General features: G+C 49.0%; 58 protein-coding genes, 1 tRNA gene and 1 pseudogene (1 of these 60 running past the window's edge). 41 read left to right on the top strand and 19 right to left on the bottom strand.

All coding sequences use genetic code 11. From position 1 onward, the window contains the following. Positions 1–345, top strand: partial view of a hypothetical protein gene (locus FGB90_RS05450; RefSeq protein WP_138809521.1) — the end only. The gene continues 462 nt to the left of window position 1, outside the view; the window shows 345 of its 807 coding nt (coding positions 463–807); the start codon falls outside the window, past its left edge; its stop codon occupies positions 343–345. Between the two features lie 52 nt (positions 346–397). On the opposite strand, the gene FGB90_RS05445 is transcribed toward FGB90_RS05450, so the two are convergent. Continuing rightward, positions 398–649 carry a DUF2627 domain-containing protein gene (locus FGB90_RS05445; protein ID WP_138810036.1) on the bottom strand — a complete coding sequence of 84 codons (252 nt, stop codon included), beginning with the start codon at positions 647–649 and terminating at the stop codon, positions 398–400. Between the two features lie 189 nt (positions 650–838). Here FGB90_RS05445 and FGB90_RS05440 point away from each other — a divergent pair, with 189 nt between their 5' ends. From FGB90_RS05440 to FGB90_RS05365, 16 genes are all read left to right on the top strand, one after another. Beyond that, positions 839–2,902: a sigma-54 interaction domain-containing protein gene (locus tag FGB90_RS05440; RefSeq protein ID WP_138809520.1), complete on the top strand. Its 2,064-nt coding sequence runs from the start codon at positions 839–841 to the stop codon at positions 2,900–2,902. Positions 2,903–3,077: 175 nt separating this feature from the next. Then, entirely contained in the window at positions 3,078–3,983 is a 906-nt protein-coding gene (locus FGB90_RS05435; RefSeq protein ID WP_438502674.1) for a bifunctional enoyl-CoA hydratase/phosphate acetyltransferase, read from the top strand. Between the two features lie 53 nt (positions 3,984–4,036). Next, positions 4,037–5,137, top strand: coding sequence for a branched-chain amino acid dehydrogenase (bcd, locus tag FGB90_RS05430; protein ID WP_138809518.1), 1,101 nt, complete (start codon positions 4,037–4,039; stop codon positions 5,135–5,137). Between the two features lie 68 nt (positions 5,138–5,205). Next, positions 5,206–6,333, top strand: a complete 1,128-nt coding sequence (gene buk, locus FGB90_RS05425; RefSeq protein WP_438502684.1) for a butyrate kinase — start codon at positions 5,206–5,208, stop codon at positions 6,331–6,333. A gap of 66 nt (positions 6,334–6,399) precedes the next feature. Further along, positions 6,400–7,824 carry a dihydrolipoyl dehydrogenase gene (gene lpdA, locus FGB90_RS05420; protein WP_138809516.1) on the top strand — a complete coding sequence of 475 codons (1,425 nt, stop codon included), beginning with the start codon at positions 6,400–6,402 and terminating at the stop codon, positions 7,822–7,824. 204 nt (positions 7,825–8,028) lie between these two features. After that, positions 8,029–9,024, top strand: a complete 996-nt coding sequence (locus FGB90_RS05415; RefSeq protein WP_138809515.1) for a thiamine pyrophosphate-dependent dehydrogenase E1 component subunit alpha — start codon at positions 8,029–8,031, stop codon at positions 9,022–9,024. 4 nt (positions 9,025–9,028) lie between these two features. Continuing rightward, entirely contained in the window at positions 9,029–10,012 is a 984-nt protein-coding gene (locus FGB90_RS05410) for an alpha-ketoacid dehydrogenase subunit beta (protein ID WP_138809514.1), read from the top strand. Between the two features lie 39 nt (positions 10,013–10,051). Further along, positions 10,052–11,344, top strand: a complete 1,293-nt coding sequence (locus FGB90_RS05405) for a dihydrolipoamide acetyltransferase family protein (RefSeq protein ID WP_138810034.1) — start codon at positions 10,052–10,054, stop codon at positions 11,342–11,344. A gap of 169 nt (positions 11,345–11,513) precedes the next feature. Beyond that, positions 11,514–11,984, top strand: a complete 471-nt coding sequence (locus FGB90_RS05400) for a hypothetical protein (protein WP_138809513.1) — start codon at positions 11,514–11,516, stop codon at positions 11,982–11,984. A gap of 238 nt (positions 11,985–12,222) precedes the next feature. Next, positions 12,223–13,512 carry a metal ABC transporter solute-binding protein, Zn/Mn family gene (locus FGB90_RS05395; RefSeq protein ID WP_246056057.1) on the top strand — a complete coding sequence of 430 codons (1,290 nt, stop codon included), beginning with the start codon at positions 12,223–12,225 and terminating at the stop codon, positions 13,510–13,512. Between the two features lie 194 nt (positions 13,513–13,706). After that, entirely contained in the window at positions 13,707–14,132 is a 426-nt protein-coding gene (locus tag FGB90_RS05390; RefSeq protein WP_138809512.1) for a BrxA/BrxB family bacilliredoxin, read from the top strand. A gap of 115 nt (positions 14,133–14,247) precedes the next feature. Then, complete coding sequence (locus tag FGB90_RS05385; protein ID WP_138809511.1) at positions 14,248–14,601, top strand: hypothetical protein; 354 nt, start codon at positions 14,248–14,250, stop codon at positions 14,599–14,601. Between the two features lie 84 nt (positions 14,602–14,685). Continuing rightward, a tRNA-Arg gene (locus FGB90_RS05380) sits at positions 14,686–14,760 on the top strand. Between the two features lie 163 nt (positions 14,761–14,923). Continuing rightward, positions 14,924–15,892, top strand: coding sequence for an aromatic acid exporter family protein (locus FGB90_RS05375; RefSeq protein ID WP_138809510.1), 969 nt, complete (start codon positions 14,924–14,926; stop codon positions 15,890–15,892). A gap of 50 nt (positions 15,893–15,942) precedes the next feature. Further along, positions 15,943–16,452, top strand: a complete 510-nt coding sequence (locus tag FGB90_RS05370) for a L,D-transpeptidase (RefSeq protein WP_171051709.1) — start codon at positions 15,943–15,945, stop codon at positions 16,450–16,452. 83 nt (positions 16,453–16,535) lie between these two features. Beyond that, positions 16,536–16,733 (top strand): DUF4017 family protein, encoded by a 198-nt coding sequence (locus tag FGB90_RS05365; RefSeq protein WP_138809509.1) that lies wholly within the window; start codon positions 16,536–16,538, stop codon positions 16,731–16,733. Between the two features lie 61 nt (positions 16,734–16,794). Here the strand turns inward: FGB90_RS05365 and prli42 are convergent, their stop codons facing one another. Beyond that, positions 16,795–16,884, bottom strand: a complete 90-nt coding sequence (gene prli42 / locus FGB90_RS19595) for a stressosome-associated protein Prli42 (RefSeq protein WP_161524720.1) — start codon at positions 16,882–16,884, stop codon at positions 16,795–16,797. Positions 16,885–17,147: 263 nt separating this feature from the next. On the opposite strand from prli42, the gene FGB90_RS05360 reads away from it, so the two are divergent. From FGB90_RS05360 to FGB90_RS05340, 5 genes are all read left to right on the top strand, one after another. Then, positions 17,148–18,794, top strand: a complete 1,647-nt coding sequence (locus FGB90_RS05360; protein WP_138809508.1) for an acyl-CoA mutase large subunit family protein — start codon at positions 17,148–17,150, stop codon at positions 18,792–18,794. Between the two features lie 20 nt (positions 18,795–18,814). Next, complete coding sequence (mce, locus tag FGB90_RS05355) at positions 18,815–19,666, top strand: methylmalonyl-CoA epimerase (protein ID WP_138809507.1); 852 nt, start codon at positions 18,815–18,817, stop codon at positions 19,664–19,666. Further along, positions 19,666–21,213 carry an acyl-CoA carboxylase subunit beta gene (locus FGB90_RS05350; protein ID WP_138809506.1) on the top strand — a complete coding sequence of 516 codons (1,548 nt, stop codon included), beginning with the start codon at positions 19,666–19,668 and terminating at the stop codon, positions 21,211–21,213. The genes mce and FGB90_RS05350 overlap by 1 nt, the downstream gene beginning before the upstream one ends. A gap of 58 nt (positions 21,214–21,271) precedes the next feature. After that, on the top strand, positions 21,272–22,390 hold the full coding sequence (locus FGB90_RS05345) for a M20/M25/M40 family metallo-hydrolase (protein ID WP_138809505.1): 1,119 nt from the start codon (positions 21,272–21,274) through the stop codon (positions 22,388–22,390). Between the two features lie 266 nt (positions 22,391–22,656). Then, the gene (locus FGB90_RS05340; RefSeq protein ID WP_138809504.1) at positions 22,657–23,166 is read left to right on the top strand and encodes a MarR family transcriptional regulator; all 510 of its coding nucleotides are present in this window, start codon (positions 22,657–22,659) and stop codon (positions 23,164–23,166) included. Positions 23,167–23,244: 78 nt separating this feature from the next. Here the strand turns inward: FGB90_RS05340 and FGB90_RS05335 are convergent, their stop codons facing one another. Beyond that, the gene (locus FGB90_RS05335) at positions 23,245–23,448 is read right to left on the bottom strand and encodes a hypothetical protein (protein ID WP_138809503.1); all 204 of its coding nucleotides are present in this window, start codon (positions 23,446–23,448) and stop codon (positions 23,245–23,247) included. A 214-nt stretch (positions 23,449–23,662) separates the two neighbouring features. Between FGB90_RS05335 and FGB90_RS05330 the strand changes: the two genes are divergently transcribed. The 3 genes from FGB90_RS05330 (at position 23,663) to FGB90_RS05320 (ending at position 26,007) form a co-directional block, all read left to right on the top strand. After that, on the top strand, positions 23,663–24,958 hold the full coding sequence (locus FGB90_RS05330) for a DNA polymerase IV (protein ID WP_138809502.1): 1,296 nt from the start codon (positions 23,663–23,665) through the stop codon (positions 24,956–24,958). Positions 24,959–24,968: 10 nt separating this feature from the next. Then, on the top strand, positions 24,969–25,406 hold the full coding sequence (locus FGB90_RS05325; protein WP_138809501.1) for a YaaR family protein: 438 nt from the start codon (positions 24,969–24,971) through the stop codon (positions 25,404–25,406). Between the two features lie 148 nt (positions 25,407–25,554). Continuing rightward, entirely contained in the window at positions 25,555–26,007 is a 453-nt protein-coding gene (locus FGB90_RS05320; protein WP_138809500.1) for an SRPBCC family protein, read from the top strand. A 31-nt stretch (positions 26,008–26,038) separates the two neighbouring features. On the opposite strand, the gene namA is transcribed toward FGB90_RS05320, so the two are convergent. Both namA and cbpB read right to left on the bottom strand, forming a co-directional pair. Beyond that, a complete protein-coding gene (gene namA / locus FGB90_RS05315) occupies positions 26,039–27,061 on the bottom strand; it encodes an NADPH dehydrogenase NamA (RefSeq protein WP_138809499.1) in 1,023 nt (340 codons plus the stop codon). Between the two features lie 224 nt (positions 27,062–27,285). Further along, entirely contained in the window at positions 27,286–27,735 is a 450-nt protein-coding gene (gene cbpB, locus FGB90_RS05310; protein WP_138809498.1) for a cyclic-di-AMP-binding protein CbpB, read from the bottom strand. A 359-nt stretch (positions 27,736–28,094) separates the two neighbouring features. Between cbpB and FGB90_RS05305 the strand changes: the two genes are divergently transcribed. After that, positions 28,095–28,367, top strand: a complete 273-nt coding sequence (locus FGB90_RS05305; RefSeq protein WP_138809497.1) for a hypothetical protein — start codon at positions 28,095–28,097, stop codon at positions 28,365–28,367. Positions 28,368–28,492: 125 nt separating this feature from the next. Then, complete coding sequence (locus FGB90_RS05300) at positions 28,493–30,112, top strand: M20/M25/M40 family metallo-hydrolase (protein WP_171051708.1); 1,620 nt, start codon at positions 28,493–28,495, stop codon at positions 30,110–30,112. Positions 30,113–30,322: 210 nt separating this feature from the next. On the opposite strand, the gene FGB90_RS05295 is transcribed toward FGB90_RS05300, so the two are convergent. The 4 genes from FGB90_RS05295 to FGB90_RS05280 form a co-directional block, all read right to left on the bottom strand. Further along, a complete protein-coding gene (locus tag FGB90_RS05295) occupies positions 30,323–30,835 on the bottom strand; it encodes a GNAT family N-acetyltransferase (protein WP_138810028.1) in 513 nt (170 codons plus the stop codon). A 37-nt stretch (positions 30,836–30,872) separates the two neighbouring features. After that, a complete protein-coding gene (locus tag FGB90_RS05290; protein ID WP_138809495.1) occupies positions 30,873–31,718 on the bottom strand; it encodes a divergent polysaccharide deacetylase family protein in 846 nt (281 codons plus the stop codon). 109 nt (positions 31,719–31,827) lie between these two features. Beyond that, positions 31,828–32,136 carry a MerR family transcriptional regulator gene (locus tag FGB90_RS05285; protein ID WP_138809494.1) on the bottom strand — a complete coding sequence of 103 codons (309 nt, stop codon included), beginning with the start codon at positions 32,134–32,136 and terminating at the stop codon, positions 31,828–31,830. Between the two features lie 208 nt (positions 32,137–32,344). After that, a complete protein-coding gene (locus FGB90_RS05280; protein WP_138809493.1) occupies positions 32,345–33,175 on the bottom strand; it encodes an ion transporter in 831 nt (276 codons plus the stop codon). A 172-nt stretch (positions 33,176–33,347) separates the two neighbouring features. Between FGB90_RS05280 and FGB90_RS05275 the strand changes: the two genes are divergently transcribed. Together FGB90_RS05275 and FGB90_RS05270 are read left to right on the top strand one after the other, a co-directional pair. Next, positions 33,348–34,139 (top strand): SDR family NAD(P)-dependent oxidoreductase, encoded by a 792-nt coding sequence (locus FGB90_RS05275; protein ID WP_138809492.1) that lies wholly within the window; start codon positions 33,348–33,350, stop codon positions 34,137–34,139. A 115-nt stretch (positions 34,140–34,254) separates the two neighbouring features. After that, complete coding sequence (locus FGB90_RS05270; protein WP_138809491.1) at positions 34,255–35,520, top strand: Y-family DNA polymerase; 1,266 nt, start codon at positions 34,255–34,257, stop codon at positions 35,518–35,520. A gap of 354 nt (positions 35,521–35,874) precedes the next feature. Here the strand turns inward: FGB90_RS05270 and FGB90_RS05265 are convergent, their stop codons facing one another. Continuing rightward, positions 35,875–36,198 (bottom strand): YolD-like family protein, encoded by a 324-nt coding sequence (locus tag FGB90_RS05265; protein WP_138809490.1) that lies wholly within the window; start codon positions 36,196–36,198, stop codon positions 35,875–35,877. A gap of 229 nt (positions 36,199–36,427) precedes the next feature. On the opposite strand from FGB90_RS05265, the gene FGB90_RS05260 reads away from it, so the two are divergent. From FGB90_RS05260 to FGB90_RS05230, 7 genes are all read left to right on the top strand, one after another. Further along, entirely contained in the window at positions 36,428–36,727 is a 300-nt protein-coding gene (locus FGB90_RS05260) for a hypothetical protein (RefSeq protein ID WP_138809489.1), read from the top strand. A gap of 70 nt (positions 36,728–36,797) precedes the next feature. Further along, on the top strand, positions 36,798–37,268 hold the full coding sequence (locus FGB90_RS05255; RefSeq protein ID WP_138810027.1) for a low molecular weight protein-tyrosine-phosphatase: 471 nt from the start codon (positions 36,798–36,800) through the stop codon (positions 37,266–37,268). Between the two features lie 264 nt (positions 37,269–37,532). Further along, positions 37,533–38,519, top strand: a complete 987-nt coding sequence (locus FGB90_RS05250) for a class I SAM-dependent methyltransferase (protein WP_171051707.1) — start codon at positions 37,533–37,535, stop codon at positions 38,517–38,519. Positions 38,520–38,804: 285 nt separating this feature from the next. Beyond that, positions 38,805–40,646: an asparagine synthase (glutamine-hydrolyzing) gene (gene asnB, locus FGB90_RS05245; protein ID WP_138809487.1), complete on the top strand. Its 1,842-nt coding sequence runs from the start codon at positions 38,805–38,807 to the stop codon at positions 40,644–40,646. A gap of 182 nt (positions 40,647–40,828) precedes the next feature. Further along, on the top strand, positions 40,829–42,337 hold the full coding sequence (locus tag FGB90_RS05240; RefSeq protein WP_138809486.1) for a phytoene desaturase family protein: 1,509 nt from the start codon (positions 40,829–40,831) through the stop codon (positions 42,335–42,337). After that, positions 42,334–43,815, top strand: a complete 1,482-nt coding sequence (locus FGB90_RS05235) for a phytoene desaturase family protein (RefSeq protein ID WP_138809485.1) — start codon at positions 42,334–42,336, stop codon at positions 43,813–43,815. Before FGB90_RS05240 ends, FGB90_RS05235 begins: the two co-directional genes overlap by 4 nt. Positions 43,816–43,871: 56 nt before the next feature. Then, positions 43,872–44,714 (top strand): phytoene/squalene synthase family protein, encoded by an 843-nt coding sequence (locus FGB90_RS05230; RefSeq protein ID WP_138809484.1) that lies wholly within the window; start codon positions 43,872–43,874, stop codon positions 44,712–44,714. Between the two features lie 126 nt (positions 44,715–44,840). Here the strand turns inward: FGB90_RS05230 and FGB90_RS05225 are convergent, their stop codons facing one another. The 4 genes from FGB90_RS05225 to FGB90_RS05210 all read right to left on the bottom strand — a co-directional run bounded on the left by FGB90_RS05225 (position 44,841) and on the right by FGB90_RS05210 (position 48,949). Continuing rightward, the gene (locus FGB90_RS05225; protein WP_138809483.1) at positions 44,841–46,328 is read right to left on the bottom strand and encodes a phytoene desaturase family protein; all 1,488 of its coding nucleotides are present in this window, start codon (positions 46,326–46,328) and stop codon (positions 44,841–44,843) included. After that, the gene (locus tag FGB90_RS05220; RefSeq protein WP_138809482.1) at positions 46,325–47,437 is read right to left on the bottom strand and encodes a glycosyltransferase family 2 protein; all 1,113 of its coding nucleotides are present in this window, start codon (positions 47,435–47,437) and stop codon (positions 46,325–46,327) included. The genes FGB90_RS05225 and FGB90_RS05220 overlap by 4 nt, the downstream gene beginning before the upstream one ends. Next, entirely contained in the window at positions 47,434–48,066 is a 633-nt protein-coding gene (locus FGB90_RS05215) for a lysophospholipid acyltransferase family protein (protein WP_281280027.1), read from the bottom strand. Before FGB90_RS05215 ends, FGB90_RS05220 begins: the two co-directional genes overlap by 4 nt. A 73-nt stretch (positions 48,067–48,139) precedes the next feature. Then, on the bottom strand, positions 48,140–48,949 hold the full coding sequence (locus tag FGB90_RS05210) for a carotenoid biosynthesis protein (protein ID WP_138809480.1): 810 nt from the start codon (positions 48,947–48,949) through the stop codon (positions 48,140–48,142). 97 nt (positions 48,950–49,046) lie between these two features. On the opposite strand from FGB90_RS05210, the gene FGB90_RS05205 reads away from it, so the two are divergent. Both FGB90_RS05205 and FGB90_RS05200 read left to right on the top strand, forming a co-directional pair. Next, positions 49,047–49,910: a Cof-type HAD-IIB family hydrolase gene (locus FGB90_RS05205; protein WP_246056056.1), complete on the top strand. Its 864-nt coding sequence runs from the start codon at positions 49,047–49,049 to the stop codon at positions 49,908–49,910. 308 nt (positions 49,911–50,218) lie between these two features. Beyond that, entirely contained in the window at positions 50,219–50,755 is a 537-nt protein-coding gene (locus tag FGB90_RS05200) for a PTS sugar transporter subunit IIA (protein WP_138809479.1), read from the top strand. Between the two features lie 206 nt (positions 50,756–50,961). Here the strand turns inward: FGB90_RS05200 and FGB90_RS05195 are convergent, their stop codons facing one another. Beyond that, positions 50,962–51,957, bottom strand: a complete 996-nt coding sequence (locus tag FGB90_RS05195; protein ID WP_138809478.1) for a TIGR03943 family putative permease subunit — start codon at positions 51,955–51,957, stop codon at positions 50,962–50,964. 12 nt (positions 51,958–51,969) lie between these two features. Further along, positions 51,970–53,034 (bottom strand): permease, encoded by a 1,065-nt coding sequence (locus FGB90_RS05190; RefSeq protein WP_138809477.1) that lies wholly within the window; start codon positions 53,032–53,034, stop codon positions 51,970–51,972. A gap of 355 nt (positions 53,035–53,389) precedes the next feature. Between FGB90_RS05190 and FGB90_RS05185 the strand changes: the two genes are divergently transcribed. Then, the gene (locus FGB90_RS05185) at positions 53,390–54,037 is read left to right on the top strand and encodes a TlpA disulfide reductase family protein (protein ID WP_138809476.1); all 648 of its coding nucleotides are present in this window, start codon (positions 53,390–53,392) and stop codon (positions 54,035–54,037) included. A 113-nt stretch (positions 54,038–54,150) separates the two neighbouring features. Here the strand turns inward: FGB90_RS05185 and FGB90_RS19925 are convergent. Continuing rightward, a pseudogene (locus FGB90_RS19925) lies at positions 54,151–54,350 on the bottom strand (IS5/IS1182 family transposase); the annotation flags it as partial. A 396-nt stretch (positions 54,351–54,746) separates the two neighbouring features. After that, positions 54,747–55,661 carry an aldo/keto reductase gene (locus tag FGB90_RS05175; RefSeq protein WP_138809475.1) on the bottom strand — a complete coding sequence of 305 codons (915 nt, stop codon included), beginning with the start codon at positions 55,659–55,661 and terminating at the stop codon, positions 54,747–54,749. A 119-nt stretch (positions 55,662–55,780) separates the two neighbouring features. On the opposite strand from FGB90_RS05175, the gene FGB90_RS05170 reads away from it, so the two are divergent. Next, positions 55,781–56,848: a DUF3866 family protein gene (locus tag FGB90_RS05170; RefSeq protein WP_138809474.1), complete on the top strand. Its 1,068-nt coding sequence runs from the start codon at positions 55,781–55,783 to the stop codon at positions 56,846–56,848. Here the strand turns inward: FGB90_RS05170 and mciZ are convergent. Further along, complete coding sequence (gene mciZ, locus FGB90_RS05165; RefSeq protein ID WP_138809473.1) at positions 56,808–56,990, bottom strand: Z-ring formation inhibitor MciZ; 183 nt, start codon at positions 56,988–56,990, stop codon at positions 56,808–56,810. The two genes, FGB90_RS05170 and mciZ, sit on opposite strands and share 41 nt — an antisense overlap. Positions 56,991–57,089: 99 nt before the next feature. On the opposite strand from mciZ, the gene FGB90_RS05160 reads away from it, so the two are divergent. Then, positions 57,090–57,632 (top strand): NUDIX hydrolase, encoded by a 543-nt coding sequence (locus FGB90_RS05160; protein ID WP_138809472.1) that lies wholly within the window; start codon positions 57,090–57,092, stop codon positions 57,630–57,632. Positions 57,633–57,671: the final 39 nt, after the last annotated feature.

Below are 57,671 nucleotides of genomic sequence, written 5' to 3'. Positions count from 1 at the left end.
AGGCCATTAAGAGTACTGAAAACCTGTGCAGCGGTTCTTATTGTACCTGCAATATTGAATAAAGGGCTCTTTTACATTCCGGGGATTGTCATCCTGTTTCTGCTGTGGGCAAGAGAGGAAGGGGGAGAGCGGACAATGCTCGGGGATAACGGGGCCATGACGGCAGGAGCAATAGCTGCTGCTGCGTGCGTAAACACAGGTTCCCTGACGTTATGGACTACTGTTTCGGCAGCTGCTGTCTGCCTGACAATTCTATCTGAGAAATGGTCTTTCAGCAGGGTGATAGCAGGATCCAGGGTCCTGAGCGTTATCGATCAGGCAGGCAGAAGAGCGGAGAAAAATTAAAAAGGCTGACCTGAAATAAGTGGAATACACTTTTCGGGCAGCCTTCAGTCATTCACGGAGACTTGTTTTCCTTAAGACGGAACCGGGGGGCAACTTTATTGTTTTTCCGGTCCCTGTGCAGGATGAATCCGCCGATAAACCAGACTCCGAGAATAAGGGCCACAAGGCCTGCGAAAAACTGGAGCATAAGAAACGGATATGGGGGATTTAGAATATTAAAAACGGTGTCCCGCATCAGTTTGATCCCGTATCCTGCGAAGACAGCGGGAATAACGAGAACCATTAGTGCAAGAAAACGCTGGATAGTCATCTGAAAAATCCTTTCCGGTTAGTCACCTTTATTTTATAGCAAGAAATCCATGTCCGCAAACCTTACATCGTGAACATTTCTGGAACTTTCCTGTGATACAGTGGAGGTTAAAGCGGAAATAAGTAATTCTATGAAAGAAATTGCAGAAAGGGTACAATAGAACCGGAGGAAGGAGCTGGGGTGATGAAACGGATTCTTTTGATTGGCGGCGGACGGGGCGGGAGTGCTCTGTTTGATCTGCTGCACAGAACAGCGTTTACGAGAGTGACGGGAGTAGTCGATCTCGACAAGGAAAGCATCGGTGCAAAAAAAGCGGCTGAGCATGAACTTCCTTTTTTTACAGACTGGCGCAGAGCTGCTGCAGAGCTGAAGCCGCTGGATGCCGTGATTGAAGTAACGGGAAACCCTCATCTTCTCGCAGAACTGAAACAGGAATTCTCGGGGCAGGATGTAACCCTCATCCCGAGTTCGGTGGCTTCGATTCTCTTTTACCTCATCGAGGAAAAGGAAAAGCTGATTGAAGAGAAGACCGAACACTTCTCAAAGCTCGAACTTGTACTTAATTCCACTCACGACGGTATGATCGCCATTGACAGTGACGAGAAGATTACACTTATTAACAGCATGGCCGAGGAAATGTCGGGACTGAGAAAGGAAAATGTCCTCGGCAGGCCGATCAGTAAAGTGCTGCCGTCAAGCGAACTGCCGAAAGTATTACATACAGGGAAAACCGAAAGAAATAAACGCCAGGCGATCCGGAAGAACCGGACGATTATAGCTACCCGCTTCCCGATGAAGCAGGGGAACCGGATAATCGGGGCACTGAGCGTATTTAAGGATATTACTGAAATTGAGCAGATGGCGGAGGAAGTAACCAATCTCAAAAGTGTTCAGACGATGCTCGAAGCCATAATCCACTCATCGGATGATGCAATCAGTGTAGTGGATGAAGAGGGTAAAGGACTTATTATTAATCCGGCATACACAAGGCTTACCGGTCTTACGTCAGAGGAAGTGCTCTCCAAACCTGCGACCACGGATATTTCAGAGGGAAAGAGCATGCACCTTCAGGTTCTGAAGACGAGAAAACCTGTCCGCGGAGTGAGAATGAAGGTGGGCCCGAAAAGAAAGGACGTTCTTGTTAACGTTGCGCCGGTCATTGTTGACGGCATGCTTAAGGGCAGTGTAGGGGTTATCCATGACGTATCGGAACTGGAGACGCTCAACAGTGAGCTTGAAAGGGCGAAGCAGATTATCCGGACGCTGGAAGCCAAATATACTTTTGATGATATTATCGGGCAGTCCGAAGAATTTCACCTTGCAATCGAACAGGCTAAAATGGCTGCGCAGACACCTGCCACGATCCTGCTGCGGGGGGAATCGGGCACCGGTAAAGAGCTTTTTGCCCATGCCATACATAATGCCAGTGACAGAAAGTACAACAAGTTTGTAAGAGTAAACTGTGCAGCGATTTCCGAAAGTCTTCTGGAAAGTGAACTTTTCGGTTATGAGGAAGGGGCGTTTTCCGGCGCCCGCCGCGGTGGAAAAAAAGGACTATTTGAAGAAGCCCATGGCGGCACCATTTTCCTGGATGAGATCGGAGAACTGAGCAGCCAGACCCAGGCAAAGCTTCTCCGGGTTCTTCAGGAAAAAGAAGTAGTCCGGGTCGGGAGTACCAAAACAATGGACATTGACGTTCGTGTCGTGGCGGCAACCAACGTTAATCTGGAAGAAAAAATGGCACTTAATGAGTTCAGGAGTGACTTGTATTACCGGCTTAACCGGATGCCGATCCAGATTCCTCCTCTGAGACAGCGGAAACAGGATCTGGCTGCACTGTGCAATCACCTGCTGACGAAGCTGAATCAGGATTACGGGAGGAATGTGGAAGGTCTTACCGGTGAGGCTCTTGAAAGGCTCTCCGAATACGACTGGCCGGGGAATGTGAGGGAACTTGAAAATATCCTTGGCCGGGCCATGATTCACATGCATTATTCCATTCACAGGATCGGAAGTGAACATCTGCCGGCACTGACTGAGGGAAAGGGGATCACAGCATATGACAGGGTCCCGGATGCCGGTGATGATACCAGGACGTTAAAAAAGCAGCTGGCGGCACATGAAAAACAGATAATTATGGATACACTTGCGAAAACTGACGGTAATAAAACGAAAACGGCGGAAATGCTCGGACTGTCGGTTCGAAGTCTCTACTATAAGCTCGACAGAATGGAAAAAGACTCATGATTGCAAAAGTGTGCGTGCAATTTTTTGCGCAGTATGAAATACTATTCATGGAACATTCGCTGGATTTTTAAGGCTGCCTGACCCTCTGTAAGCGTTTTCGTTCATTTTGTTTTTTGGCATCATTCTTGCATTACATAATATGCAGATGGTCTTCATCATGAAAGGCGGGATCATATTGAATCTGGACCAGTTAACCGACCGGGTAAAATCCAGCCCGGGAAATCAGAAGATATTCGCTGTAGCCCACGCTGTCGATAAGGGTATTTTCACGGCAGCACTTCGCGCCATGGAGGAAGGGCTCGGTAAATTCATTTTCACCGGACCTGAAAAAGAGCTCCGTGAGCTTGCAGAAGAAGCCGGTCTTAAGGAAGACAGTTCTCTATGGGGAATCAGGGATACTTCGGACCCGGTGGAATCTGCAGCGTCAGCTGTAAAACTGATCAGGGATCATGAAGCGGATATACTCATGAAAGGGATGACCTCCACTTCTGTTCTTTTAAAGGCGGTCCTGAATAAAGAAACGGGGCTGAGAGGCAGTGGAGTTCTTTCCCACGTGGCCGCGTTTGACTTACCTGACAGAGAAAGCCTCCTCTTTCTTACCGATGCTGCCATGAATATTGCACCGGATCTGAAGGAAAAAACGGAGATTACTGCCAACGCTGTGGATACAGCAAGAAAGATTGGATTCTCCAATCCGAAAGTTGCTGTTTTAGCTGCAGTTGAAACAGTTAACCCTGCAATGGAAGCGACGATGCACGCCGCTGCTTTAACTCAGATGAACCGCAGGGGCCAGATTAAAGGGTGCACGATAGATGGACCTCTCGCTTTTGATCTTGCAGTGTCCAGCGAGGCGGCAACTCAGAAAGGGATTCAGTCCGAGGTGGCCGGAGCTGCGGATATACTCGTTGTACCCGCTATTGAAACCGGCAACGCTCTTTATAAATCACTGACGATATTCGGAAAAGGGAAAGTCGGCGGTCTGATCACCGGTGCAAAAGTGCCGATCGTGCTTACGAGCCGGGCTGACTCCTCCGACAGTAAACTTTTTTCAATTACACTTGCTGCAGCAGCAGCAGAATAAACCGGAAACATCAGCACAGAAAAGAAGCGCTTTAAATAAGAGGAGGATGCAAAATGAAAATCTTTAAGTATATGGAAAGCTACGATTACGAACAGGTTGTGGTCTGCCAGGACCAGGAATCAGGACTGAAAGCCATAATTGCCATACATGATACAACCCTTGGGCCGGCACTCGGGGGCACACGGATGTGGACCTACGAAACTGAGGAGCAGGCATTTGAGGATGCACTCCGCCTTGCAAAAGGGATGACTTATAAAAACGCTGCAGCAGGTCTTAACCTCGGAGGCGGTAAAACGGTTATCATCGGTGATCCGAGAAAGGATAAAAATGAAGCCATGTTCCGTGCTTTCGGCCGCTATATCCAGGGTTTAAACGGCCGATACATTACTGCTGAGGATGTGGGGACCACTGTAGAGGATATGGATCTTGTCTATCAGGAGACAGACTACGTTACCGGCATCTCCCCGGCATTCGGCTCTTCCGGTAACCCGTCTCCGGTAACTGCCTACGGTGTATATGTAGGAATGAAAGCTGCAGCCAAAGAAGCTTTCGGAACGGATTCACTTGAAGGCAGACGCGTCGCTGTACAGGGGATCGGAAATGTTGCATACAACCTGTGCCGCCATCTTCACAAAGAAGGCGCCAAACTTATTGTGACTGATATTAATGAAGAAGCGGTTGCCCGGGCTGTTGAGGAATTCGGGGCAGAATCAGTAAGTGTGGACGATATCTACAGCGTTGATTGTGACATTTATGCACCTTGTGCTCTTGGTGCCACTGTTAACGATGAGACGCTGTCCCAGCTCAAGGCGAAAGTGATTGCCGGAGCGGCCAACAACCAGCTTAAGGATACACGACACGGGGAACTTCTTGAAGAAAAAGGAATGATCTACGCCCCGGATTATGTTATAAATTCCGGCGGGGTTATTAACGTAGCTGACGAACTGAACGGCTACAACCGTGAGCGGGCAATGAAAAAAGTTGAGACGATCTATGATAACATTTCCAAGATCTTTGAAATTGCAAAGCGTGATAACATTCCTTCGTACGCGGCAGCAGACCGTATGGCGGAAGAACGCATTCAGACGATGAGAAAATCCAGAAAACAGTTCCTTCAGAACGGCCTGAATATTATGAGCCGGGGAAGAAGATAAACAGTATTGCAGGCTTTGGCAGAGCAAAAGCAGCTGTACACAGGTCTCTGCTCTGCCGGGCTTAAATGATGGAGGTAAACAAATTGGAACAAAGAGAACACCGTATACTGGCAATCAATCCAGGTTCGACATCCACGAAAATAGGCATCTTTGATAATGAACGGGCGATTATGGAGGAGACGCTCCGCCATGACCGCGATACGCTTGCTCAATACGATTCCATCATTGATCAGTACGCGTTTAGGAAACAGGCGATTCTGGAAACTCTTGACAGCCAGGGTATCAACCTGTCCAAGCTTTCTGCCGTTGTAGGCAGAGGCGGTCTTCTCAGGCCGATCGAAGGCGGCACGTATGAAGTGAATGACCTGATGCTTGCAGACCTGCGGGAAGGATACTCGGGCCAGCATGCATCAAACCTGGGAGGCATTGTGGCCAATGAAATTGCCCGGCAGTTTAATATCCCCTCCTATATCGTGGACCCTGTCGTGGTGGACGAGCTGGAGAATGTAGCGCGCATTTCCGGGTTTGCAGACTTTGAAAGAAAAAGTATTTTTCATGCGCTTAATCAGAAAGCTGTGGCCAGAAAAGTAGCCCGTGATCAGGGTCGCAGTTACGAGGAAATGAACCTGATTGTTGTGCATATGGGCGGAGGGATTACCATTGGAGCCCACCGTCAGGGCCGGGTAATCGATGTAAACAACGGACTTCACGGAGAAGGACCGTTTTCTCCCGAACGGGCAGGCACGGTACCTGCCGGTGATCTTGTGGCCATGTGCTACAGCGGGGAGTATTATTCTGCTGAAGTGATGAAAAAGATTGTCGGCCAGGGCGGTCTGGTCGGTTATCTTGGTACAAATGACGCTGTGGAAGTTGAAAAAAGGATTGCTTCCGGGGATGACCGGGCTGAACTTGTTTACGATGCCATGGCGTACCAGGTTGCCAAGGAAATTGCAGCAGCCGGTGCCGTCTTAAAAGGTGAAGCCGAGGCGATCATTCTTACCGGAGGGCTTGCCTACGGGAAAGAGTTTGTCCAGAAGATTACCGAGCGGGTTCACTGGATCTGTGATGTCATCATCAAGCCTGGTGAAAACGAACTGGAGGCTCTTGCAGAAGGCGCACTCAGAGTACTGAGGAACGAGGAAAATCCAAAGGAATATACGAAAAACCGGGTCAGCCCCGGTAAAACGGTTAACTGAACAGCCTCGGAAAGGGTGCGGCAATGTCCGTACCCTCATGAGAGGTTATAAGAGGAGGAGTAACCTATGGCTCATGAATACGATCTCGTAATACTTGGAGCGGGTACCGGCGGCTACGTTGCAGCAATTCGTGCTGCACAGCTCGGCGCGTCCGTTGCGATCGTGGAAAAAGGAAAACTTGGAGGCACGTGCCTGCACAACGGCTGTATTCCGAGTAAGGCGCTTCTGAGAAGTGCAGAAGTTTATCAGACAGTAAAGAAAAGCAGTGAATTTGGCGTGAATGCAGGAACGGCCGAACTTGACTTCAGTCAGGTGCAGAAGCGTAAGGACAAGATCGTCGACCAGCTGTATAAAGGTGTACAGCACCTTATGAAAAAAGGTAAAATCGATGTTTTTGAAGGCTTCGGCCGCATACTCGGACCTTCCATCTTTTCACCGTCTCCGGGAACGATCAGTGTGGAGAATAACGATGGAACCGATAATGCCATGATCGTACCGAAGCATGTTCTGATCGCAACAGGCAGTCATCCGCGGACGCTCCCGGGACTGGAACTGAACGGAACTACGGTACTTTCATCGGATGATGCCCTGAAGATGGAATCCCTTCCTGAATCAATTGCCATCATCGGCGGCGGTGTGATCGGGGTTGAATGGGCCTCCATGCTGGCTGATTTCGGTGTGGATGTAACCATTCTTGAATACGCTTCCCGCGTTCTCCCGCTTGAGGATGAGGATATTTCCAAAGAAATGAAACGGGCCCTGAAGAAGAAAGGTGTTACAGTTATCACCGACGCAAAGGTAAAGGCAGATCAGGTTGAACAGCAGGACGACATGATGACGGTTCCTTATGAGCACAAGGAAGAGACGAAAGCCGTTTCCGCGGAAAAAGTGCTGGTCTCCGTCGGCCGTGCAGCCAACGTGGATGATATCGGCCTTCAGAACACGGATATTAAGGTTGAGAAAGGCTTTATCGCTGTTAATGAGAATTACCAGACGAAGGAATCCCATATTTATGCAATCGGTGATGTAATTGGCGGTCTTCAGCTTGCCCACGTGGCATCCCATGAGGGAATAGCAGCTGTTGAGCACATGTTTGGTGACGGAGGTCACTATGTGGATCCTGACCAGGTAGCCAAATGTACGTATTCCTCACCGGAAGTTGCCAATGTCGGTCTTACCGAGCAGGCTGCAAAAGAGCGCGGCTATGAAGTGAAGACGGGAACCTTTTCTTTCAAGGCGATCGGGAAGGCACTCGTATACGGCGATACAACAGGATTTGTTAAGTTCGTCTCCGATGCGAAAACAGACGACCTTCTCGGTGTTCATATGATTGGCCCGCACGTAACGGACATGATTTCCGAAGCAGCAGTGGCAAAGATGCTCGATGCAGCACACTGGGAAGTGGCAGAAACAATTCATCCACACCCGAGCCTCTCTGAAGCAGTTGGAGAAGCAGCTCTCGCAGTTGACGGAAAAGCCATTCACAGCTGATAAATGGAGAGACTGCTGCTTTTAACAAGAAGTGTATGAAACGAAAGGCGATGACTCCGGCGGGAAAAGCAGGAGCAGAAGACACCGCAGGCGAGAGAAGGTTAAGGTCCTGCCCGCGGAAAGCGTCCGCCTGTATTGGAGTAATACAGCAATCTTACGTAAAGAGCAAAAATCAGTGGTTTACGAATTAAAGGAGGGAACATAATGGCTGAACAGCGCCATGAACAATTAGGATTGACTGATGAAAGTGTACTTGAAATGTACGAGCAGATGCTTCTAGCCCGGATGATTGACGAGCGGATGTGGCTGTTAAACCGTGCTGGTAAGATTCCGTTTGTGATTTCCTGCCAGGGACAGGAAGCAGCCCAGGTAGGAGCAGCTATGGCTCTTGACCGGGATGTGGATTACGTTCTCCCTTATTACCGTGATATGGGTGTAGTTCTTGCTTTCGGCATGACTCCAAAAGACCTGATGCTTTCCGGATTTGCGAAAGCCGAGGATCCAAACTCCGGCGGGCGTCAGATGCCGGGCCATTTCGGTCAGAAGAAGAACAGAATCGTAACAGGCTCATCCCCGGTAACGACTCAGGTTCCCCACGCTGTAGGAATCTCTCTTGCAGCCAAGATGAAAGGTGAGGAATTTGTAAGCTTTACAACGTTCGGAGAAGGTTCTTCCAACCAGGGAGACTTCCATGAAGGTGTAAACTTTGCAAGTGTGCACGACCTGCCTGTCATTTTTATGTGTGAGAACAATAAATACGCCATTTCTGTTCCGTATGACAAGCAGCTTAACTGTGAAAAAGTATCAGACCGGGCAGTCGGGTATGGCATCCACGGGGAAACTGTGGACGGAAATGATCCGCTTGCAGTATATGAAGCAGTTAAAAACGCACGGATCCGCGCACTGAGCGGTGAAGGACCATCCCTGATTGAAACGGTTTCCTACCGTTTGACGCCCCATTCAAGTGACGATGATGACAGTGTTTACCGTGAGCGTTCGGAAGTGGAGGAAGCGAAGAAGCTGGATGCCATCTTTACTTTTGGTGACTACCTGCGTGAAGCCGGCGTTCTGACAGAAGATAAGGAAACGGAAATGAAAGACCGACTCAGAAAAGTGATCGACGAAGCAACGGATTACGCTGAAAAAGCACCTTACGCTGATGCTTCTACGGCTTACGATCACGTATACGGAGGGGAATGATTCGATGGCTGTCAAATCCTATATTGAAGCAGTAACTATGGCAATCAGAGAGGAAATGGAGCGGGACGACAACGTGTTCGTTCTTGGAGAGGATGTCGGGCGCCGCGGAGGAGTATTCCGCGCCACAGACGGACTTTACGATCAGTTCGGGGAATACCGCGTACTTGATACACCGCTGGCTGAATCGGCTATTGCCGGTGTCGGAATCGGTGCGGCCATGTACGGGATGCGTCCGATTGCGGAAATGCAGTTTGCAGATTTCATTATGCCTGCTGTTAACCAGATCGTATCGGAAGCTGCGAAAATCCGCTACCGGTCAAACAATGACTGGCAATGCCCGATCACCGTCCGTGCACCATTCGGGGGCGGGGTACACGGTGCTCTTTATCATTCCCAGTCCGTTGAAGCGCTGTTTGCGAACGTACCGGGCCTGAAAATTGTCATTCCATCAACACCGTACGATGTAAAAGGACTCCTTAAAGCCGCGATTCGCGATGACGATCCGGTACTGTTCTTTGAGCACAAGCGCGCCTACCGTCTGATTAAAGGCGAGGTTCCTGAAGAAGATTATACTCTTCCGCTTGGAAAAGCAGATGTGAAGCGTGAGGGAGAGGATATTACCGTAATTACATACGGTCTCTGTGTCCACTTTGCCATGCAGGCTGCCGAACAGCTGGAAAAAGACGGGTACAGTGCCCACATCCTTGACCTGCGTACTGTTTACCCGCTTGACCGTGAAGCCATTGTGGAAGCGGCGAAGAAAACAGGAAAAGTACTCCTTGTCACAGAAGACAATAAGGAAGGAAGTATCATGAGCGAAGTATCCGCCATTATTTCCGAGGAGTGCCTGTTTGACCTCGATGCGCCGGTTAAACGCCTGGCTGGCCCGGATGTTCCTGCGATGCCTTATGCACCAACGATGGAAAAAGAGTTTATGGTCAATGCAGATAAAGTTGAAGCTGCCATGCGAGATCTGGCTGAATTTTAAACGAACCGGAGGTGCCTGAAAGTGGCGACTAATATTACAATGCCCCAGCTTGGGGAAAGTGTGACAGAAGGAACGATTACAAAATGGCTCGTCGGACCCGGCGACCAGGTAAATAAATACGATCCTATTGCAGAAGTAATGACCGATAAAGTAAACGCGGAAGTCCCATCATCCTACGCCGGTACCATCGCCGAACTTATTGCCGGCGAAGATGAGACCATCAGCGTCGGTGAAGTCATCTGTACAATGAACGTGGAAGGTGAGGAAGCGGAGGAAAGTGCATCTTCCCCTGTTCCTGAAGCTTCTTCCGGAGAGGAAAGTACAGATGAGCCGGCACAGGCGGACACATCCGAGAAGAAACGTTATTCTCCTGCTGTTCTCAGACTCGCTCAGGAACACTCAATCAACCTTGAGCAGGTAACAGGTTCAGGGCGGGGAGGAAGGATCACCCGCAAGGATCTTCAGAAGCTGATCGATACCGGCTCTGTGCCGAAGCAGGATGAAAAGCCTCGTGAACCTGCTGCCGGCAGACAGCCTGCACCGGAAGAAATGGCTGCAAAAGAAACGGCGCGCCAGGCACAGGAGGAGGCTCCTGTACAGGCTCCATCACCTCAGCCTGTTTCAAAAGGGCGCACAGAAGAAATCCCTGTTTCCGGTGTAAGGAAAGCCATTGCCCAGAACATGGTTAAATCAAAGCATGAAGCCCCGCATGCCTGGATGATGGTTGAAGTTGACGTTACTGACCTTGTAAAGTACAGAAATAAAGTGAAACAGTCCTTTGCGGAACAGGAGGACATGAAGCTTACATTCCTTCCGTTCTTTGTTAAAGCTGTTGTAGACGGACTGAAGAAGTATCCGCAAATCAATTCCAGCTGGCAGGGAGACAAAATTGTCCGTCACAAAGACGTTCACATTTCTCTTGCCGTAGCGACGGAAGAGTCCCTGTTCGTACCTGTGATAAAGCATGCTGACGAACAGACGATTAAAGGTCTTGCCCGCCAGATTGATGAACTTGCAGGACGGGTGAGAACAGGAAGTATCACTCAGGCGGATATGCAGGGCGGCACGTTTACGGTAAACAACACCGGTTCATTCGGTTCCGTACAGAGCCAGCCGATTATCAACCATCCCCAGGCTGCGATTCTCAGTGTGGAATCAATTGTGAAAAAACCGGTTGTCCTTGACAACGATGCGATTGCTGTCCGGCACATGGTTAATCTCTGTATGTCACTGGACCACAGAGTACTGGACGGGCTTATCTGCGGCAAGTTTATGGCGGATGTTAAGAATACTCTTGAAAATATGAACGGAGATACGATCCGACTATACTGATCGTCATTTTAATCCAGGACCTCTCAGCTCAGCTGAGGGGTCTTACTGTTTACTGTGACAAGAAAGACAGTGAACCGGCTGGGATAATCTGCAGTCGTTTTAGAAAAACTAAGTTCAGATTCGCTGCTGTTTCCGGCAAAACGGCAGTTAAAAAAGGAAGGTGTAAGAAATGAAGAAGTTAAAATGTTTCATGGTCGCCGCTCTTCTCACGGCTGCGCTGACACAGTTTCCAGGCCTGATCGCTGCTGAGGAATCGCCGGAAGGAAGAGAGGAATCGGCCCGCACACATGAGACTGTACATCTAAAGTATGATAAAATGCGTCCGCACCTGAACTTCTACTACGAGCTGCTCATCGAAAGGTATGAACCTGCCATGAAAGAAGAGTGGCTTATGATTGTACAGGAACTGGAGACGCTTATAAAAAAATACCGGGAAATGAAGAAAGAGGGCAAGCTGAAGGACAAGGATTTTCATAATCAGGACGACAAATGGAAGATGAAGCACCAGGACGTTCAGGAACAGTTTCTGAAAGCTGTCAAGGAACGGAACGATGAGGCCATCAGAGCCATTCTTCCTGACCTGGTTACCCTGCAGAAGGAAATGAATGAATACCTTGAATCGATACTTAAAACGTCCTGACGACTGAACCGGTACCCGATGGGTGCCGGTTTCGTCTGTTACAGCGGGTTTCCTGCAGCAGTGTAATCCACAGGGGGACCCTGATGCGGGCTTTTTTTCAAAAGCTGTTTACCCGTTTAGCCAAAATAAGCAGCTGGAAATTGATAAATCGTTATGATTCCTGTTTACAAATCGTAATTAGTCCGATATAATCTTCAGTGGTTATAAAACGTAACGATTACGAAAGGGGTACATACCATTGAAAAGATTTAAAATGACGGCGTTTTCCTCCATGCTGGCAGCTTCTGCTTTTCTTGCTGCCTGCGGGACAGACGAGGATGTAAACGATCAGGGCCAGACTGACGACAGTGACGACGAAACTGCATCCGACGAGGACGTTGATCCGTTATCTGTATACACAACACTTTACCCTCTTGAAGATTTCGCGGTGAAAATAGGGGGAGAGCACGTTGAAGTTGAAAATATTGTACCACCCGGAGCGGATGCCCATACGTTCGAGCCCACTGCACAGCAGATGATCAGTGTGGCGGATGGCGATCTGTTTATTTACAACGGGGCAGGTTTTGAAGGTTTTACAGACATGATCAGTGAGATTCTTGAAGGCGAGAATGTCGAAATTCTTGAAGCTGCACACGGTATTGATCTCATTGACTATCACCACGACCATGATCATGATCACGGACATGAAGACGACCACGACCACAGCCACGAGGAAGATGAACACGGACACGAAGACGATCACGACCACGGCCACGAGGAAGATGATCACGGACACGAAGACGATCACGACCACGGCCATGAGGAAGATGATCACGGACACGAAGACGATCATGACCACAGCCACGAGGAAGATGATCACGGACACGAAGACGATCATGACCACGGCCATGAGGAAGATGATCACGGACACGAAGACGATCATGACCACGGCCATGAGGAAGATGACCACGGCCATGAAGACGACGATCACGGGCATGATCATTCCCATGACCACGACCACGGGGATGAAGATCCGCACGTGTGGCTTGATCCGATTCGCGCATCCGAGCTTGCTGAAAACATCAAAGATGCCTTGATCGATCTGCGTCCTGAAGCAGAAGAATACTTCACGGAAAACTTTGAAACTCTGAGAGAAGATCTTGAGGAACTGGATGAAGAGTATCAGGAAATGGCGGACAATAAGGACCGGGATACCATTATCGTTTCCCACGCCGGTTATGGTTACTGGGAAGAGCGCTACGGGATTCAGCAGGTTGGTATTGCAGGCATCTCGCCGACAAATGAACCATCCATCCAGCAGCTTGAGGAAACCATTGCCTACGCCGAAGAAAACAATATCAATTACGTCATGTTCGAACAGAACATCCCGACAAACATTGCAGAAACAGTGAGAAGTGAAATCGGTGCGGAAGATCTGTGGCTTCATAACCTTGAAGCACTCACCGAAGAGGATTTGGAAAACGATGAAGATTACTTTAGCCTTATGCGCCGAAACCTTGAAGTGCTTGAAACAGCACTGAACGACTGATTTTAAGTCCGAATTCTGAAATTGTAAGAAGGCATGCCTCCTGTTCAATATGGAGGCATGCCTTTCATGTGTGAGCAGACGATTCGGGAGGTAAACGCTGAAATAAGGGCATGTACTGAACACAAATACTTGGTAATTCACTTTAAAACGTGTAAAATACGAAGTAAGGCTATCATAAAGGAGTGTTTTCGTTAATGGATTTTCAGCTGTTTATGAATGATGTCGTACAGACGGCAAGAAAAGATATGACTGACGCAGGATATACAGAGCTTACAACACCTGAACAGGTGGAGGAAGTGTTCGGTAAAGAAGGGACAACCTTTGTACTGGTTAACTCTGTCTGCGGCTGTGCAGGCGGTATTGCACGTCCTTCTGCCCACTATATGAAGAATTACGAAGTGAAGGCAGACAATTATGTAACTGTTTTCGCCGGGCAGGACCGTGAAGCCACTGCGAAGGCCAGAGAATATTTCGAAGGTTATGAACCGTCGTCTCCGTCGTTTGCCCTTTTAAAGGACGGTAAAATCCAGACAATGCTCGAACGTCATGAAATCGAAGGTCATGAACCGATTGAAGTTGTGTCAAACCTGGAAAAAGCGTTCGACCAGTATTTTAAATAAGCACCTGTATAAGGAGGTGGAAGCCTCCTTTTTTATATGCTATAATTTTTCGTGGAAATTATAAATGGAAACTGAAATCTGCCCTGCAGATTTTCAACAATAAGGAGTGTCCGGCGTGCAGGAATTGTACAGGGAAATACATACGTATCTGAACATGGAGGAAGAAATTCCGTTTAAGACATTTGACCAGTACTACAAAAAAGTTATTGATCACTTTAACAGTCATGCTGATGAGTTTGAGGAAGAGGACGTATGGCGCGGCCTGTTTATCTCTGAAAATGTGATGAGCAATGCCGAAGGGCGTGCAAAAGAGGAGAAAGGTTCGAAGCAGGCGAAAAAGTATAAGAAAATGGCACAGCGCCTGAAACTCTGGGCACAGAACTTTGCCGGCCGTCTTCGTCAGATGGGGTATACGGACGAACAGATGAACGCCAGATTTGAAAGCATGTTTGAAGAAGAAGTGAAATAAATTTAAAAAAGTATTGCATCACCGAAAAAATATTGCTATACTGCAATAGTGCGAGCGGGAGAGATACTCCCGCTATCCGCATTAGCGCCTATGGTGAAAGGGATATCACACGAGATTCCGGTTCTCGCGTTCCAGGTTCGAATCCTGGTAGGCGCGCCATTATTCGATTACATACAGTCTCCGTCAGCTGGCGGAGACTTTTTTTACATCTGGTTGTGAATACGTTAACAATCTGGGCCGGGTGTCCCTGGTGTGCACGTATAGAATAGAGCACCTTATAGCACGATGTTAAAAGGCAGTATGCCGAAAAGGAGGAACCCGTTTGTTCAGGATCGGATACAGAACTCTGAAAACTGCACTCGGAGCCGCGCTTGCCATCGGGATTGCACAGTGGCTCCAGCTGGATTTCTACGCATCGGCCGGTATAATTACAGTACTCTGTATACAGAAAACCAAAAAGAAGTCCTTTCAGACTTCATGGGCAAGGTTTCTTGCCTGCCTGATTGGTCTCTTTTTTGCTGCCGTCCTCTTTGAAGCTCTCGGATACAACCCGCTTGTACTGGGCCTGCTTCTGCTTCTTTTTATTCCCGTAACTCTTATCGTCAGGGCCCAGGCCGGAATAGTCACAAGCTTAGTCGTTATGCTCCATCTGTACACACTGGAAGCTGTCAGTGTACCGATTATTCTGAACGAGCTTATCCTGATTGTAATAGGGATCGGCTGCGCGCTACTGATGAATATTTACATGCCGAGTGTTGAAACTGAACTGGCAAAAGACCAGCAGGAGCTTGAAGACCGGATCAGAACGATTCTTCATGAATTTGCAGTATATGTACGCAAAGGGGACTCTTCGTGGACCGGGAAGGAAATTACCGAGGCTGCTGAAATAGTGGACAGAGGGAAAAACACGGCGCTTCAGAACCTTGAAAATCATGTTCTACGATATGAAGACCTTTTTTATCATTATTTTAAAATGAGGGAAAAACAGCTCGATATTCTTGAGCGGATGATGCCCCTGCTCACTTCGGTGGATACAAAGGTCAAACAGGGGGAAATGGTGGCCGTGTTTCTGGAAAAACTGAGCGGAGCGGTTCACCCTGAAAATACAGCGCACATGTTTATTGATGAACTGGAAGAGCTGCAGGCATCGTTCAGAGAGATGCCGCTGCCGCAGTCCCGGGAGGAATTTGAAACGCGTTCCGCGATCCTACAGCTTATAAAAGAGCTGGAGCAGTACCTTATCATCAAAAGGCATTTTAAACCAAAAAGAGAATATACGATGTTCCGCTGAATAGACGAACCGCTTCCGTTACATAGTAAGAAAAAACGGAGGCGGTTTTTGTGATTCATCTGCTGCTTGCAATCTCACTCGTTGTTTCGCCGATCTGGCCGCTTGGTGTCAATCCGCTCCCGGGAGACCCCTATGTAATCGCGGACCTTGACCGGCTTGAACTTGCTTTTATTCAGGACGGAGAGGTGCGGCAGGTTTTCCCTGTTGCAGCCGGTTCGAAAGAAAAACTTACCCCTGTGGGAGAATTTACGCTTACGGTAAAAGCGGCTGATCCTTACTACCGTAAGAAAGATATTCCCGGCGGGGATAAGGACAACCCCCTCGGCACAAGGTGGCTTGGATTTGATGCAAGGGAGACTGATGGCCGTGTATACGGGATCCACGGGACGAACAATCCGGACTCGATCGGGAAAAGAGCAACAGCAGGCTGTATCAGAATGAATAATGCTGACGTGGAAATTCTATTTGAAGAGCTTCCTCTTGGGACACGGATTTTTGTAACAAGGGACGGAAGGGACTTTGGCGAAATTGCAGCAGAGCAGGGGGCAATACCTGAGTAGATGGGGCTATCGGCACATGTTTAACTGGCGTAATTTGGTAATATATATTATGAATTCCATATATTGCGTAAAGGGGAGTAAACATGAGGAAAATCGCGATTGCGCTAATTGTTTATGTTACGGCATGTTTTGCTGTGCTTCTGATCCCGGCATCCGAAGGCTATGACACTCTTCTTTGGAAGTTATTTGCCGGGCAGCTTTATGCCGTACCTGTTTTTATTCTCACCTGTTTTCTCCTCTTTTTACTGGAAAGGAAGAATGGAAAAGCATCGCGTGTGTAATAACTCAGAATATAAAAAAAGCTCAGGATCAGCTGATCCTGAGCTTTTTGTTTTTATCTGTTTACCACATGGCAACTCCGTACATGGCAGTTCCAAGGAACATAATGGCAATCATCATATAGACAATAGCTTTTCTCGCTTTGCGCGGCATGAAAATACCTCCTCACAACTGATCATATGAATCTATTTTAATCAAAAATGCAGATTTAAACAAGGGGGCGGAGAAAAATTGCCTGTCCATGGCGGTGCGTGCCCCGGCAGTGTAAAAAAGAGATACCGGTGAATATAAAGGTGAAACATGGAATGTAAAAGTCGAGAAGGATTTTTTTATGTCGAAATAGAAGTATAGTATGTTAGCGCTTTCTTGTGGTTGAAAAGCACCAGCGCGATGACAGAAAAGGAGGGTGAACAGTTATGAAAACGAAAGAAAGTTCCTACTTCAGAAACTGGCAGGAAAAAACAGAACGCCAGCTCGAAAAAAGGCCTGAAAGAAAAGAAACGTTCCATACTTCTTCCCGGATTCCGGTAGAACGGGTTTATGTTCCCGATCATTCGGATGATCAATATAAAGAACAGCTCGGACTCCCCGGTGAATATCCGTACACAAGGGGAATCCGCAATACGATGTACCGCGGCCGTCACTGGACTATGCGCCAGTATGCGGGGTTCGGTTCGGCGAAGGAAACAAACCGGCGTTTCCGCTATCTTCTCGAACAGGGGCAGACCGGACTCAGTGTAGCTTTCGATCTGCCGACGCAGATCGGCTACGACTCGGATGATGCCATGTCCCTTGGAGAGGTTGGAAAAGTCGGTGTAGCGATTGATTCCCTCGAGGACATGGAGCAGCTGTTTGAAGGTATTTCACTTGAACGGGTCAGTACGTCCATGACCATTAACGCCCCGGCTTCCATTCTGCTGGCCATGTATATGGTCGTTGCCGAGAAACAGGGAGTACCGGTGGAAAAGATTCAGGGTACAATCCAGAATGATATTTTAAAGGAATATATAGCGAGAGGCACATACATTTATCCTCCCGCACCATCCATGCGTCTCATTACTGATATCTTTTCCTACTGTACGGAAAATGCCCCCAAGTTCAACACAATCAGCATCAGCGGCTATCATATCCGTGAGGCGGGGGCCAATGCGGTTCAGGAGCTTGCATTCACACTCGCAAACGCAAAAGCATACGTGGATGCGGCGCTGGCAGCAGGATTGGATATCGATGATTTTGCACCGCGGCTGGCCTTTTTCTTTAACGGCCATAATCATTTCTTTGAGGAAGTGGCTAAATTCCGTGCTGCCCGCAGGATGTGGGCGAAAATTATGAAAGAGGAGTACGGAGCGAAGGATCCGAAAAGCTGGCAGCTGCGTTTTCACACCCAGGTTGCCGGTTCCACGCTGACTGCACAGCAGCCGGATAATAATATCGTCCGTGTGGCTCTCCAGGCAATGGCAGCTGTACTTGGGGGCACCCAGAGCCTTCATACAAACGCTAAGGATGAGGCCCTTGCTCTTCCTACGGAGGATTCTGCCCGCATTGCCCTGCGTACCCAGCAGATCATTGCCAACGAAACAGGGGTGGCAGATACAGTGGACCCTCTTGGCGGATCCTACTACGTTGAATCTCTTACAGACGAAATGGAAGAGGAAGCCGCTAAGTATATGAAGGAAATTGAAAACAGAGGCGGAGCGGTTGCTGCTGTAGACCAGCAGTATATGAAACAGGAAATTCAGAGAGCAGCCTATGATACTCAGAAGCGGATTGAAAACGAAGATGAAGTAGTGGTGGGCGTAAACCGGTACCAGCTGGATGAGGAACCAGAGCCTGAGCTTCTGGAAGTGGATGATACGTTTGTGGAAGACCAGCTCACAGCCATAAAACGCCTGCGCTCGGAAAGAGACAGTGACGAAGTGGAAAAAGCTCTTGCAGAGCTTAAATACCACGCTGAAGGATCGGCTAACCTGATGCCGTACATTAAAGAAGCAGTCCGTGCCTATGCAACCGTCGGGGAAATCAGCGGTGTGCTCAGGGACGTGTTTGGTGAGTACCAGGGATAGAGAGAGGGAGGCAATCGATTATGCACAGAAAAATCAGAGTACTGATAGCTAAACCGGGTCTTGACGGGCACGACCGCGGAGCACTTGTCATTGCCCAGGGTTTAAGGGATGCGGGGATGGAAGTCATTTATACGGGTCTTAGACAGACCCCGAAACAAATTGTACGGGCAGCCCTTCAGGAAGATGTGGACGCCGTTGGTCTGTCCTGTCTTTCAGGTGCCCACAATGTTCTTTTTCCGGAAGTGCTCAGGCTTTTACGGGAGGAGAAGGCAGAAGATATTATCGTTTTCGGGGGCGGCGTTATTCCGGGTCCTGATGCAGTCAGCCTTGAAGAAAAAGGAATCCGGAAGATCTTCACTCCGGGAACGCCTGTCAAGACAGTGGCTGCTTTCGTGGAGCAGGCCGTATTAGAAAGCAGGGGAGAAACAGAGGAGAACGCCCTTGAGCCGCCGCAGGGAGTTGACCATATCGGCATTGCTGTACGCTCCATTGACGAAGCCATGACGTTTTATGCCGATCATCTCCAGCTGAAGGCGGAGGCTGCAGTTGAAGTACCGGAGCAGGGGGTAAAGGTTGCATTCATTCCTCTTGGCAACACGAAGATCGAGCTGCTGGAACCGCTCGGGGAGGACAGTCCTGTTGCAAAATTTATTGAAAAACGGGGAGAAGGGCTTCACCACGTTGCTTTTTCCACCGGCGGTCTGGAAGCGAGACTCGCACAGCTGAAGCGGGAAGGCGTCACACTGTTAAATGAATCGCCCGTTACGGGAGCAGGCGGGTACCCGATTGCCTTTCTGCATCCAAAAGCAGCAAACGGAACACTTGTGGAGCTCTGCGATCCGTCAGCAAAGGGAGAAGGTGTAAAATCATAATGGATATGTATGACAAAATTAACGAACTGTACGATAAAAGACGGGCAATCGAACTTGGTGGGGGAGATGCCCGGATCGATAAACAGCACGAAAAAGGGAAGCTCACTGCCCGTGAACGGATTGATCTGCTCCTTGACGATGGAACCTTTACCGAACTGAACCCCTATATCGAGCACAGGTCAACGGATTTCGGCATGGAACCCGGATCAGCTCCAGGCGAAGGAGTGGTTACAGGGTATGGAAAGGTGAACGGCAGGCTGGTGTTTTTATTTGCCCAGGATTTCACAGTGTACGGTGGAGCCCTTGGGGAAATGCACGCCAGGAAAATTGCCGCTGCCATGGACCTCGCTGTAAAGAACAAAGCACCATTCGTTGGACTGAACGATTCAGGTGGAGCAAGGATTCAGGAAGGGGTACTTTCCCTTGACGGATATGGGCAGGTATTCTACCGTAACTCAATTTATTCCGGGGTAATTCCCCAGATTTCCGTCATCATGGGACCGTGCGCAGGGGGAGCAGTCTATTCCCCGGCTATTACTGATTTTGTATTTATGGTGGAGAAAACAAGCCAGATGTTTATTACAGGACCGAAAGTGATCGAAACAGTCACCGGCGAAAAAATCAGTTCCGAGGAGCTCGGAGGAGCATCCGTTCACGGTGCGATCAGCGGGAATGCCCATTTTACCTGCGAGAGTGAACAGCAGGCACTCGAAGAGGTGCGTGCACTGCTCAGTTACCTTCCGCAGCACAACGAGGAACAGCCACCAAGGAAGGATACCCCGGAGATGGACCATTTTCTGCCCGATATCCCGGATATCGTGCCGTTTGATCCATCCAGACCTTACGATGTAAGGAAGGTACTTGAAATGGTCGTTGACGAGGGCACCTTCATGGAAGTGCACGCCTCATTTGCGAAGAATGCGGTAGTTGGGTTTGCCAGGGTGAACGGACGCTCAGTCGGTCTGGTGGCAAATCAGCCGAAAGTGATGGCAGGAGGTCTTGATATAGATTCTTCGGACAAAATATCCCGCTTTATCAGACTTTGTGACTGTTACAACATTCCTCTTATTACGTTTGAAGATGTAACAGGCTTTTTCCCCGGGGTGAAACAGGAACACGGGGGCATTATCCGTCACGGGGCAAAAATTCTCTATGCCTACTCTGAAGCCACAGTACCCAAAATCACCGTTATTACCCGTAAGGCCTACGGCGGGGCATATGTAGCACTGAACAGTAAGGCAATCGGGGCCGATATCGTATTTGCATGGCCGAATGCGGAAATTGCCGTCATGGGACCTCACGGGGCGGCAAATATTATCTTTGCCAAGGAAATCCGTGAAAGCGATAATCCCGAGGAAACCCGTCAGGCAAAAATTGAGGAATACAGGGAGAAGTTCGCCAATCCTTATGTGGCTGCTGCAAACGGGATGGTGGATGATGTCATCGATCCGAGGGAAACAAGAATCAAGCTCATTCAGAGCCTGGATATGCTCGAGCGTAAATCCGAGGATCGTCCGGCAAAGAAGCACGGGAATATCCCCCTTTAGGACATCCTGTGGCTCCTCTGCTATACTGGAAGGGAAAACGTAAATTGGAGGCCAGAACATGATTAATCACGAACGTTTACTCGAAGAATTCAAGGAACTGGTTCAGATCGACTCTGAAACCAAATACGAAACAGCAATTGCAAAAGTTCTTAAAGAAAAATTTGAAGCTCTCGGCGTCCGGGTTAAGGAAGATGACACAACGTCCGTAACCGGTCACGGTGCAGGAAACCTCATCTGTACACTTGAGGGTAATACCGAGGGGGATACGATTTACTTCACGTCCCACATGGATACTGTCGTACCGGGAAAAGGTATTACTCCGATTGAAGAGGACGGATACATAAAGACGGACGGCACGACAATCCTCGGAGCTGACGATAAAGCGGGGCTTGCAGCCATGCTTGAGGCCATCCGTGTCCTTCAGGAAAACGACGTACCACACAGTACAGTCCAGTTCATCATTACAGTAGGTGAAGAATCCGGACTGGTCGGTGCAAAAGCTCTTGATCCTTCTGATATTACGGCAGGCTATGGCTATGCTCTCGACAGCGATGGGAAAGTGGGCAGCATTATTATTGCAGCACCGACCCAGGCTAAAGTAAAAGCGGCAGTTTACGGCAAAACGGCTCATGCAGGGGTCGCTCCTGAAAAAGGTATTTCCGCCATCACACTTGCATCCAAAGCAGTGGCGCGCATGCCTCTTGGGCGGATTGATGAGGAAACCACAGCCAACATCGGCCGTTTCGAAGGAGGAAGCCAGACAAATATCGTCTGCGACCGCGTGGACATTCTTGCTGAAGCCCGTTCTCTTGTCAAAGAGAAAATGGAATCCCAGGTGGAAAAGATGAAAGCGGCATTCGAGGAGACGGCAGCGGAAATGGGTGGACGGGTTGAACTCGACATCGATGTGATGTATGCCGGCTTTAAGCACGAAGAAGGGGACGACATTGTGGAAACAGCGAAGCGTGCTGTGAAGGCAGTAGGCCGTGAACCGAAGCTTCTCCAGAGCGGCGGCGGCAGTGATGCCAACATTATTGCCGGACATGGTGTGCCTACGATCAACCTCGGAATCGGTTACGAGGAGATTCATACAACAAACGAACGTATGCCGATCGAGGAGCTGAATAAAACTGCAGAGCTTGTACTGGCTCTCATTAAAGAAGCTGCACAAGCGTAAAAGTCTCTCCCCCGGATCATCCGACCCGGGGGAGTTATTTCTGCTCCACGGGTGACTGACACAGCGGCAGAAATTAAGTTACTGCAGAAGCCGCTGAAGAGATAAAATGACCGCGGGAGCAGTCAAACACAGCAGGGCCACTGGAGATTGTAAAAAAGTGTGATTTTTCATTTGGAATCACGCTTTATTTGGCGAATTATGGTACTATATGAAAGTACATCAGCAGTAGACAAGTAAACTATCGAAGCGAAAGGGAAGTGACCCTGATGACCGTGAATCATAAAAATCATCTGCTTATGAATTATATCCGGGGTATGGCAAAAACGCTTGAGGAGGAGTGGCAGACTGGCGCAAAACAGCTTGGTCTCACGCTCGCCGAACAGCACATTATGTGGATTGTCTATCTTGAGGACCGTGCATCCATTTCCACGATCGCAAAAGTAGGGCTCTGGGACCGGTCAACCGTTATGCAGGTTATTAAACGGCTCGTTAACAAAGGTCTGGTACAGGTCCAGAAAGATGAGAGCGATCTCAGGGTTTCCTATGTTATTCTTACCGAGGCAGGGCATGAGAAACGAAAGCAGACCCAGTCCTCCTCTTTTAAATTATTTGAATTCATTCAGGAATACCAGAAAGAAAAACCGGAGTTTATGAAAGAGCTTGTTGATTTCCACCGGGAAGCCAACCGTTATTTTCACGGAGAGGAATTCGTGGAATGGGTGGAAAAAACGACAGAGGAGTATGATCAGAAAACCGGGGTCGGAAACCGTGAGTAGGAGAGGCTGAATAAAAGCATCCATTTCCCCGGTAAGCGGTGAGATGGTGCAATAAGCAGAACAAAAACCGGAAGGACACTATTGCAGCAGTCCCGCCGGTTCTTCCATCTCTCCGAATTCGAGAGATTCGAGTATAAGTTCTTCAGAATAACCTGTCTGATCAGAGAGCTGCTCTATTGAAGGTGAAGGCCATTCGTTTTCTGCGTAGTGGTTCAGCAGTTCAGCAATTAAATAAAGTACCGAATCATAGATGGTCGATTTTTGAGGAACAATGTACATCATAACCTAATGACCACCTTTCAATTTTGTTTTATCAATCATAACACACTCAAGCAGGAATGAAAGCCTTTTACTGTTATTTTACGTGAATCCCAGAGCTGACCGGGAAGACGGACTGTCTTCAGCCCGGTGGGCTTTTTTCGCGCCTTGACAGGGAGCAGGATTGCAGTGTTGCATTTAAACCTCTTCCGCTTCATGATAAGGATAGGAGGGAAGAATGGTGGAGCAGCGAAGCAGCAGGAAAAAAGGAAGAATCATACTGCATGTGGATATGAACAGTTTTTATGCCTCTGTGGAAGCGGCGTGGGACCCTTCCCTAAGGGGAAAGCCACTTGCCATAGCGGGGAATCCCGAGGAACGGCGTGGCATCGTTGTTACGGCCAGCTATGAAGCGAGGGCCAGGGGTGTGAAGCCGCCTATGCCATTATGGGAGGCGAAGAAAAAATGTCCTGATCTGCTGGTACGGAAACCGGATTTTGATAAATACCGCCAGGCATCAGCCTCCATGTTTCAGCTTCTGTACGAATTTACACCTCTCGTGGAACCCGTCAGCATAGACGAAGGTTATATGGATATTACGGACTCTGTGAGGCCGGGACAGGCGGTGGAGACGGCAGGGCACATCCAGAAACGGCTGATGAACGAACTTGGTCTGCCGTCAAGCATCGGTGTAGCGCCAAACAAATTTCTGGCCAAAATGGCGAGCGATATGAAAAAACCGATGGGAATCACTGTTCTGAGAAAAAGACAGGTTAAAGAAATACTCTGGCCCCTGGAGACGATCGAAATGCACGGAGTCGGGGAAAAAACAAGGGAGAAACTGAAAAAATTCGGTATCTTTACGATTGGGGAACTCGCTTCAGCCGACCGGGATAAACTGAAGCAGCATCTTGGTGTGTCGGGACTGAAACTGCGTGAACGGGCAAATGGCCTTGATCAGCGTCCTGTTGATCCGGAGGCAGTGAGTGAGTTTAAGAGCATCGGGAACTCCACCACTATGCCGAAGGATATTACAGACCGGACCATGGTCAGAAAGGTCCTGATGAACCTGTCTGACTCGGTTGCACGGCGTATGAGAAAAAAGGAAGTGTATGCGGGGAACATCCAGCTTACGATCCGTTATCACGACAGAAAAACAGTGACAAGGAGCAGAAAGCTGCAGAACCCTGTAAGTACTCATGCGGATCTGTTTGAAGCTTCCTGGCGGCTGTTTGACGAATACTGGAACCGGGAGCCGGTAAGGCTCCTTGGCGTAACCGCCATGGACCTGGTGGAAAAAGGACAGGCATACAAGCAGCTCGACCTGTTTTCCTATGAAAAAGATCAAAAAGAAAACGATCTTGCGTCTGCCGTGCATACCATTCGGGATAAATACGGTGAAAGTGTACTTCTTAAAGGTGCACAGCTTTCCAGGGACCGGAGTGATCAGCTGAGGGACCGGAAACGGAGAGGCACGAGTCTGGAAAAGGACTTCCTGCGTGAAAACCTGTTTAACCAGAAGGAAGAGGAGTGAAACAGAGGAGATGGAGATACAGAAAACAGCCCGGAAACCCCTGGCCGGGGCAAGGTCTGTAAACAAAAATACCGGCGGGCAGGGAACGGCGTTTCAGGATATGCTGCAGAAGGACCAGCAGAAACACTCCAGGGAGCGATTCGAGGCAATGGCAGCAAAAATTGAGGAGCAGGGTGAACGTTTGTCCCGCACAAGGACGGCAGGCGATTTAAGGAGCTACAGAAAACTCGTGGCTGGATTTATGAACGATGCTGTTGCTTACGCTCTTTCACTCGAGGAGTCGGGCAGCAGAGGACCTGCGGGGAACTCAAAAGTATACCGGCTTGTCCGTCAGGTTGACGATGAACTGGCAAAGCTTACGGAACAGGTGCTCGGGGAAAGCGGCGGCCTCCCCATCCTGGAACAGACTGGCACAATTAAGGGACTCCTTGTTAATCTGTATACATAAGCTGTCCGAAGAATACAACAGAAGCTCCGTTTTACGCCGGACACCTGAGGCTGAAATGTTCAGTTTTGAATCACCGCTGTGAGTGAGGAATGAAAAAACGGGTACATAATAGGTGGACCGGATAAATCGTTGAGAAGGCGGTGTGGACGTGTTTCGAGGAAAATTTGTATATACGACTGTCATCGAGAGCCCTGTTGAGGATGTGTGGTCATTCTTCTCAAAAAATGAAAATCTCGCTGCCATTACAGGTTTCCCCGAAGTAAATGTTACTGGTGATCGGGAAGTCCGCAAAGGGGCAGTCATTCAGCTGGAGCTCGACTTCAAACTGTTTTTTATGAACTGGCAGGCAAGAATTATCCGTGCTGAAACGGGATCTTTTTTTCAGGATGCAGGAGAAAAGGTGCCTTTTCCGTTCAGACTGTGGCTGCACACCCACAGGTTTGAGGGCATCCCGGGCGGGAAGACAAAGATGACGGATGAGGTGGCATTCAGTTCGTGGGTTCCTGTTCCCCTCATAAAAATAATGCTTTACGGAATGTTTCTGGACCGTAAAAGACAGCTGGGCAGGCTATCCATATACAAAAGATCCCGGGAGGAATAATACATTCCTTCCGGGTTTTGTGTTTCCATGGCTACCAGGAGCGGCCATACTGTTTGGGGGGTTCAATGTCTGCATTCAGCTCCCGCGCAGCCGAACGGGCCCAGTAAGGATCCCTCAGCAGAGCCCTGCCGATAAAGACCAGGTCGGCACGCCCGTTCTGCAGAATTTCCTCTGCCTGTGTTCCGGAGGTAATCAGACCTACAGCTCCTGTCATAATATCAGCGTCCCGTCTGATGGTTTCCGAGTGCCGCAGCTGATAACCCGGATATACACTGATCGGAGTCCGGATAATGCCCCCGGTACTGCAGTCGATCAGATCCACTCCAAGAGCTTTTAGCCATTCTGCAGCCTGAACGAAGTCCTGAAGTTGATTCCCGTCCGGATGATATTCGTCTGCGGAAATCCTGACAAAGAGTGGACCATCCCACTCTTTTTTCACTTCCTCGGTTACTTCCTTAAGGAAACGGAAGCGGTTTTTAAGGCTGCCGCCATAGCTGTCGGTTCTGCTGTTGGACAATGGAGAAAGAAACTGGCTGATCAGGTAGCCGTGAGCCCCGTGAATCTCGATAATGTCAAAGCCGGATTCTCTGGCGCGGCGTGCACCATCTCTGAATGCTTCAATCGTCTCACGGATCTGTTCCTCCGTCATAGCAGCAGGTACTTTCGCCTTTTCGTCAAACCCGATTGCAGAAGGGGCGATGGTCTCTCCTTCGTAAATCGCTTTTCGGCCGGCGTGTCCCAGCTGGACAGCCGTTTTTGCACCGTGTTTTTTTATAAGTGTAGTAAGCTTTTTGAGCCCGGGTATGTGGTCGTCACTCCAGATCCCGAGATCCTGCGGTGAAATCTGGCCCTGTCTGGTGACGGGAACGGCTTCTGTTACGATAAGGCCGGTCTGTCCCACTGCCCGGCTTGTATAGTGGGTCAGGTGCCAGTCGTTGACCATACCGTCTTCATTCTCACATGAGTACATGCACATGGGTGACATGACAATACGGTTTTTCAAAGTGACGTTTTTTATCGTTAGGGGTGAAAACAGCTCTGTCTTTACACTCATTCCAAATAACCTCCTGATAAGTGTTTCGGGTATCTAAAAGACAGCGTATCATAACCTGTCCCTGATGACGAGCGGGGAGCCCCGGGGGCTGTTTTCAGGGAGTTATGTTTATCAGTGTTTGCCGGGAAAGGACTTAAATCCGGCCAGTCTGCATTCCCTGAAACCACAGAAAAAGTCCCGGGATCAGGTCCCCGGGACTCCGGTGCAGAGTATGGTCAGCCGACTCAGCCGCGTTTTTTCTGGTCATGCAGATAGCCGTTCAGGTAGGCGAGAAGTTTACTTCTTGTAATAATGCCGAGAAAAGATCCGTTCACGTCTTCGACACACAAAAATGGGTTGTTGATCGACTGGGAAAGAGCTTTTTCAAAAGGCGATTCTTCGCTTACGCAGGCAAATGAGGTACTCATAACGTCACCGACGATGGTATTTTCCAGGCGTTCCGGTTCAATCTGCTCAAGCCCTATAATGGAGTCGAGAATCTGTGCCTTGCTGATCAGTCCGCGAAGTCTGTAGGATGTATCGAGAACTGGAATTGCGGTATATCCGGATTTCACCAGGACGAGCAGAGCATGTTCAAGGGAATTATCCGGTTGAACGTGAGCCACTTCTTCAGCAGGAATGACGAACGAGTGAATGGGTTGTTGAAGAATATGACACTCTTGTAGATTTTGCATGTTTACAGCACACTTTCTGTTTTAGTTTGACCTTGAGAAGGACAGTTTTCAGGCTGGCTGAAAGCAGGCTTTCATTAAAAAAGCGTTGCCGGGCAGGCGGGGCCTGATTCAGCGCAACGTCACCTGACACTGCCTTATATTCCATTTATTAGATACCCAAAATGCTGTTCTGATTAAACTTCTGTTTTCTCCATCTACAATGTTAGAGAAACATGGGGGAAAAGTCAATCCGTTAATGTAAACGCTTACAAGTATAGGTTATGCCCTGCCGTCCGCTGCGGTGTGTGTGCTCGTTTAGAAATGACCAATTTCATCCATACTTAATAACGGAACTTTTTTCTTCGGGAGGAAATAAACTTATGCACAGTAAGCAGACGGTCCGGTATTTGTGTCAGATTTACCCTTCTGGTAATGAATACTACTTCAAGGAAGAGATTATTACCCATGATTCGTGGGATAACCTCAATTCTCTCGAATGGGGAAGAAGACGGCCCGTAACGAAAGAGACGTTTGAAAAACGGCGCAGGGAAGGGTACAGGGTTCACAGGACATTTATCGATAAACCGATGGGACAGCTTCTGCATTTTCCCCTGTCAAATCAGCACGAAATAGAGGAGACGGGGAGAAAATAGCGAAAATTAACAAAGAGCATAAAATGCGGACATCCGGGAAGCTGTATAAAACAGAGAAGTACGTCCTTTGGCAGGGAGAAGTAACGGCTGCCGTGATGGACGTTCAGGAGACGGAGGGATTACGGATGGGAAAATGGCAGTCAGCAGATCAGCTTAAGGATCTGACTATTTCTTTATGCGAGTATGCGAGTGTAACCGGCAGTGAAGAGGAAATCGGGATTATGGAGTTCGTGGATTATGAGTTAAGAAATCTTCCGTATTTCAGGGAAAATAAAGATCACCTGCAGACTCACTATACGAAGGACGGCAGAAAGTACGTTTCCGCTCTGGTTAAAAGCCGCAGGGAAACGGATCGGACACTCATCATAATGGGCCATCTGGACGTGGTGGATGTGGAGGACTACGGTGAATGGAAGCACCTTGCCTTTCGTCCACGTGAGTTTACGGAACAGATGATTGCAGGGAAGGACGAACTGCCGGACGATGTTCGGCACGATATAGAAAATGGTGACTGGCTTTTCGGCCGTGGCGTCATGGATATGAAAGCAGGCATCGCTCTTTGTATGCGGATAATTGAAAAAGCAGGAGAAGGAGCTTTTGAAGGAAATATCCTGATGCTGGCTGTTCCTGATGAAGAGGTGAACTCCACCGGGATGAGGGAGGCGGCCGATGCGCTTCTCGAACTGTCGCGGGTGCACAGTCTTAAATACACGCTGGCCTGGAATACTGAACCGGTTTTCTCGGGCTATCCGGGAGATGAGCACCTGTATGTGTACAGAGGATCTCTTGGGAAAATTCTGCCCGGGTTTTACTGCTATGGGGAAGAGGCCCATGTTGCTGAACCATTCTCGGGGCTGAACGGAAACTTTATGGCTTCATACGTAAACGATGCACTGGAACTCAACCCTGATTTTACGGAAAAGGAAGGGATGCAGAAGACACCGCCACCGGTAAGTCTGATCCAGAAGGACCTGAAGACTGAATATTCCACTCAGATTCCTCATACTGCTGTCGTTCTGTTTAACCTTCTTTATATGAAAAAGAAGATGAAGGATGTTACCGGAGAGCTTCTCAGTCTCGCCGAAACTGCAGCGCAGCGTATAGAGAAGGCCTATGCAGAGCGGGAAAAAGCGTTTGCTGAAGATCATGGATATGAACCTGAAAGAAAAAATATCCGGATCCTCACTTATGAGGAGCTGTGGAATCATGCTGTTGCCCACCACGGAGAGGAAGAAGTAAAAAGGCAGGTGTCATTTATCCAGGCTAACGAAACACATGCTGATGACCGTGAGCTCACAATTCGCACAGTCCATCACATAGCCGGTTTCTGCAAGGATCTGGCACCGATGATTGTACTGTTTTACAGTCCTCCCTACTATCCGGCAGTGGAGTCTGCAGATCACCCTCTTGTAGGAAAAGTGGCAGAGAGGATTAAACGGGAAGCCGGCTCCCTTCAGAAAAGGGGAGTTCTTGACTATCCTTATTTTCCGGGCCTCAGCGATTTAAGCTATCTTCAGCTTCCGGATTCAAAAAAGTCCCTCGATGTGATGCTTCAGAATATGCCTCTCTGGGAAGTATCATATGACCTTCCTCTGGAAGCCATGAAAAAACTGAGTGTTCCGGTCATGAATTTCGGTCCTTTCGGAAGAGGGGCACACAGCTGGACGGAGCGCCTTGAAATGTCATATTCGTTTGGGGAACTGCCGGAGATTATGGAAAAAGGCATTCAGGAAGTATTTAAATAAAGCGAGGGGCATACATGCCTCAGACAAACTGAGAAGAGGAGAAGCCGGTGAGCCTCCCCGTGCTGCGCACTGCGGCTCACCGCGGCTTTTCATCATAGCAGGTGTCTGTGTATTTCTTTATCGGCTGAAGCGGTTTGTGGTTCGGGTTTTCTGTCATACGATTCTTCAGTACCCCGGTCTCATTCACTTAACTGTATTAATCGCGGCTTCTTACGGATTTTTCCTGCGGTTGCTTTCAATAAAATACGCCATGAAAATCTCATCATCATATTCATGGTCAATGTAGATCTGATCTTTCTGTACACCTTCAACGACGAAGCCGAACCGTTCATACAGCTTTACGGCCACTTCATTTTTTGCAAAGACGGTGAGGCAGATTTTATAGAGGCCGTTCCTTTTTCCCCAATCAAGAGTGTACTCCATCAGCTTCTTGCCAAGCCCTTTTCCCTGGGCAGGCACGGCAAGCCACGTTCTGAACAGGGCAGTATGCCGCTTCATCTTCAGGTCGCCCCTCAGAAGGCGGGCCAGGCCGTACACGCTGCCGTCGATTTCCACGACAGTGTACATATTGTTCTTTTCCTTCATTTCTTTAATAAAAGCCTGCTCCTCTTCCACCGTGCGGACCTTTTCCTTCTGGATGTAGCGGCCTTTCTGGATGATTTCCTCCACGTTTGTAATGATGTCAAAAGCATCGTCCGGCACAGCTGGTCGGAGAGTAACCATTGTGCCTTCTTCGGCTGTAAAAGTGACCGTTTCTGTTTCACTCACTGCGGTTTCCTCCCTTTACCCGCTGCCAGAACTCGCCGGGTTCTTTTTCGATCCTTGTGGGAATCAGTTCGGACGCAGGAACAATCTTTATGTTACGGTCTTTCAGGTGTTCGAGTGCATCGGATATCCCGTTAAACGTGTCTGTCCCTTTGATCCCCACGTGCCCGATGCCAATAGCTTCCCCGTTTCTCTCAGCCTGGCTGCACAGACGGATCATCTGTTTGTAGACATGGTGTCTTGAGGAGCGGCTGTCGTCGAGGAAGGTATCCCTGACGGCCCACCGGAGGTTCATTTCCTCAGCCAGTTCGGGGATGACGGAATCAGGGCTCGTCCCGCTGTCAATAACATAAAGGTCGTGTTCCCGGGCGACTTCAAGGATGATTTTCATAATCCGTCGGTTTCCTACGATATTGGACCCCATATGATTGTTCAGTCCTTTGGCGTAGGGGACGTCCTCAATGGCTTTTTCGACCCTGTTTTTCACTTCCTCATCACTAAGCTCCGAAGTAATCGGCATCGGTCCCAGCCAGGAGGCTTTTCCGTTTTTCGGTTCGAGGGGGAGGTGGACAATGACTTCAAAGCCGAGCTCGTGTGCCATTTCCGCCTGTTCTGTTGATTCCTCCAGAAAAGGCATGACTGCCACGGTAATGGGAATATCCGCCCGGAGGAAGCGGTATACGCCTCCCGTATTCCCTCCAAAATCATCGATAATGACTGCTACTTTCGCTTCCTTTTCGGCTTTTCCGGATCCGGCCTGGGTGGCTGCTGCGGGGTCCGCCGGTAAAGAGAGAAAAAGGGCAAAAATCAGCACAGTGCCCAGGATGATTCTGATATTCATAAAATACCGCCTCTTTTCTTCAGGGGTGATAATCTGACTGTTCTGTCTGATAGTATGGCCTGAGAGAAGGGAATTAACAGCCAAAAAGAAAACGCCCTTTGAAAGGGCGTTATTTCCGCTGGTTCGGAAAGGCGGTGTTAAGCTGTCCACGGAGCATCTTTTTGCGGATCTGCTCCCTGTTGGCTTTCTGTTTTTCCTCTTTACGTATTTCAAATGTCTGCATACCGTCTTCCATTTTGTTGGCGATTTCCACAAGGCGTTCCACATCCATAAAGGAGTACTTTCGTGTACCTCCCTTTGAGCGTTCGGGGCTGATCAGTTTCCGCTGCTCGTAGTAACGGATCTGGCGCTCTGAAAGGCCGGTCAGTTCGCTGACCACACCGATGCTGATTACTTTTTTGTCCTTGTACGACTTCATCGTATCGATCCTTTCTTCCGTCCGTTTTACGCTCAGCTTTTCTATTATTATAGCAGGTCAGGGAAAAAAGGTTCCCAGTTTGTAAGATTATCTAACATAGTCGTGTGGTTACGGGCAAAGGCGCAGCTTTTTATCCTTTTCACTGCAGACGAAAAAAGAAGCTGACCCGTTAAAGTGAAGTTTTCACCAGCAGGTCAGCTTTCTTCGGTTATCCGCTCTTATTATCCCCGTTCCTGTCAAGGTGTTCCCGGAGCAGGTCTTTCAGTTCCCCAACTTCCCTGCGCAGTTCTGTGACTTCTTTTTTCGTTTCATCAATCTCCTCTTCTTCGGAGGATTCGGCTTTTTCCACGTTATTGACAATAACCCCGATAAAGAGGTTGAAAACGACGAAGGTTCCTACAAGGACGAATGCCACAAAATAGATCCATGACCACGGCATTACTTCAAATATCGGGCGCATGACCTGACTCGCCCAGGATTCAAGCGTAACGACCTGGAAGAGGGTCAGCAGGGACAGCTGCAGGGAGCCGAAGTACTCAGGTGCCACTTCCTGAAACAGCATCGTTCCTGTTACACCGAAAATATAGAAGATGATACTCATGAGCAGGAGAATATTTCCGAGAGCCGGGATCGTCATCAGCAGGGCATCCACGAGGCGTCTGAGTGACGGAATGACAGAGATGGCACGGAAAACCCGAAGCACCCTGAGAATTCTCAGTACAGTGACAAAGTAGGCCCCTGTGAGCAGCAGACCGCTCAGGACGATGATGAAGTCAAACCAGTTCCAGCCGCTTTTAAAGAAATCCTTCAGTGTGCGTGCCGCAAGCATTCGAAGGGCGATCTCCACAGCGAAAATTCCCAGCAGAATCCGGTCGATCGCAAAAAATGCGGAGCGGTACTCCTCATAAAGGTGAGGGTAGGTTTCGAGTCCCACTACGACGGCGTTAATAAAAATAAGTGTAAGGATGACAGAGGTGAAGTATTTATGCTCGACAAACCAGTCGAGCTTTCTTTTCCACCCGGGCATTGAATGTTTCATGTATGTATTCCGCTCCTCATAAATGCTCCCTTATATAATCCTCTATTATTCTACTAGAATAACGTCAAAGATGAAACCTTCTTTCTCCTGCACCGCCAAATAGTTGTCGCACGTCTTCGAAATTAGCTATAATAAGTGAGATAACCGTCATGGAAGAAAGTGGGGCTTCACGATGAAACCTTGGAACGAACGGGTTGTTGCCATTACCGGTGCTTCGGGAGGACTCGGGCTTGAAATGGCAAAGGAAACTGCCCGTAAAGGCGGACTTCCTGTTATGCTTGCCCGGTCTGCGGAGAAACTGGAACAGGGAGCAGCTGTAATCAAAAACGAAACGGGCATCAGACCCGTTGTATATGAGCTTGATGTGAGTGATGCCTCAGCAGTTAAACAGGTGTTTTCCAAAATCGCCAGGGAAACAGGGACTGTCGATGTACTGATCAACAACGCGGGTTTTGGAATTTTCGACGAGTTTGAACAGGCTAAGCTGCAGGATATAAAGGAAATGTTTGAAGTAAACGTATACGGTCTTTTTTCCTGTACCCAGGCTGTGCTGCCGGCCATGCGTAAACAGGGGTATGGTCATATTATCCACGTTGCCTCACAGGCCGGAAAACTGGCCACCCCGAAGTCGGGTGGATATTCTGCTACAAAGCATGCTGTTCTTGCGTTTGCGAACAGCCTACGGATGGAACTGGAGGGCAGCGGCATTCGGGTAAGCACGGTGAATCCCGGACCTGTAAGAACGAACTTCTTTTCCAGGGCTGATCAAACCGGACAGTATGAAAAAAGTGTGGAAAAGTTCATGCTCGATGCCGGCGCAGTGGCAGCGAAAACCATTGCTCTGATTGACAGGCCGAAGCGGGAACTCAACCTGCCCCGGTGGATGAATGCGGGCTCGAAAATATATCAGCTCTTTCCCGGCCTTATGGAAAAGCTTGCAGGCAGCCAGTTCAGAAAAAAATAACAGTCGGGGTTACCGCAGAAATAAATGCGGTAACCTTTATTTTACAGTTGAAACACGAACGTATATTCCCCTATAATAAACATACCTTATCATATAACGAACAGAAACAGGGAGGATGGCGAACGTGGATTATGACTCGATGCCCAAACGGAAGATTTTTTGTATAGATATGAAAAGCTTCTATGCGAGCTGCGCGGCGATCGCCCTCGGTAAAGATCCGCTGTCGGTTCACCTGGCTGTAGTGGGAGACACAGAGAGAAGCGGAAGTGTCGTACTTGCAGCTACTCCTCCCCTGAAAAAGGACTTCGGAATCAAAACCGGAAACCGGCTGTTTGAAATTCCGGATGACCCCCGGATCATGACGGTAAATGCCTCGATGGCGACCTATTTACACATTTCCGTCCAGGTCACCGATCTTTTTCACCGCTATGTTCCCCTTGAAGCGATTCATACGTACAGCGTGGATGAAAGCTTTCTGGATGTAAGCGGGACGGAAAAGCTGTGGGGAAATGAGTGGGAGCTTGCGGAGACCATCCGGACTGATCTGTACCGGCGTTTCGGGCTTACGTGCGCGATCGGCATTGGGGATAACATGCTGCTCTCCAAACTCTGTCTTGATCTTGAGGCTAAAAAAAGAGGCGTTGCGAAGTGGACATACGGAGATGTGCAGAAAAAGCTGTGGCCCGTTTCCCCCCTCCAGAAAATGTGGGGGATCGGAAGCAGGATGGAAAAGCGCCTGAACCGGATGGGGATCTTCTCGGTCGGCCAGCTTGCCGGCTATTCCCCGGAAAAGCTGGAAAAAGCCTTCGGTGTTATGGGAAACCAGCTTTACTACCATGCGTGGGGAGTCGATCTCTCGGAACTCGGAGCCCCGATTCTTGCAGGGCAGATCAGTTATGCGAAAGGACAGATTCTGCTTCGGGATTATAGGGATCCCGTTGAAATCCGCCGTGTGCTTCTTGAAATGTGTGAGGAAGTGTCCGCCAGAGCCCGGCGAGAGCGAAGAGCCGGCCTGACGATCAGCCTTGGGATGGGATACAGTAAAGACGAGCAGGGAGGCGGGTTTTCCCGTCAGCTGACGCTTCCCGAGCCTACAAACATTACGATGGAAGTGTACGAGGCCTGTCTGAAGCTGATGAAACGGTTCTACGACGGTTCGACTGTCCGTAAACTGTCGGTGGCCATTTCCAATGTGTATGCAGACGATTCCGTGCAGCTGAGTCTGCTGGAGACAGACCGCCCGAAAAAGCGGGCTCTCGGCTATGCCATGGATGAAATCCGGAGCAAACACGGCCCCAATGCCCTGCTCAGGGCTGTCTCCTACGCAGAAGGCGGCACTGCCAGACACCGGAACACCCTCGTCGGCGGCCATAAATCCTAGGAGGCTGGGACTGAAGTGTTTTTATAGATGAAAATCCGAACAATCAATTCGCGGCGCAGGTAAATCGCTCCTGAAATATACGCCGCTTTCCGCGGGAAGCGACTGAGCCTCCGCGTGCTTCGCTACTTAAGGGGTCTCACCTGCGCTTTTCCTCCCGCAGGAGTCGGCGTATATTTCATCCGCTTGCCAGCTTTTTGTTCGGATTCTCATCAAAACACTTCTGTCCCAGCTCTTCCGCACCGTGCGGAGCCGCTCCCCGATCTTCCAGTCTGACCGGTGAAGTTTCCGGCCGGACAGGAGCGTGCGAAGCAGGTGCAGAAAAGGAGGCGGTAAAACAACCGCCCCTGTCAACCCCTATTCAACCCCGGTTACAGAAGGGAAAGGGATTGCGGTACAATAGCCGTTTCCATCAGTCACGGTAAAGGTTTCCCGCGCCGGATTAACCTCGGTTACATACCCGCTTATATTTACGGTCCGGTTTTGTTTTAAAAAGGAAATACAAATTACAGTTCCGTTTTCCTTTGAGTGCAGAATGAGGCGGTTCCACTCTTCTATGGCCTGGGGGTCTGCCTCTTTTTCCTCCGGACCGCTGTTTCTCTTTTCAAGTTCCTTCAGTTTCTCCACGTGCTCGGGAAGCATCATGGACGTCCATTTTATTGTCCCGCGATCGTGAACCATGCTATCACTCCTTTACTTAAGAAGGAACGTATGTTCTTATTTTACCTTCTTTCCGAACTGTGAAACAACCGGAAAAAGGTGGGGAAGAAACGTTCGTAAAAACTTCACAGAAGGGAGCGTTTACATTTAAAAAAGGGGGAGAAATTCGTTAGCGGGAGGTGTATAGTAGGACGTGGGAATTTTGAGTTAACCTCAAAAGCAACACTTATATGAAAGAAGGGACGTCACGATGATTGTACGTGATCTGGTTGAAAGCTGCGAAATGATGCAGGGAGAAACAAAAGATGGGGTGTTCGTTGTTTACGAACGCTATGAAAATACGGAGTGCCATTATAACGGGAACCGTTTTTCCGAAAAGGAATGTGAACCCGAGATCCGTGTTGAAGTGCTTGAGGAAAAAAACGGTGGATCCCTGAGACGGGTTGTATCCTATAACATTAACGGAGAAACGCCGGTAGAAACGGTACTGACACGGATCCGCAGTTCTCATCCGGATCTGCTCGCACCGGCATCACTCCAGGCAGTCTGATATTTTGGCCGAAAAAGTTCCCGAAATGGGCTATAATAGAAGTTATCAGCCTGAAAAGGAGCGGATCGACGTGGTGAAAGTACTGTTTGTCTGTCTCGGAAACATCTGCCGATCTCCCATGGCAGAAGCGGTATTTAAGGAAAAAGTCCGGGAGGCAGGGCTTGAGGAGAGGATTGAGATCGATTCGGCCGGTACCGGTGACTGGCACACGGGGAATGCCCCCCATGAGGGCACGCTTGACATCCTCAAAAAGAACAGGATTGAAGCGGAAGGCCTGAAAGCCCGTCAGGTGCAGAAGGAAGATCTCAATCAGTATGACTACATCATTGGGATGGATGCCGAAAACATCGGAAACCTGACCCGAATGAAAGGCTACAGTGAATCAGGTGAAATTGCACGCCTTCTTGATTTTGTGGAGGATGGAGCAGAGGATGATGTGCCGGATCCTTATTTTACAGGGAACTTTGACTACGTCTATGACCTTGTGGAAGAAGGCTGCACCAGACTTCTGTCCCATATCCGGGAGAAGGAAGGGCTGTAGTTGTCAGCTTCATACGCCGGCGCCCGGGAGCGCCTGTCCCTGCTTTTGCAGGGGGCAGGCGCTTTTTTGTCGTTTAACTGTAAAATCTGTTTTTTTGAACAAATATCATTTCTATTTGCGAAGCTTATTAATTTAACGCGCGTCAGCGCTTTTGTTCCTGACAGAGCCGACAGCCGATCGTGTCAGTTTTCGGAGCCTGTTTAACTCTTTATGATCCAGGGAATTACCGTTACATGTATTGGAAGAAGAGTGGAGGGATCCGACGTGAAGGATATTCAGAAGTTCTGGCAGGCTCGAAACTGGATGAAGAGTAATGAAAGTTTTCTCACTACATGGCATGCCCATGTTGGATATAAACTGAACTTATTCGACAGCTTTGCCGCAGGGGAAAAGGTTCAGGAAGTAGCGGCAAAAGAAGGATTAAACGGACAGCTTCTCCTCAGGTGGGTAGAGGTCGGTCTTGAAGTGGGCCATCTCAGAAAAACCGTGACTGGAAAAGTAAAAGCAAAAAAGAAAATGGTTAAATACGTATCGGCACGAAGTGAGGATTCCGTCGGGATTCTTCTCAAGGAAATGATGGAGCTTCATATACCTACACTTCTGCAGTATCCGGATTTAATGAAAAACAATGAACAGATCTCATACCTGGAAGATAAATTTGCCGGAGTTGTAGCCGAGACATCCGCACTCCTCGAAAAAGCCTCGGTTCCTCCGATGCTGAAATGGGTGGAAAAACACAAGCCCGGGCATATCGTTGATTTCGGATGCGGGCATGGCGGTTACCTGAAGAAAATCCGGGACGCAGATGATAAAGTCAACCTCACCGGTGTGGAAATCAGCGGAGAGGTGTCAGAGGAGGCAGCGGAACGTCTGAAGAATCATGACATCGACATAAGGAATGAAGACATCCGGGAGTTCATGTCCTCCGGTGCACAGGCGGATATGGTCATGCTCCACAACCTTCTTTACTATTATCCACCTGAAGACCGGGTGGCCCTTTTTAAGGAAACAGCATCCATACTATCGGAGAAAGGAACCATTACGGTCATTTCGCCTCTGACGGATTCAGGCCACGGGCAGACGTTTGCGGCTGCATTCAACACATTTATGACTGCCCATAAAAATCTATATCCTCTGCCCACCGAAAAGGAAATTGAGGAGGCAGCGAAGATAGCGGGTATGAAGGTGAAAATGACCAAGCCGATTATTCGGGAAGGCGGCTGGTTTCTCATCGGCCTTCAGAAAAAATAAGGCGAAAAGCAGGCACTGCATGACGGCGGTGTCTTTTTTTCGGCTGTTTTCATAAAGGGTGCTGCTTTTACAGGTATTCATATGGAGCGAAAGACGCCGACTTCAGCGTTGGCTGCGGAAAGCGTCGGCCTGCAGCGTAGAATAACATCAATCTTTCCCACAGCCTTTATTTTTTCCGGAAAAACATTCCTTCAGGAAGCAGTGAAGGAGGTGGGCACCCCAGGTCCGTCTTCTGAATACGATGAGGTAGTGTCATGATTAGAAGAAGGAAAGCGGGGGGCGCTCATGTGCGGAATTACAGGGTGGATTGATTATAGACGCCCGGTTGAAAATGAAAAAGCAGTGCTGCTCCAGATGGCTGACACCCTCTCAAGAAGGGGCCCGGACGCTGTGCAGGTTTGGGGGGACGGTCATGCAGGGTTCGGTCATACCCGGCTGATTGTAGTCGACCCGTCCGGGGGCGGACAGCCGATGACGCGGAAAGGCCCTGCAGGAACCTTTACAATCTGCTACAACGGGGAACTTTACAATACAGAAGACATACGCAGAGAGCTGTTAAAGGCAGGCTATTCATTTAAGTCCCATTCAGATACGGAAGTGCTTCTTACGGCGTATATGGAGTGGGGAGAATCGTGTGTGGAAAAACTGAACGGGATTTTTGCTTTTGCCGTCTGGGAAAGCGAAAAGGAAGAGCTGTTTATTGCCCGTGACAGACTCGGGGTAAAGCCGCTGTTTTATACTGAACTGGATGGGGGAGTGATGTTTGCTTCCGAGCCGAAAGCGATCCTTTCTCACCCTGAAGTGAAGGCGGAAGTGGACGAAGCGGGCCTCCGGGAAGTGATTGCCCTCTGCCCGTCAAGGACTCCTGGAGCGGGTGTGTATAAAGGGATGAAGGAACTGAGGCCGGCCCACTTTCTGAAACTGAACCGTTCAGGGCTCAAAACAGGACGGTACTGGCAGGTGAAGAGTGAGCGGCATACGGATTCAGCGGAAGAGACGGCAGAACAGGTCAGACATCTCCTGAAGGATACAGTGGAACGCCAGCTGGTGGCAGATGTGCCGGTCTGTACATTTCTCTCGGGGGGAGTGGACTCCAGCGCCCTGACCGCCCTTGCAGCAAATTATTTCAGGGAACAGGGAAGAGGGGCGGTGGATACTTTTTCCATTGACTACGAAGAAAACGATAAGTATTTTAAGGCGAGTAAATTCCAGCCGAACCCGGATGCTCCCTGGATCAGATTGATGTCTGATTATCTTGGTTCCAACCATCACGGCTGTGTCATTAACAACGAGGCTTTATTTGATTACCTCGATCCGGCACAGCAGGCGAGGGATCTGCCGGGCATGGCGGATATCGACTCATCGCTTCTCTGGTTCAGTGAACAGATAAAAAAGAAGGTAACGGTGGGGCTTTCCGGCGAATGCGCCGATGAAATTTTCGGCGGCTATCCGTGGTTCCATGATGAAAAAGCCATAAACGGCACGATTTTTCCATGGATGCGCTCCGTGGAGCAGCGCCAGTCCCTGCTCAGACCCGAGTGGAGTAAAAAGCTGTCCCTGAAGCAGTATGCCGAAGAGCGGTACAGGGAGACGCTGGATGAAACCCCGCTCCTGGACGGGGAAAATCAGCTTGAAAGCAGAAGAAGATCTTTATTCTATGTGAACATGATCTGGTTTATGACTACGCTGCTCGAGCGTAAAGACCGGATGAGTATGGCGGCAAGCATTGAAGTCAGGGTGCCCTTTGCGGATCACAGACTTGTGGAGTACGTCTGGAATATACCGTGGGAGATGAAAATGTACGGAAACAGGGAGAAGGGTATTCTGAGAAAAGCACTTGAAGGGGTGCTTCCTCATGACATTCTGTACAGAAAGAAAAGCCCATACCCGAAAACACACCATCCCGTGTATACGGAAAAAGTCACCGGGGCGCTTCAGAACGTGATAAACAGAGGCGATTCCCCACTCTTTGATATTTTTGACAAAGCAAAACTGCAGCAGCTGTGTGATTCCAAAGGCAGCTCGTATCCTGCGCCGTATTTTGGCCAGCTCATGACCGGACCGCAGCTGATTGCCCATCTGTGGCAGTTTCACCTCTGGCTTGAGAGGTCGGAAATATCAGTCTGACGCCTGCATCCCTGCAGGCATTTTTTTTATGGGTGTCGAACAGTAGACAGCAGAAAAAAATACCAGGAACAAATCGGTTGCCATTGGGCGGTGCTGATGATATACATATTGTATAACTTTTGTTTAACTATTTTTAAATAAGGGAAAGAGGCTCTTATATGGTACAAGGCGGTGAATAGATAATGACAGCACAAAAACGTAAGGGGCGTGTTGCCGTCATAGGCGCCGGTCCAGGCGGACTGGCTTCAGCGATGCTTCTCGCATACAGAGGTTTCAAGGTTGATGTATATGAAAAACAGCCATACATAGGCGGGAGAACGTCCCGTCATAAGGTGGGGGATTTCCAGTTTGATCTCGGGCCCACTTTTTTCAGTATGCCGCACATTCTCGAGGAAATCTTTGAGGCTGCAGGGAAAAACCTGCACGATTATGTGGAACTGAAAAAGCTCGATCCCATGTATGAACTTGACTTTGACGGGCTGAAAATCAGTGCCGTAAGCGATAAAGAGCGTATGAAGGAACAGATTGACACGCTTTTTCCCGGCTCGGGAAAAGAGTATGTGCGGTTTATGGACGATACCCGCAGGAAGATGAACCGGCTGCTTCCCATGCTTCAGAATAAGCATGCAAGCCTGTTTGACTACATGAGGCTGAGAAGTCTGAAGGCGCTGCCGGAGCTTGAGGTGGGCAGGTCCCTTTATGATGTTCTCGGGCGTTATTTCGAAGATGAGAGGCTGCGCCTTTCCTTTACGTTTCAGTCAAAGTATCTCGGCATGTCTCCGTGGGAGTGCCCCGGCGCGTTCAGCATTTTATCCTTTATGGAGCATGAGTGGGGGGTCTATCATCCGGTGGGCGGACTTAACCGCCTTACCCGGGCGATGGCGGACGCCGTAAACGAGCTTGGGGGAAAGATTCATACCGGTAACGGTGCGAAAAGGCTGATCCTTGACGGCAGGAAAGTGACAGGGCTGGAATTGGACAGCGGTGAGCAGGTAAGTACCGATGAAGTAGTGATGAATGCGGATTTTGCCCAGGCAATGACCACACTCATTGATGAAAGTGCTGTTAAAAAGTATTCAAGAAAAAAACTCGAAAAAAAGAATTACTCCTGCTCAACTTTCATGATTTACGCCGGAATAAACAAACAGGTGGATCTCGGTCATCATACAATATTCTTTTCCGGGGATTACAAACGAAACGTCGAGGAAATCACAAAAACCAGGCTTCTCTCTGAAGATCCCTCAATTTACGTGCATCACGCTTCGGCAACAGATCCCACAGTGGCACCGGAAGGGAAAGCCGCCCTGTATATCCTTGCACCGGTTCCGAACAATTTCAGCGGCATCGACTGGGCTCGTGAGAAAAAGGCATTTCGGGATCTCGTCTGGGATCTCGTTGAACAGAAAACAGGCGAGGACCTCAGAGAGCATCTCGAGGTGGAGGATATTCTCACACCTCTTGACTGGGAGCATGAAAAGCATGTGTTCAGGGGAGCGACGTTTAACCTGTCCCACAACCTCGGGCAGATGATGTATTTCCGCCCCCACAATAAATTCGAATCTCTTGAGGGTCTCTGGCTGACCGGGGGGGGTACCCACCCGGGGAGCGGCCTGCCAACCATCTTTGAATCAGCGAGAATCACATCTGATGGACTGTCGGAAAAGTACGGGAAATCGGGGGTGATTTCATGAAAACAGCAGTAGTTGGCGGGGGAATAGGCGGGCTTGTATCCGCCCTGTATCTATCAAATGAAGGCCACCACGTAACGGTGTTTGAAAAAGAGGCGGACGTGGGAGGCAGACTTGCTTTTATTGAACGGGACGGTTTTCGGATTGATAAGGGACCGACAATCGTTCTTCTCCCTGATATGATCCGCTCCATTCTAAGGGAAGCAGGTATGAACCCGGATGTAATTGAGATGCAGCGGCTCGATCCTCTTTACCCGCTTCATTTCCCGGATGGCACCACCTTTACGAAATGGAGTGACACAGAAAAACAGCTGGAGGAGATCCGGTCTGTTTTTCCCGGGGAGGAATCGTCTTTCCTTTCCTATATGGAAGATATGAATGAAAGATTTGAAAAAGGAAAGCAGGCTTTTATGGACCGGGACTTCAGACGCCCGGGTTCATTTTTTACGAAATCCAATGTAAGGACGCTTGTTAAACTGAAAGCCTATCAGAGTGTGAAAAACCAGGCGAAGCAGTATTTCAGCGCTCCTCATCTGAGAGAAGCTTTTTCTTTTCAGACGCTTTATATCGGAGGGTCACCGCATGACACACCGGCTATCTATTCCCTTGTACCTTTCAGTGAGCACTGCCATGGAATCTGGTATGTAAAAGGCGGTTACGCCAGACTGGCGCAGGAAATTGTCAAAGAACTGCTCACACGCGGGGGGACAATCAGGACGGAGTCGGAAGTGACCCGGATTGAAACCGAGGGTGGAAAAGGGACAGGGCTGACTGTCAACGGCACGTATGAGGCGTTTGATACCTTCGTCATAAACGGCGATTATCCTGTTGCCCGCAGACTCACAGGAGGGAAAGGACGGAGGCAGAGCCGGTCGTTTACTCCTTCTTCAGGCTGTCTGCTGCTTTATCTCGGTATAAACGGGAAGGTGGATACTCCCTATGTTCACCAGTTTTTCATGGGGGAGGACCTCGACGGTCACATGAGCGATGTATTTGTAAATAAAAGACTTCACGTGGATCCTTCATTTTACGTATTTTCACCTTCCCTGATTGATAATAGTGCGGCTCCTGAAGGGAAAAGCGCCCTTTACGTACTGGTTCCCGTGCCGGCGGGGGACACGGTCACGGAGGAAGAATACGCGGAATATGCGGAGATGATTCTCGATCGTATGGAAGAACGCCTCGATGGAAAATTAAGACAGAAAATCCTCTGGAAAGACATTCGGACTCCGCATGAGGCGTCACAGGAAGGGCTTTTTCAGGGAGGCAGCTTTGGAATTGCCCCATCGCTGTTCCAGTCAGGAGTTTTCCGGCCGCAGCTGCAGCCGTTTGGGCTTGACAACGTTTATGCAGTCGGTGCGTCCATTCACCCCGGCGGTGGTGTTCCAATTGTAATGCAGGGAGCGAAACTGCTCGCCGAAGCAATCCGGGAAAAGGAAGGGCGAAGAGAGCCGGAACCTGCCGAGGCATTTATCAGGTGATTAGGACTGAGATGTGATAAGGTGATACTACTAAAGATGTATGAAGGAGGAGAATCATGCTCTCGGTAAATGAAGCCTATAAACGCTGCCGGACGGTCATTGAACATCATTCCAAAACCTTTGCAAAAGCATTTGGCCATCTGCCGCAGGAAAAACGTCAGGCCGTCTGGGCCGTGTATGCTTTTTGCCGGACTGCGGATGACATTGTAGATGAAGGTGAGAACCCCGCATCCGAAATTATCAGGTTCAAAGATCAGTTCCATTCATTTGCTGCTGGGCATCTCCCGGAGGAGAATTATCTCTGGATAGCACTTCGTGATACATTCAGCCGGTTTGAAATGGATTTTCAGCCTTTTTATGACATGATTGAGGGTCAGCAGATGGATCTGATCAAAAAACGGTACGAAACGCTGGAAGAAGTGAAACACTATTCATACCATGTGGCAAGTACAGTGGGACTCATGCTGCTGCCGATTCTTGCCCCGGAGAAAAAGGACAGACTGAGGGAAGGGGCGATTTCACTGGGGATTGCCATGCAGCTTACCAACATCCTCAGAGACATTGGTGAGGATCTCGCCCGGGACCGTATTTATTTTCCGCAGGATGTCATGAGAAAGCACGGCTATTCAGAGGACATGCTTTGGCGGACTGAAATCAATCATGCCTTTTCGGATGCCTGGGAAGAACTTGCCGAAGATGCGGAACAGTTTTATGAAGCGGGGCTTGCAACGATCGGTGAATATCCCGTGGAATCACGAATTCCTGTTAAAGCTGCAGCGCTTTTCTACCGTGAAATTCTCCACTCTGTCCGCAGAAACAGCTACGAGGTGTTTCGTAAGCGGGCATTTGTATCCAAGGAAGAAAAAACAGTTCTCATGAAGGAAGCTGTAAAAGGATAGATAAAGGATCCCCTGCCGGACGGCAGGGGATTTTTTGCGGGGACGATCAATAGGAGAAGCCGTCCTTTAACTCAGGTGGTCACAAAATTCCAGGCAGATTTAGTCCAGGGACCGCGGCAGTTCCCGTTAATCCTTTTCCAGCTCTGACAGAAGCGCATCGGCAGCGTTTCTGCCGCTCAGGACAACCATCGGCGAACCGCCGCCGGGGTGAGTGCTGCCGCCGGCAAAAAACAGGTTCTTCAGATCCGCGCTCTGATTGAAAGGACGCAGGAATGTGTCGGAACGCCGGTTCGACGCGATACCGTATAACGCTCCCCTGTAGGCATAAAAATTCCGTGCCAGATCTCCGGGTGTAACCGTTTTTTTATGAACGAGTGCACTGTTTATGTCGATCCCCCGCTGATGCAGGCGTTCAAAAACACGGGATGCATAGGCATCGCGGTCAACGTTTTCTGTTTTTCCTGACGGCAGGGGAGGAGCGTTAACAAGGATAAACAGATTGTCCCCATCCGGTGAGAGAGACGAGTCCGTCTTTGATGATGTACAGACGTATATGGTGGGATCATCCGCGTATGACTGCCTATCGAAAATCCCGGCAAATTCTTCTTTATAGCAGCTGCTGAAGAACACATGATGGTGGTGGAGATCAAACCTTGTGCTGACGGCAGCCAGAATAACAAAAGCGGATACTGATGGATTGAAGCGGTTTATTTTTTCATCAGTCAATCTGGTTCTGTCCTCCCGGCGGATCAGTGCAGGAACCTGGGTAAGAAGGTCACCGTTCATGACAATACCATCCACATCCAGGCTTTCCTCCTGATCAGTCGTAACAGCAGAGGCTTTTCCCCGGCTGGTCTGAATACCGGTAATTTCAGTGTTCAGCTTTACCGTGACACCAAGCTTCTCCGCAGCTCTCAGAAAACCTCCGGCAATGTTGGCATTACCCCCTCTTGTAAAATACACCCCATCGTTCAGTTCGAGGTGTCCGATGAGAGCAAAGGTGGCCGGTGACATATACGGAGAAGAGCCGATGTAGGTGGCATACCTGTTGAACGCCTGCCGCACCCGCGGATCGGGAAAAAACTTTCTGTGAAACCGGTCAAGGCCTGTGAGGGGCTTTACCCCAAAGAGGGCTTTTGCAAGGGGGAGTGACAGGTAATCACGCCAGGAACGGAATGTACGGTAAAGGAAGTGTTTTTCCGCTTTCAGGTAAAGATTCCTGACTTCTTCAAGATACGTCCTGTACCCCAGTGCGCTGTCAGGATCAAGAGCAGCTATTTCCTCCTCTGTACGGTCCGCATCAGCAGAGAAGTGGAAGAAAGAACCGTCACTGAATACGTTCTTCGTATGTGTTTCAAGTCTGTCAAAATGAAAATATTCTTCAGGATTTTCACCGGCATCCGCAAGAAGATTACGAAACACTTCCGGCATGGTTATTGTATTGGGACCGAAGTCGAAGTTATGGCTCCCGAGTTTTACATTGTGAAGTTTTCCGCCGGCATGGCTGTTTTTTTCAAACAGTGTAACGTCAGCACCGGCCGAAGCGAGGCGGATGGAGGCAGCCAGACCACCGAGGCCTGCTCCTATTACCGCTATTTTTCTGCGAGGTTTCATTTGTACACTCTTCCTTTCCAACTGAAGCCCCGCCGGAACATACCGAGAAAGGCCGAATACCAGAGAAGCACTACGGTCATGAGGGCCGAGGCAGGCAGAAACAGGCACAGCCAGGGTTTCTGTCTGACAGACCAGTCAACGATCCCTTTCTGTAGAACGCCGATAAAATACGGAAGCAAATAAAGAAGATCCACTGAGCCCGTGAGAGCCAGAATGGCCAGCACCCCCGACCAGGTGTAAAAAAACAGGTAGAAAAAGGTGATAAACAGTGCGAGCGGAACCGAACGGCCAAGGCCGGGAAACATGTTTTTGGAAAAGCCCTCCCAGACCTCCCTGCCGCTCTCATACATATAGCAGGACACAGCCTCGGAGACATTGGCAAGTTTGACACGAAAGCCGTTTATTTTCATCGTTCTGGCAAGGTGGACATCCTCCACGAGGGAGTATTTCACGCTCCGGTGTCCTCCGGCCTGGTCATAGGCCCTCCGCCTGAACATTAAAAACGCACCGTGGGCTGCTGAGGAAGCAGCAAAGCGGGTAAAGTTGGCAAGCAGAACAGGAAGATGAAAGTGAACAACAAAATGCTGCATAGGCACGAGCAGTGAACCCAGGATCCCTTTTGCGGGAAATCGTGGGAATCCGGTTACCAGTCCGGTGTCCGGATGTTTAAAACAGGAAAGTGCTCCCTGTACGGTTCCCGGTGCCAGACGCACGTCAGCATCAGCAAAAAGAGCGTATTCACCCTCGCCGTACTCCGAAAGCTGATGGCAGGCGTAAACTTTTCCAACCCATCCCCGGGGGAGAGGCCTTCCCTGTTTTAAGTAAAAACGTGGATCATCTGAAGTGTGGGTTTTCAGAAGCTCCCCGGTTCCATCCTCAGAACCATCATCAAGCAGATAAAAGCGGAGATGAGGATAGTTTAAACCTTTCAGACTGCTGATCAGACCTCCTACATTGCGTGCCTCGTTTCTCAAAGGAACAAAAATATCCACTAAAGGAGCTGTTTCAGGCACCCGGAGATCTTTTTTCAACCGGGGAAGAAGCAGCGTGTTAATGAGGGTTATTGCTGTTGAAATAGAAAGGACGGCAATCAGTATGGAAATCATCATCGCTGGCCCGTCCTCCCGAAGATTCTCGGAAAGGTCTGTTTAAATGTGTACCAGCGGTCCCCGACCGTTCTTCGCCCCTGAATCAGAGGATAAAAACGATCCGTTTTCCCGGAAATCGCGTCCTCTTTCAGCCCGTCCAGCTGATCTCCAAGTTCTGCTTCCAATATACGGTTCATTTCCTTCCTCGGGGTTTCCTTCTGCAGGCTGACAGGCGAGCCCACACGAATGAAAAATTCGGGAAGCTGTTCGTGAAGAAGCGTATGGTAAAACGTGACCGGGACCACGTCGCAGCCGGAAGTCTTCTCCGCCAGCCAGGCAGCCCCGCCCTTAAAACCAAGAGGGCGGATATCAACGTGATACTCGTTGCCCTGGGGAAATAAAAATACAGAACGTCCGTCCTGAATCAGCGATACAGCCCGGTTCATAGAACGCAGGATCGAGGTACGGGAAGACGTATCAACGGGAAAAGCCCCCAGTTTTCCGAAGAACGGAAACTTTTTCAGCCCTTCCTCGCTCATCAGGGCATAGCCGTCGGTTTTCAGCAGATCGCGGTTCAGCTGAAAGAGAATCAGACTGTCCCACCAGGAACTGTGATTGATCAGAAAGAGGGTGCCTCTCCCTGACGGAATCCAGCGGCTGTCGCACGATACAGAGTGAAAATGCTTCTTTAATAGGTGTTTATTGTATCTGGAAAATAACGCTTCAAATGCCGGCTGTTTTGTCTGTATGGCGGTTCCCCTCCAGTCTGCGGAGTGCTGACAGGTACAGTGTATAAATGACAGTAAGCGCAGTGAGTGTGGTTATAAATGCAGCGATAAGCCCATTTAAGAGTGCTACAGCCATAAACATGGCAGTCATGAGAAAATACAGCAGCGCCATCCGGGACTGCCAGACCGACACGTTATCCCTCCACTCCTGTTTATTGCGGCACATCGCATAAACGAACGTATGGAGGATAAAGGAGAGAACAAACCAGCCTGCAAAGTTTGAAAACGGGATACCGTAATAAAAACCACCTTCAAGCCAGACCCAGTATTCCTTTACATCATAGGCTACCGGATCAATGATCAGATCCATCGAGGTTGCAGTAAATGCGCCAAGCAGGGGATACATAATAGAGGACAGGCGTCCGAGGAGCTGGGCTGCGGGCTTTATAAGTACGTGCGACGTGGCAATGACCATTACCCAGGCAAACCCGATGGTAATTGGCACCCCGGCTATTTTAGGGCCGAAATCCGTTCGGTATTCATACTCTCCGAAAAAGAGCCCTGTAGCTACCCCGAGCGATTCGAGAGCCATGGACAGTACAAAGACGACGGTGATCAGGGCAAGACCGGTTATGCGGCCATAAACCCGGTAAAAATAGAGCATGGCAAGAATTCCTGCGGTAATTAAAAAGACGACATTTGCCCACTCTAACCATGGAGGCACGAGATCAAAACTGAGAAGAATAACCCCGCATATGTACCAGAAAATAAAAAAACGGAATAAATAACGGTCGAAACTGTTCATCTTGTACGCCCCCTCTGTATGACTGTCATTATACCTCCGGCTACAGAGGGTGTACACTGATTTGCAGGCTGGAAGCCGTTAGATATGGAGGAATGAAATGACGTCAATCAGACTTATTGCCACCGATATGGATGGAACGCTTCTGGACAGTGAGCGGGGCGTTCCCGAAAAAAATGCTGAAGCAATACGTTATGCCGAATCCAGAGGTGTAACGGTCGCTGTAGCAACAGGAAGGGATTTCACTGAAGCTGTTGCGCCGCTGAAGGAAGCCGGCATCAGACTGCCTTTAATCTGTGTTAATGGAGCAGAAACAAGAGGGAAGGACGGCGGCATTCTATCACAGGTGAAAATGGAACGTTCACTTTACCGTAAGGCAGCAGACATTCTCAGGGAGGAAGACGTTTACTACGAGATCTATACCGGAAAAGGTTCGTTTACGGAGGATCCGGAAAAGGGCCTGCAGATCGTTGTCGATATCATGATGAGCACCGGTGAGTTTGACACGTATGATCAGGTAATGAGAGTGGCTGAAGCCCGTTTTAAGGAAGGGGCCGTGACCGTTACGGACGATTACGACAGCATCCTCGACAGCGGTGTGACCCTTCTGAAGCTGCTTGCGTTTTCAAGAGACGATAAGAAAAGAACCGCAGCACAGGAGAGACTGAAAAAGCTCGGCCGGGTGGCAGTCAGTGCATCAGCATCCGAAAACCTTGAAATTACTCATATCGATGCAACAAAAGGCAGGGCTTTGAGCCAGTTTGCCCAAAGTATTCAGGTACCTCTAACGGAAACAGCTGCAATCGGTGACAACTTCAATGACATCAGCATGCTTCAGGCTGCTGGAACAGGAATAGCCGTGGAAAACGCCGAAGAGGAGGTTAAGGCGGTCAGCCGTTTCGTTACTTCCAAAAACACAGAAGGAGGAGTTGCGGAGGCTATATACCGTCTGCTGGACAGTTAATCAGCACCGGGACGATTACTGAAAATTTGACACATACCTTTACGAACAGAGGGGTATAGTAAAGTAGTCTTTCATGAAGTTGTGTTATCAGAATAAATAAGTCACGAAGCGTCTGCCTGCAGCCGGAAAAAGCTGCAGCCATTAAGGAAAGGGAATCACAAGGAAATGTTCATGCTCTGAATGCGAAGAACGTTTAAATGATGCCGGGACCGGTAAAAACATTTTACAAAAAAGGCGGTTATCGTTTAAACTATATCCTTGCGAGGGAACATGTACATACAAATGAAAATAAAAGAAAGGTGATGAACATGCTTAAAAAACTATTCGGACTGGATAAGAAAGAAGAAAAGCAGCAGAAACCGGAGGTGGAGATGCCGGAAGCGGATGGAAAGGACGTTCTCGTGTCGCCGTTAACAGGGAAAGCTGTATCCCTTTCCGAAGTACCGGATCCGACTTTTGCCGAAAAAATGATGGGGGACGGTGTGGCAATCGATCCTGCTGACGGCACAGTGGTTTCACCTGTGCATGCGGAAGTCGTTCAGCTGTTCCCGACAAAGCACGCAGTGGGACTTAAAACGGTGAACGGCGCGGAAATTCTGATTCATATCGGGATTGAGACCGTGAATATGCAGGGCGAGGGCTTTGAAGCTTTTGTCAAAGAGGGAGACAAAGTGGCTCCTGGGGACAAGTTGATTACATTTGATATGGATCTCGTAAAAGAAAAAGCCGAAAGCACGATCACACCGGTTATTCTTACCAATGGAGATGAGGCAGGAGATCTTCAGAAAGAAGAAAACATCGATGTATCCCGTGGTGAAACCACGATTATGACAATTACCAAGTAATTTGCAATAAGAAAGCAGGGTGCCTCCTGGTCTTTGACTGACCACATGGAGGCACCTTTTTTGTGCTTCCTCTGCCTGAAGACGGAGCACTGTTAACGGTTTTTTGAATGAAGAACAGGAGAGGCAAAGTGCCCCTCCTGTTTTTTGCATAGATTGCTGCTGTTTACAATGAATGATTGAGCGGAAAGCGTCATAAAGAATGCAGGTTAGAACCTGAAGCTAGGGTAAACGTACGGAGAGGCAGGTTCCTCAACTTCATTGAGGTCTGCGTCGGTAATGACCGGGAGACGGTATCCGTTGTATTCCCCTTCTTTAATAGTGCCATAAACGTGAATCCACGTGTCTTCCTCAATATCGGCTGCCTGATTACTTTCAATAAGCGTACCGTAAACGCCTGCATCGGCTGTACAGCATGTCATGGAGAAACGTGCTGCCACAAGCTGATGATCATCGAAATCAGGTTCTCTGAATGCAAAACCGACGATTTCAATGTCTTTACCTATGAACTTATCCAGATGGACGTCCATAACAGTCATAATATCGAGGTAATTCTCTTCTGTGACAGTAATCACGTCCTCATGCTGGAGCTTTTCGGCAAGTTCCACGTAATACTGATCAAATCCTTCCTGATCGTAGAAATCCTCAACAGTAAAATGCTCCTGCACATCATCAGGGCCCGGAAGGTCATTTTCATCCGGAGCAGCGCCTGATTCAAGGTTCTCCATGTAGCCTTCAGGGTCTTCAAGGTATTCTTCCGCAGAAGACTGCTCAGTACCTGTTTCGGCTGCCTGTGCCTGGGTGGCGGCATTCACTGTCGGTGAATTACCGCTCCCGTAGATCATCCCCCGGTTCTGGGCAACTGAACTGTCAAGAGCCCTGTCGGGAAGAACGAATCCCATCAGGACCGGGAGGATAAAAATCCCGTAAATAAGCAGTTTTACAATCGGCGGCCCCGGAATTCTGTGATCGTGGCCGCATGTACATGAAACTCCGTCAGCATCGCTTTTCCTTGTACTGCGAAACACCTGTACAATCCCGAGCAGAAAGAAGGTTACAAGAGCAAAGTAGACGAAAGGCATCATTTTAGGTGCAATGTAGTAGACAATGTTGCCGCTCAGGACAAACCAGAGCATTAAAAGGGCAAATCCTATCAGAATTATTCCCTGTATAAAAGCGTGAAATGAAAAATCATAGTCTCTCACGGTCAATTCCTCCTAGAACCACATATACCAGTTTGGAAGTAGAAAACGATTAACAATCAGGATGGCGGTAAATACTGTAATTGTGACAGTCACCATAAAGGCGATTACAAATTTTGGTCTGAAGTAGGCAAACAGCATAAAGGTATTTTTAAGGTCGAGCATAGGGCCGTAGACAAGAAATGCGATCAGAGAACCGGCGGAAAACTGCGTAAACGAAGCAGCTACAAATGCGTCGGCTTCGGAACAGAGAGACAGAAGATAGGCAAACCCCATCATTACTGCCGTTGATGAATATTCGTTGGCTCCGATTGTCGTCAGCAGCTCCCGGTTAAGGAACGTCTGAAACAGTGACGCAATAAAAGCACCGAGGATGAGGTATTTCCCCATGAGGAAGAACTCATCCACCGCATGATAAACCGTGTCCTTGATCCGCTGCATCACACCCGGTTTTTCATCGTGGCTGTGACTGTGGCTGTGAAGGTGATCATGGTCTGTAAGACTGGATGCCTGGGAACGAAGCTGTCTGGTATGTCTGAAAAGCAGAAACAGAACGAACCCGATGATGATCGACAGAATAAATGCCAGCCCCATCCGTGTTAAGAGAACCGGATGTGTCCAGCTTGATCCGAATGCAAAAAACGTGGATGCAAAAACGATAGGATTAAGAATCGGCGCGGCAACTAAAAAGACTACTCCTACATGAAGCGGCATCCCCTTTTTTACAAGACGGGCAACGACCGGAACAATCGCACATTCACACAAAGGGAAAATGGCACCGAGAACGGCCGCCGGAAAAAGTGCCCCCAGTGCGTTCTTAGGCAGATAACGCCTGATCGTTTCCTCTGAAATATAAATCTGTATCAGTGCCGAGACAAATACACCGAGGAGTATAAACGGTATGGCTTCAATGACTATGCTTAAAAAAAGTGTGTTCACGTTGACCCAGGCTGCCGGCAGATCCTGAATGTACCGGGACTCACTAAGTCTGTCGCTGAACAGGAAAAGAATAAGGAACAAAAGAAGAAGCCCCATGCCGATGAGGTCTTTTCCGAAGGCTCTGACCTGCTGTGGTTTCATAACTATAGTTCTCCTAAACAGTTTAATGTAATCTATTAATCAATCTATTCTATGAATGGTTTATTTATTAGCTCTTTTAAAGTACCGAGTTGATTTTATGAAGTTGATTGGAGCGCAGTGAGGGGAAATCAACAACAGACTTTTACAGAACCATTTTTTATAAGAGCACAATTCACTATGTCATTCTATCAAAGAGAAAGACGGAAAGAAACGATGTCAGCCGCATTTAATGTAAAAGACATATTAATATGGAGAGTTTTAAATCATTGAACTTTGTGTGAAAATAGGCAGGATGATTTCGTTTTTTCCTTTTAGAGGATATACTTGAATACAGTGAGGAAAAGGGGGAGTCAAGATGAAAGGCAGACACCTTTCAAGCCTGCTGATTCTGACCGCAGCTCTTGGCATTGCTGTTTTTGTCATATACGATCATCGGACCGACAGTGCATCGGAAGATCCACTTTCCATATACCTGGAGAATGAAGGTATCGAAGATGTCGACAGCCGTGCAGAAGGCGAAACGGAAGAATACCTTGAAAGGGACAAAGAAGGTATTCAGCCGGGGATGCTGCTTAAAGATGTGCCGCTTCCCCTTGTAGACGGTGAGGGTGAAATGGCAATATCGGACTTCAGAGGCCATTATGTGATTCTTAACGTCTGGGCAACGTGGTGTGCGCCGTGCAGGGAGGAAAAGCCGGATCTGACGCGTATCCACCGGGAGTATTATGATGAAGGTGTCAGGGTAGTGGGGCTGAACAGAACCTCTCAGGAATCGGACCTTGATAATATTCACAGGTTTCTTGAAGAGTTTGACGTAACTTATCCAAACCTGATGGACGAAGAGGACGAAGCAGCAAGAGCGTATCAGGTAATCGGAATGCCGCTTACCTATGTCCTTGATCCGGATGGACGCATTATTACCCGGAGGCAGGGAATGGTAAATTACGATATGCTGACAGGAGACCTTGAAACAGCAAGAGAAAAATACGAAGAAACCGAGTGACAAAGTTGCTGGGAAAAAACAGTCTCTAATTAAGTAAAAAACGGTGCCAGTGATCGCTTTTCGATCGTTGTCACCGTTTTATTGTTTTAATTTAGGTTGATGAAGAACCCTTTCTCAATTCTTTTTAGAAAAGAGTTAAGCGTCAGCGTATCAGTCGGGTTTGGAAAGATGTCATAAGCAAGCGTGTATTGTCCCTCCGTTGCAATTTGGAGATTATACCCGGCTTTAAGTTGACCATTCTTCACATAGTCGTCTTTCATCCGCATAAAGGTGGCATAGTGAAACGTCTTCGGTAACTGTTTCGTTCTCCCAGTGGTGATTTAACTTTATGGGAAAAACCATCCTTTTTGTGTACATATTCGTTGATTGTTCAAAAATCACGAGACGCCTGCGGGAAAAGCAAGAGCTGCGAGCGTTTACATCCTGTGAATACTTCGAGCTGCTTCGACGCAGACAGCTACGAAGATCAACTTGTAGAGGAAGAAACAGAAGTGCTCCCGGTTAGCTGAAGCCTTGCCCCCGGCAAGCGAGTGTATTTTTGAACAATCAACCGTTATAAAACTGCCTACAGCAAAAGGCCCTCACCGGCGGTGAGGGCCCTTCTATTTAGCTGGGTTTGTACCAGCCTCTTCTTTCCTGTGGATGCCGACACGAGTGGGAAATTTAGCGTTTCCTGGATGTTTTCTGCCTTCTAACGCAGTAAGTTCAGTCAGTCCCGGTGTTTGTCATACCGGCCGGCTTTAGTCAAGTCGTTTAGTTCCCTGACTAATTCCTCTGACAGCGGCCCTGCTGCCCCGGCCGCGGCATTATCGGCTGCCTGGGAAACACGGCTTGCACCGGCAACAGCCGAAGCCACCTGAGGCGGTGTAAGGGCATACCGGAGGGCGAGTTCCTGAAGAGTAATACCTTCCCGCGCTGCAATATCCCCCAGAGACTTTACGGTACTTTTAAGCTCTTCCTCCGAATACTGCAGGTATCCCTCTCCTTTTAGTTTCCGTTCCCATTCTTCAGCAAGAAGACCTTTGGCTACAGGCCCCCTCGGCAGTACGGAGACACCGTTTTCCCCGAGGAATGTGAACCATTCTTCAGGTCTCCGGTCAAGCAGACTGTACTGCATCATAACCGAAACAATGTCAGAGCGTTTAACATACTCTTTAATAACGTTCGGCCGTATGGACGAAATGCCGTAATACCGGATCAGACCTTCCTTTTTCATTTCCCCGAATGCTTCAATAGTTTCCTCAATCGGATCGTCGATCGTGCCGCCGTGAAGCTGATACAGGTCAAGATAATCTGTCCCGAGCCGGGAGAGAGTCTTTTTAACAGCATCCTTCATGTGATTCTTTGAAGGATTCCAGCGCCAGCCGTCAATTCCCTCACCCCACTCATTTCCCCCTTTGGAAGCAAGGATGACGCTGTCACGCTTTCCTTTCAGTGCTTTGCCCACAGACTCTTCGTTGGCACCGAAACTGTAAAGATCGGCAGTATCAAAGTAGTTGATACCGCGGTCAATGGATTCATGAATAATCCGTTCATTTTCCCGGTCGTTCTCTGTAAGTGACATGCATCCAAAACCAATTTCACTTACGAAAAGGTCAGAATTTCCAATTTGCCGTTTGTTCATGAAATCCCCTCCAGCTTTTTGAATAGTCTATTTATCGTACACAATCATATTGGGTTATTCAAATGAGACGGCATGAGGCTTATCGCGGATGAATACGCTTTAGGAACTGGGGGTGTGTGATGCACAGGATTATTTCGGTGACTGTCCTTGGGATTCTGGAAGAAAACAGGGGTGTGCAGTGGCTTGCAACCGACGGAGGCTGCGGCAGGGCGGTTCTCTATACTTCTCTCTATCAGAAAGTAAAGCCGGGGGATAGAGTGAAAGTTAATGTAACAGCGGGAATGCTCGGTCTCGGCACAGGTGGAGCCGATTTTGTGTGCAGTATAGAAAGGGAGGGGGAATCTGCGGAAGGCACTCCCGAGGGCCATATTATGAAGTGCCGCTACCTTCCCGTCCAGCAGAGTATGCTTACTGTTGAATCGCCTGAAAATCATGATGCCGCCGGGCTTTATCAGGAGGAACTGCACCTGGGAGGAAAACGGATTCTCCTCTGTGAACTGCACAGCATGCTCCCGGTCGTGTGGCGACTGTACCGGGATCTTAAACCAGGGGGGAGGCTTGTGGCGATTATTGATGACCAGGCAGCACTCGCGCTTCCATTCAGCAGGATTCTAGGCAGACTCCACGGGGAGGAGGACTTTATTTCAATCACCGCCGGGCAGGCATTCGGCGGTAAATATGAAGCTGTAAATGTACTGACAGCTATGCAGTATGCGGCAGATACCTACCCGGATGCCCTGATCGTTATTACAGTTGGCCCCGGTGTGGCAGGGACGGGTACCCGGTATGGCTACAGCGGTATTGTCCAGGCATCCTGGGCAAATCTGATCGGAAAAAAAGGCGGAATCCCGGTCTGGGCTCCACGACTGTCCCAGGCAGACAGGAGAAACCGCCATTACGGCCTTTCCCACCATACAATTACAGCTTTAACTGAACTGACGTATGCCGATAGTGTGCTTCCCCTGCCTGCCGGTGAGGAAACCTGGAGGCACATTGACTGTGAAGCAGTGGAAAAAATGAAACGGCACCCCTGGATTGAGGTGCCGGAAATAGAAGAGAGCCGGGTCATGAGATGGATAACTGCTGTACTTGGAGGTGAGAACGTGACCACTATGGGGCGTGGAATCAAAGAAGATCTGCTGTTTTTCACCGGGGTGGGAACGGCAGTATACTGGCTGAACCCTTAGTCCGGGTGGCCGGAAGAGGCTGTCCTTTCCTGATCCAGTCTTCAACTGAATCGTGCTCTTTGGAAAGCTGTTTCAGATAGGCTTTCACCTGCCATACTTTACCGGCTACTATAAAACCATTATCTTTTAAATAAACATGCATGCTGATCTCTCCTTTTTCTCGGACACAGATTTTGCTATGCTAAAGAATATGAAAGCCTGGACGATTAAAGAACCGCAACCATAAAGGAGCTGGATCAGGATGCGAGACAGTCTGGAAGAAAAAACAATATCAAGAGATGTTATTTATAAAGGAAGAATTATTGAACTGAGTGTTCATGAAGTAGTTTTGCCTGATGGAAAAGAAAGTAAACGGGAGATTATTAACCACCCTGGAGCAGTGGCAGTTCTGGCTGTTAACGAAGACGGAAAACTCATTCTTGTAAAGCAGTACCGGAAAGCCCTGGAAAAATCGATTGCAGAAATACCTGCAGGCAAACTGGAGCAGGGAGAGGACCCGGCAGTGTGCGCAAAAAGAGAGCTGGAGGAGGAAACAGGATACCGTGCGGGCAGCCTTGAAAAAGTTATGTCTTTTTATACTTCCCCCGGATTTGCCGATGAAATCGTCCATTTATATGAAGCAAAGGACCTGGCCGAAGGCAGTGCAGAGACAGATGAAGACGAGTTTGTGGAGCTGCTGGAAGTTTCGTTTGATGAGGCGGTACAACTGATCAGGGACGAAACTATTCACGATGCAAAAACGATCTGTGCCATACAGCACTATCTGCTGACAGCAGGCAGATAGAGAAACTGAATCTACCTTTCTGTCATAGCCCTCCTTTTT

The sequence above is a fragment of the Alteribacter natronophilus genome (assembly GCF_006007885.1).
Lineage (GTDB): Bacteria > Bacillota > Bacilli > Bacillales > Salisediminibacteriaceae > Alteribacter > Alteribacter natronophilus.
The sequence above is the reverse complement of the archived record's forward strand: the minus strand, read 5'-3'. Positions and strand labels throughout refer to the sequence as shown.

Coding starts and splice junctions, on each gene's coding strand:
- FGB90_RS05230 (WP_138809484.1), top strand. CDS start 43,872: ATGCTCTCGGTAAATGAAGCCTATAAACGCTGCCGGACGGTCATTGAA.
- FGB90_RS05285 (WP_138809494.1), bottom strand. CDS start 32,136: ATGAAGTCGTACAAGGACAAAAAAGTAATCAGCATCGGTGTGGTCAGC.
- FGB90_RS05365 (WP_138809509.1), top strand. CDS start 16,536: ATGAGGAAAATCGCGATTGCGCTAATTGTTTATGTTACGGCATGTTTT.
- FGB90_RS05405 (WP_138810034.1), top strand. CDS start 10,052: ATGCCCCAGCTTGGGGAAAGTGTGACAGAAGGAACGATTACAAAATGG.
- FGB90_RS05260 (WP_138809489.1), top strand. CDS start 36,428: ATGATTGTACGTGATCTGGTTGAAAGCTGCGAAATGATGCAGGGAGAA.
- FGB90_RS05345 (WP_138809505.1), top strand. CDS start 21,272: ATGATTAATCACGAACGTTTACTCGAAGAATTCAAGGAACTGGTTCAG.
- cbpB (WP_138809498.1), bottom strand. CDS start 27,735: ATGCAAAATCTACAAGAGTGTCATATTCTTCAACAACCCATTCACTCG.
- FGB90_RS05240 (WP_138809486.1), top strand. CDS start 40,829: ATGACAGCACAAAAACGTAAGGGGCGTGTTGCCGTCATAGGCGCCGGT.
- FGB90_RS05415 (WP_138809515.1), top strand. CDS start 8,029: ATGGCTGAACAGCGCCATGAACAATTAGGATTGACTGATGAAAGTGTA.
- mce (WP_138809507.1), top strand. CDS start 18,815: ATGCACAGAAAAATCAGAGTACTGATAGCTAAACCGGGTCTTGACGGG.
- FGB90_RS05190 (WP_138809477.1), bottom strand. CDS start 53,034: ATGAAACCACAGCAGGTCAGAGCCTTCGGAAAAGACCTCATCGGCATG.
- FGB90_RS05400 (WP_138809513.1), top strand. CDS start 11,514: ATGAAGAAGTTAAAATGTTTCATGGTCGCCGCTCTTCTCACGGCTGCG.
- mciZ (WP_138809473.1), bottom strand. CDS start 56,990: ATGCATGTTTATTTAAAAGATAATGGTTTTATAGTAGCCGGTAAAGTA.
- prli42 (WP_161524720.1), bottom strand. CDS start 16,884: ATGCCGCGCAAAGCGAGAAAAGCTATTGTCTATATGATGATTGCCATT.
- FGB90_RS05340 (WP_138809504.1), top strand. CDS start 22,657: ATGACCGTGAATCATAAAAATCATCTGCTTATGAATTATATCCGGGGT.
- FGB90_RS05210 (WP_138809480.1), bottom strand. CDS start 48,949: ATGAACAGTTTCGACCGTTATTTATTCCGTTTTTTTATTTTCTGGTAC.
- FGB90_RS05275 (WP_138809492.1), top strand. CDS start 33,348: ATGAAACCTTGGAACGAACGGGTTGTTGCCATTACCGGTGCTTCGGGA.
- FGB90_RS05175 (WP_138809475.1), bottom strand. CDS start 55,661: ATGAACAAACGGCAAATTGGAAATTCTGACCTTTTCGTAAGTGAAATT.
- FGB90_RS05295 (WP_138810028.1), bottom strand. CDS start 30,835: ATGGTTACTCTCCGACCAGCTGTGCCGGACGATGCTTTTGACATCATT.
- FGB90_RS05325 (WP_138809501.1), top strand. CDS start 24,969: ATGGAGATACAGAAAACAGCCCGGAAACCCCTGGCCGGGGCAAGGTCT.
- FGB90_RS05160 (WP_138809472.1), top strand. CDS start 57,090: ATGCGAGACAGTCTGGAAGAAAAAACAATATCAAGAGATGTTATTTAT.
- FGB90_RS05440 (WP_138809520.1), top strand. CDS start 839: ATGAAACGGATTCTTTTGATTGGCGGCGGACGGGGCGGGAGTGCTCTG.
- namA (WP_138809499.1), bottom strand. CDS start 27,061: ATGAGTGTAAAGACAGAGCTGTTTTCACCCCTAACGATAAAAAACGTC.
- FGB90_RS05280 (WP_138809493.1), bottom strand. CDS start 33,175: ATGAAACATTCAATGCCCGGGTGGAAAAGAAAGCTCGACTGGTTTGTC.
- FGB90_RS05350 (WP_138809506.1), top strand. CDS start 19,666: ATGGATATGTATGACAAAATTAACGAACTGTACGATAAAAGACGGGCA.
- FGB90_RS05220 (WP_138809482.1), bottom strand. CDS start 47,437: ATGATGATTTCCATACTGATTGCCGTCCTTTCTATTTCAACAGCAATA.
- bcd (WP_138809518.1), top strand. CDS start 4,037: ATGAAAATCTTTAAGTATATGGAAAGCTACGATTACGAACAGGTTGTG.
- FGB90_RS05335 (WP_138809503.1), bottom strand. CDS start 23,448: ATGATGTACATTGTTCCTCAAAAATCGACCATCTATGATTCGGTACTT.
- FGB90_RS05330 (WP_138809502.1), top strand. CDS start 23,663: ATGGTGGAGCAGCGAAGCAGCAGGAAAAAAGGAAGAATCATACTGCAT.
- FGB90_RS05360 (WP_138809508.1), top strand. CDS start 17,148: ATGAAAACGAAAGAAAGTTCCTACTTCAGAAACTGGCAGGAAAAAACA.
- FGB90_RS05185 (WP_138809476.1), top strand. CDS start 53,390: ATGAAAGGCAGACACCTTTCAAGCCTGCTGATTCTGACCGCAGCTCTT.
- FGB90_RS05300 (WP_171051708.1), top strand. CDS start 28,493: ATGGGAAAATGGCAGTCAGCAGATCAGCTTAAGGATCTGACTATTTCT.
- FGB90_RS05290 (WP_138809495.1), bottom strand. CDS start 31,718: ATGAATATCAGAATCATCCTGGGCACTGTGCTGATTTTTGCCCTTTTT.
- FGB90_RS05170 (WP_138809474.1), top strand. CDS start 55,781: ATGCACAGGATTATTTCGGTGACTGTCCTTGGGATTCTGGAAGAAAAC.
- FGB90_RS05410 (WP_138809514.1), top strand. CDS start 9,029: ATGGCTGTCAAATCCTATATTGAAGCAGTAACTATGGCAATCAGAGAG.
- FGB90_RS05270 (WP_138809491.1), top strand. CDS start 34,255: ATGGCGAACGTGGATTATGACTCGATGCCCAAACGGAAGATTTTTTGT.
- FGB90_RS05205 (WP_246056056.1), top strand. CDS start 49,047: ATGACGTCAATCAGACTTATTGCCACCGATATGGATGGAACGCTTCTG.
- asnB (WP_138809487.1), top strand. CDS start 38,805: ATGTGCGGAATTACAGGGTGGATTGATTATAGACGCCCGGTTGAAAAT.
- buk (WP_438502684.1), top strand. CDS start 5,206: ATGGAGGTAAACAAATTGGAACAAAGAGAACACCGTATACTGGCAATC.
- FGB90_RS05265 (WP_138809490.1), bottom strand. CDS start 36,198: ATGGTTCACGATCGCGGGACAATAAAATGGACGTCCATGATGCTTCCC.
- FGB90_RS05390 (WP_138809512.1), top strand. CDS start 13,707: ATGGATTTTCAGCTGTTTATGAATGATGTCGTACAGACGGCAAGAAAA.
- FGB90_RS05305 (WP_138809497.1), top strand. CDS start 28,095: ATGCACAGTAAGCAGACGGTCCGGTATTTGTGTCAGATTTACCCTTCT.
- lpdA (WP_138809516.1), top strand. CDS start 6,400: ATGGCTCATGAATACGATCTCGTAATACTTGGAGCGGGTACCGGCGGC.
- FGB90_RS05200 (WP_138809479.1), top strand. CDS start 50,219: ATGCTTAAAAAACTATTCGGACTGGATAAGAAAGAAGAAAAGCAGCAG.
- FGB90_RS05225 (WP_138809483.1), bottom strand. CDS start 46,328: ATGAAACCTCGCAGAAAAATAGCGGTAATAGGAGCAGGCCTCGGTGGT.
- FGB90_RS05235 (WP_138809485.1), top strand. CDS start 42,334: ATGAAAACAGCAGTAGTTGGCGGGGGAATAGGCGGGCTTGTATCCGCC.